This is a genomic window from Neobacillus sp. NRS-1170 (genome assembly GCF_050468025.1).
Window position 1 is genome coordinate 1 of sequence record NZ_JBITPF010000073.1, and the last position, 52,096, is coordinate 52,096.

At 37.4% G+C, this 52,096-nt stretch carries 55 protein-coding genes, 5 pseudogenes and 1 riboswitch; of the genes and pseudogenes, 40 read left to right on the plus strand and 20 right to left on the minus strand.

What is annotated here, in order from left to right; genetic code table 11:
• Nucleotides 1-345: 345 nt before the first annotated feature.
• From ACIFOT_RS26625 to ACIFOT_RS26660, 8 genes and pseudogenes are all read right to left on the minus strand, one after another.
• Nucleotides 346-861 (minus strand): DUF3231 family protein, encoded by a 516-nt coding sequence (locus ACIFOT_RS26625; protein WP_430070348.1) that lies wholly within the window; start codon nt 859-861, stop codon nt 346-348.
• Nucleotides 862-939: 78 nt separating this feature from the next.
• A pseudogene (locus ACIFOT_RS26630) lies at nt 940-1,382 on the minus strand (DUF3231 family protein); the annotation flags it as partial.
• A 110-nt stretch (nt 1,383-1,492) separates the two neighbouring features.
• Nucleotides 1,493-2,074 carry a YdeI/OmpD-associated family protein gene (locus tag ACIFOT_RS26635; RefSeq protein ID WP_430070209.1) on the minus strand — a complete coding sequence of 194 codons (582 nt, stop codon included), beginning with the start codon at nt 2,072-2,074 and terminating at the stop codon, nt 1,493-1,495.
• Between the two features lie 18 nt (nt 2,075-2,092).
• Nucleotides 2,093-2,464 (minus strand): iron chaperone, encoded by a 372-nt coding sequence (locus ACIFOT_RS26640; RefSeq protein ID WP_430070212.1) that lies wholly within the window; start codon nt 2,462-2,464, stop codon nt 2,093-2,095.
• Nucleotides 2,465-2,536: 72 nt separating this feature from the next.
• Complete coding sequence (locus ACIFOT_RS26645) at nt 2,537-3,064, minus strand: permease (protein WP_430070215.1); 528 nt, start codon at nt 3,062-3,064, stop codon at nt 2,537-2,539.
• Nucleotides 3,061-3,543, minus strand: a complete 483-nt coding sequence (locus tag ACIFOT_RS26650) for a hypothetical protein (protein WP_430070218.1) — start codon at nt 3,541-3,543, stop codon at nt 3,061-3,063. Before ACIFOT_RS26650 ends, ACIFOT_RS26645 begins: the two co-directional genes overlap by 4 nt.
• Nucleotides 3,536-3,877 (minus strand): PadR family transcriptional regulator, encoded by a 342-nt coding sequence (locus tag ACIFOT_RS26655; RefSeq protein ID WP_223594700.1) that lies wholly within the window; start codon nt 3,875-3,877, stop codon nt 3,536-3,538. The genes ACIFOT_RS26650 and ACIFOT_RS26655 overlap by 8 nt, the downstream gene beginning before the upstream one ends.
• 136 nt (nt 3,878-4,013) lie before the next feature.
• Nucleotides 4,014-5,108 carry a site-2 protease family protein gene (locus ACIFOT_RS26660; RefSeq protein WP_430070221.1) on the minus strand — a complete coding sequence of 365 codons (1,095 nt, stop codon included), beginning with the start codon at nt 5,106-5,108 and terminating at the stop codon, nt 4,014-4,016.
• Between the two features lie 333 nt (nt 5,109-5,441).
• Here ACIFOT_RS26660 and ACIFOT_RS26665 point away from each other — a divergent pair, with 333 nt between their 5' ends.
• On the plus strand, nt 5,442-6,941 hold the full coding sequence (locus ACIFOT_RS26665; protein ID WP_430070351.1) for a malate:quinone oxidoreductase: 1,500 nt from the start codon (nt 5,442-5,444) through the stop codon (nt 6,939-6,941).
• Nucleotides 6,942-7,111: 170 nt separating this feature from the next.
• Here ACIFOT_RS26665 and ACIFOT_RS26670 read toward each other — a convergent pair whose 3' ends face one another.
• Entirely contained in the window at nt 7,112-7,495 is a 384-nt protein-coding gene (locus tag ACIFOT_RS26670) for a DUF1398 family protein (protein ID WP_430070224.1), read from the minus strand.
• A 438-nt stretch (nt 7,496-7,933) separates the two neighbouring features.
• Here ACIFOT_RS26670 and ACIFOT_RS26675 point away from each other — a divergent pair, with 438 nt between their 5' ends.
• Nucleotides 7,934-8,443, plus strand: coding sequence for a sigma-70 family RNA polymerase sigma factor (locus tag ACIFOT_RS26675; protein WP_430070227.1), 510 nt, complete (start codon nt 7,934-7,936; stop codon nt 8,441-8,443).
• A complete protein-coding gene (locus tag ACIFOT_RS26680; RefSeq protein WP_430070230.1) occupies nt 8,440-9,357 on the plus strand; it encodes a hypothetical protein in 918 nt (305 codons plus the stop codon). Before ACIFOT_RS26675 ends, ACIFOT_RS26680 begins: the two co-directional genes overlap by 4 nt.
• Before the next feature lie 119 nt (nt 9,358-9,476).
• Here ACIFOT_RS26680 and ACIFOT_RS26685 read toward each other — a convergent pair whose 3' ends face one another.
• Nucleotides 9,477-9,692: a spore germination protein gene (locus tag ACIFOT_RS26685; RefSeq protein WP_430070233.1), complete on the minus strand. Its 216-nt coding sequence runs from the start codon at nt 9,690-9,692 to the stop codon at nt 9,477-9,479.
• Between the two features lie 76 nt (nt 9,693-9,768).
• On the minus strand, nt 9,769-10,857 hold the full coding sequence (locus ACIFOT_RS26690) for a GerAB/ArcD/ProY family transporter (RefSeq protein WP_430070236.1): 1,089 nt from the start codon (nt 10,855-10,857) through the stop codon (nt 9,769-9,771).
• A gap of 477 nt (nt 10,858-11,334) precedes the next feature.
• Here ACIFOT_RS26690 and ACIFOT_RS26695 point away from each other — a divergent pair, with 477 nt between their 5' ends.
• Nucleotides 11,335-12,222, plus strand: coding sequence for an AraC family transcriptional regulator (locus ACIFOT_RS26695; protein ID WP_430070353.1), 888 nt, complete (start codon nt 11,335-11,337; stop codon nt 12,220-12,222).
• A gap of 22 nt (nt 12,223-12,244) precedes the next feature.
• Here the strand turns inward: ACIFOT_RS26695 and ACIFOT_RS26700 are convergent, their stop codons facing one another.
• Entirely contained in the window at nt 12,245-12,406 is a 162-nt protein-coding gene (locus tag ACIFOT_RS26700) for a hypothetical protein (RefSeq protein WP_430070239.1), read from the minus strand.
• Between the two features lie 154 nt (nt 12,407-12,560).
• Here ACIFOT_RS26700 and ACIFOT_RS26705 point away from each other — a divergent pair, with 154 nt between their 5' ends.
• Nucleotides 12,561-13,019, plus strand: coding sequence for a hypothetical protein (locus ACIFOT_RS26705; RefSeq protein WP_430070242.1), 459 nt, complete (start codon nt 12,561-12,563; stop codon nt 13,017-13,019).
• 46 nt (nt 13,020-13,065) lie between these two features.
• Here ACIFOT_RS26705 and ACIFOT_RS26710 read toward each other — a convergent pair whose 3' ends face one another.
• Complete coding sequence (locus ACIFOT_RS26710; protein ID WP_430070245.1) at nt 13,066-13,587, minus strand: ECF transporter S component; 522 nt, start codon at nt 13,585-13,587, stop codon at nt 13,066-13,068.
• Nucleotides 13,588-13,675: 88 nt separating this feature from the next.
• On the opposite strand from ACIFOT_RS26710, the gene ACIFOT_RS26715 reads away from it, so the two are divergent.
• The 4 genes and pseudogenes from ACIFOT_RS26715 to ACIFOT_RS26730 all read left to right on the plus strand — a co-directional run bounded on the left by ACIFOT_RS26715 (nt 13,676) and on the right by ACIFOT_RS26730 (nt 16,770).
• The gene (locus tag ACIFOT_RS26715; RefSeq protein ID WP_430070248.1) at nt 13,676-13,990 is read left to right on the plus strand and encodes a hypothetical protein; all 315 of its coding nucleotides are present in this window, start codon (nt 13,676-13,678) and stop codon (nt 13,988-13,990) included.
• Nucleotides 13,991-14,197: 207 nt separating this feature from the next.
• Nucleotides 14,198-14,986 carry a putative protein N(5)-glutamine methyltransferase gene (locus tag ACIFOT_RS26720; RefSeq protein WP_430070356.1) on the plus strand — a complete coding sequence of 263 codons (789 nt, stop codon included), beginning with the start codon at nt 14,198-14,200 and terminating at the stop codon, nt 14,984-14,986.
• A gap of 252 nt (nt 14,987-15,238) precedes the next feature.
• Nucleotides 15,239-15,754 (plus strand): CBO0543 family protein, encoded by a 516-nt coding sequence (locus ACIFOT_RS26725; RefSeq protein WP_430070251.1) that lies wholly within the window; start codon nt 15,239-15,241, stop codon nt 15,752-15,754.
• A gap of 510 nt (nt 15,755-16,264) precedes the next feature.
• Nucleotides 16,265-16,770 (plus strand): annotated as a pseudogene (locus ACIFOT_RS26730) (copper homeostasis protein CutC).
• Nucleotides 16,771-16,840: 70 nt separating this feature from the next.
• Here the strand turns inward: ACIFOT_RS26730 and ACIFOT_RS26735 are convergent.
• Entirely contained in the window at nt 16,841-17,419 is a 579-nt protein-coding gene (locus tag ACIFOT_RS26735; RefSeq protein WP_430070254.1) for a TetR/AcrR family transcriptional regulator, read from the minus strand.
• 202 nt (nt 17,420-17,621) lie between these two features.
• On the opposite strand from ACIFOT_RS26735, the gene ACIFOT_RS26740 reads away from it, so the two are divergent.
• From ACIFOT_RS26740 to ACIFOT_RS26790, 11 genes are all read left to right on the plus strand, one after another.
• A complete protein-coding gene (locus tag ACIFOT_RS26740) occupies nt 17,622-19,142 on the plus strand; it encodes a DHA2 family efflux MFS transporter permease subunit (RefSeq protein ID WP_430070258.1) in 1,521 nt (506 codons plus the stop codon).
• Nucleotides 19,143-19,172: 30 nt separating this feature from the next.
• Nucleotides 19,173-19,931, plus strand: a complete 759-nt coding sequence (locus tag ACIFOT_RS26745) for an SDR family oxidoreductase (protein ID WP_430070261.1) — start codon at nt 19,173-19,175, stop codon at nt 19,929-19,931.
• A gap of 600 nt (nt 19,932-20,531) precedes the next feature.
• The gene (locus ACIFOT_RS26750) at nt 20,532-21,887 is read left to right on the plus strand and encodes a TrkH family potassium uptake protein (RefSeq protein WP_430070263.1); all 1,356 of its coding nucleotides are present in this window, start codon (nt 20,532-20,534) and stop codon (nt 21,885-21,887) included.
• A gap of 366 nt (nt 21,888-22,253) precedes the next feature.
• On the plus strand, nt 22,254-22,445 hold the full coding sequence (locus ACIFOT_RS26755) for a hypothetical protein (RefSeq protein ID WP_430070265.1): 192 nt from the start codon (nt 22,254-22,256) through the stop codon (nt 22,443-22,445).
• A gap of 264 nt (nt 22,446-22,709) precedes the next feature.
• Nucleotides 22,710-24,281 carry a hypothetical protein gene (locus ACIFOT_RS26760; protein WP_430070267.1) on the plus strand — a complete coding sequence of 524 codons (1,572 nt, stop codon included), beginning with the start codon at nt 22,710-22,712 and terminating at the stop codon, nt 24,279-24,281.
• Between the two features lie 37 nt (nt 24,282-24,318).
• Entirely contained in the window at nt 24,319-24,897 is a 579-nt protein-coding gene (locus tag ACIFOT_RS26765) for a GNAT family N-acetyltransferase (protein ID WP_430070270.1), read from the plus strand.
• Nucleotides 24,898-25,637: 740 nt separating this feature from the next.
• The gene (locus ACIFOT_RS26770; protein WP_430070359.1) at nt 25,638-27,308 is read left to right on the plus strand and encodes an ABC transporter substrate-binding protein; all 1,671 of its coding nucleotides are present in this window, start codon (nt 25,638-25,640) and stop codon (nt 27,306-27,308) included.
• A gap of 52 nt (nt 27,309-27,360) precedes the next feature.
• Nucleotides 27,361-28,317 carry an ABC transporter permease gene (locus tag ACIFOT_RS26775; RefSeq protein WP_430070273.1) on the plus strand — a complete coding sequence of 319 codons (957 nt, stop codon included), beginning with the start codon at nt 27,361-27,363 and terminating at the stop codon, nt 28,315-28,317.
• 11 nt (nt 28,318-28,328) lie between these two features.
• A complete protein-coding gene (opp4C, locus tag ACIFOT_RS26780; RefSeq protein ID WP_430070276.1) occupies nt 28,329-29,252 on the plus strand; it encodes an oligopeptide ABC transporter permease in 924 nt (307 codons plus the stop codon).
• 10 nt (nt 29,253-29,262) lie between these two features.
• Nucleotides 29,263-30,240: an ABC transporter ATP-binding protein gene (locus ACIFOT_RS26785; protein WP_430070279.1), complete on the plus strand. Its 978-nt coding sequence runs from the start codon at nt 29,263-29,265 to the stop codon at nt 30,238-30,240.
• On the plus strand, nt 30,237-31,202 hold the full coding sequence (locus ACIFOT_RS26790; RefSeq protein ID WP_430070282.1) for an ABC transporter ATP-binding protein: 966 nt from the start codon (nt 30,237-30,239) through the stop codon (nt 31,200-31,202). The genes ACIFOT_RS26785 and ACIFOT_RS26790 overlap by 4 nt, the downstream gene beginning before the upstream one ends.
• Before the next feature lie 113 nt (nt 31,203-31,315).
• On the opposite strand, the gene ACIFOT_RS26795 is transcribed toward ACIFOT_RS26790, so the two are convergent.
• Together ACIFOT_RS26795 and ACIFOT_RS26800 are read right to left on the minus strand one after the other, a co-directional pair.
• Nucleotides 31,316-31,567 (minus strand): hypothetical protein, encoded by a 252-nt coding sequence (locus ACIFOT_RS26795; RefSeq protein ID WP_430070285.1) that lies wholly within the window; start codon nt 31,565-31,567, stop codon nt 31,316-31,318.
• A 190-nt stretch (nt 31,568-31,757) separates the two neighbouring features.
• Nucleotides 31,758-32,381 carry a LysE family translocator gene (locus ACIFOT_RS26800; protein ID WP_430070288.1) on the minus strand — a complete coding sequence of 208 codons (624 nt, stop codon included), beginning with the start codon at nt 32,379-32,381 and terminating at the stop codon, nt 31,758-31,760.
• A gap of 159 nt (nt 32,382-32,540) precedes the next feature.
• Between ACIFOT_RS26800 and ACIFOT_RS26805 the strand changes: the two genes are divergently transcribed.
• From ACIFOT_RS26805 to ACIFOT_RS26830, 6 genes and pseudogenes are all read left to right on the plus strand, one after another.
• On the plus strand, nt 32,541-32,963 hold the full coding sequence (locus ACIFOT_RS26805; protein WP_430070291.1) for a CBS domain-containing protein: 423 nt from the start codon (nt 32,541-32,543) through the stop codon (nt 32,961-32,963).
• 402 nt (nt 32,964-33,365) lie between these two features.
• Complete coding sequence (locus ACIFOT_RS26810) at nt 33,366-33,968, plus strand: DedA family protein (RefSeq protein WP_430070294.1); 603 nt, start codon at nt 33,366-33,368, stop codon at nt 33,966-33,968.
• 180 nt (nt 33,969-34,148) lie between these two features.
• Nucleotides 34,149-34,469, plus strand: a pseudogene (locus ACIFOT_RS26815) (PadR family transcriptional regulator).
• Between the two features lie 15 nt (nt 34,470-34,484).
• Nucleotides 34,485-34,817 (plus strand): DUF1048 domain-containing protein, encoded by a 333-nt coding sequence (locus ACIFOT_RS26820; RefSeq protein ID WP_430070297.1) that lies wholly within the window; start codon nt 34,485-34,487, stop codon nt 34,815-34,817.
• Nucleotides 34,818-34,859: 42 nt separating this feature from the next.
• Nucleotides 34,860-35,213: a DUF1048 domain-containing protein gene (locus ACIFOT_RS26825; protein WP_430070300.1), complete on the plus strand. Its 354-nt coding sequence runs from the start codon at nt 34,860-34,862 to the stop codon at nt 35,211-35,213.
• Nucleotides 35,210-35,543, plus strand: a pseudogene (locus ACIFOT_RS26830) (DUF1048 domain-containing protein). The gene ACIFOT_RS26825 and the pseudogene ACIFOT_RS26830 overlap by 4 nt, the downstream one beginning before the upstream one ends.
• Nucleotides 35,544-35,859: 316 nt before the next feature.
• On the opposite strand, the gene ACIFOT_RS26835 reads toward ACIFOT_RS26830, so the two are convergent.
• Nucleotides 35,860-35,991 carry a hypothetical protein gene (locus tag ACIFOT_RS26835; RefSeq protein ID WP_430070303.1) on the minus strand — a complete coding sequence of 44 codons (132 nt, stop codon included), beginning with the start codon at nt 35,989-35,991 and terminating at the stop codon, nt 35,860-35,862.
• Nucleotides 35,992-36,240: 249 nt separating this feature from the next.
• Nucleotides 36,241-36,377, plus strand: a riboswitch (cyclic di-AMP (ydaO/yuaA leader).
• A 276-nt stretch (nt 36,378-36,653) separates the two neighbouring features.
• On the opposite strand from ACIFOT_RS26835, the gene ACIFOT_RS26840 reads away from it, so the two are divergent.
• Nucleotides 36,654-38,558 carry an APC family permease gene (locus ACIFOT_RS26840; RefSeq protein WP_430070306.1) on the plus strand — a complete coding sequence of 635 codons (1,905 nt, stop codon included), beginning with the start codon at nt 36,654-36,656 and terminating at the stop codon, nt 38,556-38,558.
• 169 nt (nt 38,559-38,727) lie between these two features.
• On the opposite strand, the pseudogene ACIFOT_RS26845 reads toward ACIFOT_RS26840, so the two are convergent.
• Nucleotides 38,728-39,860, minus strand: a pseudogene (locus ACIFOT_RS26845) (zinc-dependent alcohol dehydrogenase).
• Between the two features lie 177 nt (nt 39,861-40,037).
• Here ACIFOT_RS26845 and ACIFOT_RS26850 point away from each other — a divergent pair.
• From ACIFOT_RS26850 to ACIFOT_RS26880, 7 genes are all read left to right on the plus strand, one after another.
• Nucleotides 40,038-40,856, plus strand: a complete 819-nt coding sequence (locus tag ACIFOT_RS26850) for a MerR family transcriptional regulator (protein ID WP_430070309.1) — start codon at nt 40,038-40,040, stop codon at nt 40,854-40,856.
• A gap of 63 nt (nt 40,857-40,919) precedes the next feature.
• Nucleotides 40,920-41,603, plus strand: coding sequence for a DUF554 domain-containing protein (locus tag ACIFOT_RS26855; protein ID WP_430070312.1), 684 nt, complete (start codon nt 40,920-40,922; stop codon nt 41,601-41,603).
• A 258-nt stretch (nt 41,604-41,861) separates the two neighbouring features.
• A complete protein-coding gene (locus tag ACIFOT_RS26860) occupies nt 41,862-42,002 on the plus strand; it encodes a hypothetical protein (RefSeq protein WP_430070315.1) in 141 nt (46 codons plus the stop codon).
• A 501-nt stretch (nt 42,003-42,503) separates the two neighbouring features.
• Nucleotides 42,504-42,824, plus strand: a complete 321-nt coding sequence (locus ACIFOT_RS26865; RefSeq protein WP_430070318.1) for a PadR family transcriptional regulator — start codon at nt 42,504-42,506, stop codon at nt 42,822-42,824.
• A gap of 73 nt (nt 42,825-42,897) precedes the next feature.
• Nucleotides 42,898-43,239, plus strand: coding sequence for a DUF1048 domain-containing protein (locus tag ACIFOT_RS26870; RefSeq protein ID WP_430070321.1), 342 nt, complete (start codon nt 42,898-42,900; stop codon nt 43,237-43,239).
• 171 nt (nt 43,240-43,410) lie between these two features.
• A complete protein-coding gene (locus ACIFOT_RS26875) occupies nt 43,411-44,172 on the plus strand; it encodes an ABC transporter ATP-binding protein (protein WP_430070324.1) in 762 nt (253 codons plus the stop codon).
• On the plus strand, nt 44,173-44,922 hold the full coding sequence (locus ACIFOT_RS26880; RefSeq protein ID WP_430070327.1) for an ABC transporter permease: 750 nt from the start codon (nt 44,173-44,175) through the stop codon (nt 44,920-44,922).
• Nucleotides 44,923-45,223: 301 nt separating this feature from the next.
• On the opposite strand, the gene ACIFOT_RS26885 is transcribed toward ACIFOT_RS26880, so the two are convergent.
• Nucleotides 45,224-46,231 carry a DUF3231 family protein gene (locus ACIFOT_RS26885; protein ID WP_430070330.1) on the minus strand — a complete coding sequence of 336 codons (1,008 nt, stop codon included), beginning with the start codon at nt 46,229-46,231 and terminating at the stop codon, nt 45,224-45,226.
• A 437-nt stretch (nt 46,232-46,668) separates the two neighbouring features.
• On the opposite strand from ACIFOT_RS26885, the gene ACIFOT_RS26890 reads away from it, so the two are divergent.
• The 5 genes from ACIFOT_RS26890 (at nt 46,669) to ACIFOT_RS26910 (ending at nt 50,540) form a co-directional block, all read left to right on the plus strand.
• Nucleotides 46,669-46,938, plus strand: a complete 270-nt coding sequence (locus ACIFOT_RS26890; protein WP_430070332.1) for a hypothetical protein — start codon at nt 46,669-46,671, stop codon at nt 46,936-46,938.
• A gap of 925 nt (nt 46,939-47,863) precedes the next feature.
• Nucleotides 47,864-48,232 carry a hypothetical protein gene (locus ACIFOT_RS26895; protein ID WP_430070334.1) on the plus strand — a complete coding sequence of 123 codons (369 nt, stop codon included), beginning with the start codon at nt 47,864-47,866 and terminating at the stop codon, nt 48,230-48,232.
• 225 nt (nt 48,233-48,457) lie between these two features.
• Nucleotides 48,458-49,258 (plus strand): polysaccharide deacetylase family protein, encoded by an 801-nt coding sequence (locus ACIFOT_RS26900; protein WP_430070336.1) that lies wholly within the window; start codon nt 48,458-48,460, stop codon nt 49,256-49,258.
• Nucleotides 49,259-49,605: 347 nt separating this feature from the next.
• Nucleotides 49,606-50,043 carry a VOC family protein gene (locus ACIFOT_RS26905; protein WP_335472978.1) on the plus strand — a complete coding sequence of 146 codons (438 nt, stop codon included), beginning with the start codon at nt 49,606-49,608 and terminating at the stop codon, nt 50,041-50,043.
• A 191-nt stretch (nt 50,044-50,234) separates the two neighbouring features.
• The gene (locus tag ACIFOT_RS26910) at nt 50,235-50,540 is read left to right on the plus strand and encodes a hypothetical protein (protein ID WP_430070339.1); all 306 of its coding nucleotides are present in this window, start codon (nt 50,235-50,237) and stop codon (nt 50,538-50,540) included.
• Nucleotides 50,541-50,608: 68 nt separating this feature from the next.
• Here ACIFOT_RS26910 and ACIFOT_RS26915 read toward each other — a convergent pair whose 3' ends face one another.
• Nucleotides 50,609-51,523: a DMT family transporter gene (locus ACIFOT_RS26915; RefSeq protein ID WP_430070342.1), complete on the minus strand. Its 915-nt coding sequence runs from the start codon at nt 51,521-51,523 to the stop codon at nt 50,609-50,611.
• A gap of 309 nt (nt 51,524-51,832) precedes the next feature.
• On the opposite strand from ACIFOT_RS26915, the gene ACIFOT_RS26920 reads away from it, so the two are divergent.
• Nucleotides 51,833-52,096 (plus strand): hypothetical protein (locus ACIFOT_RS26920; protein WP_430070345.1); only part of this gene is annotated, 264 nt, incomplete at its 3' end.

Genomic DNA, 52,096 nt, shown 5'->3' on the forward strand with positions numbered 1-52,096 from the left:
GGTATTCTACAAAAGTAATCCTTCATTCTACAAATGAGGAATTACTTCAATAAATATTAAGGTATATTCTACAAATTTGTGGTGGTATTCTACAATTTTAGGGGTGCTTCCTACAAATTTGGCTGGGTATTCTACAAAAGTAATCCCTCATTCTACAAATGCATCATTCTTCGCTTTTGTACTCTAAAATATCTCCAGCTATCTTTAAAAACAGTGTTGTCACTTGTTTCATAAAAAGCACCTCACTTATTTATTGTAAAATATCCACAAAAATATCATTACGAAAAAAGGACAAAAAAAAGCGTTGTATTATGATACAACGCCCAAATTGCCATCTTAATATTCTCAACCTTGTGCCTGAGATTCCCTGTCAATCGCTTCGGGTTGTTTTTCCATCCATCCATGTTTAACCATTATATTGAAACAAAAGGCACCAGCCTCTATCGCATGGGTAAATACTTTCGTGTAATTTAATATGATATCCGATCTTAAGCTGGAACCAATTCCTGCACCATAATAGGAAAGGGCTGTATTTACTAAAAAGGCTGCGTGAAACATGATCAATTTGTCGGAAAACGGACTGACTGTAGAATCAGTGATTTCAGCATCCCAATTCTCAGGTGTTGGCAAATGTTCTTGTTTTAAAATATTGCTAAAACTTTCGGCATCTTTATCTGCTAATTTCACATTTTTTAACATAAAGTCATGAACATCTTCCGTCTTTGCCACCTGACTAAATGCCAAACTTAACGACCTGACAAATCCAGTTTTCTTTGAATTAAAGAAAAGGTTGCTGACCTCCGAACTATTGAGCGGTCTTTTGTCTCCAATTAAATCTGAAAGGATCCCTGTTGAGTTCACTAACTCTTTTCCAAGAGGGGAAGGAATAGATGGAACCCTCGAAAAATTTGGTTGAGTTTTAGACAATTGGACTATTTTTTGAAAAAAGTCTTTAGCAGTTATCGTACATTCAAAGAAGTAATTTTGGATGTCTGACCGCTCGCAGTTTGTTACTGCAAAGGCATAAGCAGATAGCCCATGGATCGTCATAATGTAAGAGTAAAAGAGTAAAATTGATCAGAAAATAATCGTGGAGCATTAAGATTTACATCATCTTCAGTAAATCCCATTGGGACTTGGAAATTCTCACTTTTTAAGAATTTGGTGATTTCAGTGATATGGTTTTCAGCCAACTGCAATCCGAATTCTAAAATAGGCTTAATATCTTGGTTTTCAACAATTTTAAGAAAATATTTGTATACACATATTGCCATACTATCGCCTAAATACTGAAGCCAAAGAGCGGATACTTCTGCAGCAGTTAAGGGGTTTTTCTTTGACTTATTAAACAATCCCAAAAGAAATACCTCCAATTTTTCCATCGTTATATTGAGATTATTTTATGGCATTGTTTATGATGTATACGGAATAAGTGGAGGAATTTTTGATTTTGAGAATGCGAAATCTGGTTAATTTTTTTTCATCGAATAGATTAATCATTTAATCCCTTTCCATTGAGAATTTGCTCCACATATTTTTCAACCCTTGATTCTCGAGTTTTGGATTGTTTAGGCTGAGAAAAATGAAGGATATACGCTCTTTGCCGTCCAGGTGTCAAGGCTTCAAATGCCGTTTTCAGGGCAGGGATTTCACCGAATTTATTTTCAAGTTCTTCAGGAATTATGTATTCTGTCGTCTTTTTAAAATCTACTTCCAAACCGGCTTTTTCGACTTCGATGGCTTCATAAATATAGTTTTTCAAGATGGTTTCCATATTAACGATTTCTTGAACATTGGTGAACCGAATCTGGCGCGCCGCCTGTACATTCTCCGTTTGTTGGACAAGAATACCATGGGCATCCTTTAACAAGGCCCCTTTGTGAAACAGAAGCGCACAATATTCTTTAAAGCCATGTATTAAAACGATATTTTTATTCTTAAACGTGTAACAAGGATGCATCCATTTATATTCTTCAGTCAGCTCACAGTCAAGAACGATATTTCGCAGCTTCTCATATTCGTCCTTCCACTTTTTTGCTTTACTTAAAAATTCATCAACCTTACTATTTGTCATCCAGGACACCCCTCATTTTTACTTCCGCCAAAAAGTGGAACAGTCTGCTTTATCCAAAATATTAAACTCGATCATTCTCTCAAGTAAGGCGAAGTCAACCGGACTGCTCCACGGGAGACGTACCAGCCCCTTGGTGTGACCATAGCCAGCCTGCACAATTTCATCAGAAAAACGATTAATCCCTGCCTCTTCAGGGGCAACAGCCAAATGCTGCTTGGCAACGCTAAAGCCAATAATATAGGTGCCGTGATCGGTAAACATAGGCTGATTCCACTTAATTTCTGGCATTAAATGCGGATATTTTTTAGCTACCCATCCTAATATTTCTTCCGTTCGCTCCCGATGCTGCGGGTTATCAATACGCGCTAAGAATTCTGCAAAAACTTCCATGTTGTTCCCTCCTAAAATGTTGTTGGTATAAAAAAGAGGATACAGTACATACTATATCCTCTAATCTTTAATCTAAACTTCTTTAGTTATATCATACTGTAACAATTGGCCATGGTCATAGAATTTCTCAAAAATAATCCCCATTAAATAGAAAAATAATAAGCCAAAACAAATGTGAATGATGGTAAATGTACCTCCAAATGAAGCAAATTCATATACAATAACCGGTAATTTCGCGGTAGTCCAAACTCCTAAAAAAAATACAATGTAGCGTATGCTTGCTCCTTTTTTTAATAAAAGTGCTGCAATCGGAAAAGCTACGTAGAGGGGGCCAGCTGCAATTACGCCTAATAATAGGGAGAACAAAATGCCATAGATGCCGGATTTTTCTCCCATATATCTAATTAGTGTTTCTTTCTCCACCCATTTATCTAGCAACCCTACGAATATTAAGACTGGAGGGAGTAGAAAAAGCATATCTAAAATGCTTTTTCCGGTTAATTGAATTGCTTTCCATCCCACCGATTGGTTTATAAAGGTAAGGATCATAAGACCAAATAACAAAATCAAAAAGAAACGATATCTTTTTAATGTATTCATCCCATCACCACCCAAATAATATATGAAAATAGTAGAGACATTAACATTGCAGAAGCGTTGCGAGCATAGGCAAAGCTGCGCCCGAATATCTTTTGTTCCATCGGTAACGATGTGATGCCTACGGACATTAATGTAGACATTAATACAGCTACTTGGGGAAGTCCTGCTCCATTTTGGACTAACGTATGTCCAAGAGGAAAGACAACAAAGCTTGGAACTAGGGCAATAGATCCGATAAATGCTGAATAAACAATACCTGTCAATCCAGATTTTTCTCCAATGATGGATGAAATGAAAGATGGAGTTAATATGGATAGTGATAGTCCAACGAAAAGCATAATGGATAGCATGTCAGGTAAAATATTTCGAAAGCTTTTCCAGGACTTTGATAGAGCATCTCTAGTTTTATTACGATCTTTTATAAAAGAAATACTCAGAAGAAGAATCGCTAAAGCGTAAAGGATCGCACCACTAATCATGATCGTACCCCTTCCATTCTTTGTATTTATTTAAGAAAAAGGATAAATTCTTCATTTTTTCTTCAATATCTATTTGAAAATCATCTAATTTTCTTTTTCCAACTGGAGTAATTTTGTACATCTTGATCGGCTTATCTTGTTCAGATGTGTCCAAATAAGACTCAACAGCCCCTTCTTGTTCTAAGGTTTTTAAAGTGCGATAAAGAATGGCACTATCAATTGGATTGATGGGAAGCTGTTGTTCACATTTCTGCAGAAGTTTCCCTCCATAGCTATCTCCCTCTGTTAAAAAAAGCAAAAGAAAGGCACCTGTATGTCTCCCTGTATGTTTCATGAAATTGAAAACCTCCTTTAATATCTTACTGTTAATAACAGTATACTGTCATCTACAGTAATATGTCACTAACAGCATGTATTTTTTTTAAAAAATAAAAGGTACACCTCCATGTATGAGCGTGTACCTTAAAAAATTATCTATTCATCTCGCGTTGTATCTCCGGATGATTCATAAGAATGTCATTTCCGTAATAATAACTAATGGCCAGTGTAACAACTAGACCGATATAGATGAAAAATAGCTGTGCTTTTGTTTTTTTATCCGTTTTATAATAGGTTTCCGTTGTCAGTACTTCCTTTTTATACGCTGCTAATTTTCCTTCTAATTGCTTAAGAATCCCCTCAATAACTTGCTGATTGTTGCTGCTATCATCTTCACTCATAGAAAAGGTACCGGATAAGTGTTGAAGATAAAGCTCCTTTTTCATCTTTTCAATTTCCGAATTCAGTTTATTGAGTGTTTCGATTATCTCCCGGCTCGTGACTTTCCATTTTGCCTTGCTGGCCATTTCTTGGATGGAATCTAAATCGTGTGATTCATGTTTTAATTTTACTAGTAAGTGCTCAAGTTCTTGGACTTCCAGTTGGTCGTCCTTTAACCTTTTTTGTCTTTTATATAATTTATACCATTCCATTGAGCCCAGGATGACGATAAAGAATCCGAGGAAACTAATATTCATGACGGAATATGCCAATAATAAGATGATTCCTAATCCCCACAGCTTGGTACTAATCCCTGCGGCGATTCTTCCGCCATCTAATGGGGTGATGGGGATTAAATTAAATAAATTGATCATCGCGCCCAATATAATCAGCAGGGCCCAGAATGGTTCATGTGTGTATAAATACAAAGGAATGGCAGGCAAAAAGGATAATAATCCAAATAGAGGCCCCATGTAGGCGACATATCCCTCATCTTTTGCATTTTTTGGCATTTCCTTCATTCCAATAACTGCCCCCATAAAAGGAATAAATATAGCTGGGCTTACAGGCAGCTTAATCCTTTTAGCCGCATACGCGTGTCCCATTTCATGGACAAACAGTAGGTAGACTATAGCTACTGCAAACTTCCAGCCAAAAATAAAGGCATAGGCTCCGAGCGTAATAAACATGCTCAAAAGCGTTTGCAGCTTAAGAAATTTAAAAACTACTAAAATATATTTTAATTTACCTAATAATAAAACTCCGATTGTTCCTAATATTCCCAAAGAGGTTTTCTTTTTTTTCACATAAACATCTCCTTTTGTAGAAGAAAATGACGCCGTATGTCTATTATACAAGAATATATTGGAAAGATGCTTTAGAATTAATTACGATCAAAATGGAAGGGATTTTTGGGGAAAAAGTCTACAAATGGAAGGTTTTTAATCATTGTGGAAGTACTTCTCACTTTAAACAAGTTATTAAATAAACTATAATTATCGTATAATAGAATTAAATAACCTTAATACAATAGAAATAGTAGTATTTGAGACAGAAAAGGTGTGTTACTTGGTCGCGCCTCAGTTTGGTGTGCCGCTGCATCTTTCTGCAAATTTCAGGAGAAAAGGTTGGTAAAAATGATGAGCATAAACGAAACGAAAACAGACGTCATTTTAATCGGCGCCGGAATCATGAGTGCAACTTTAGGAACACTCTTGAAAGAATTAGCACCGGAAATGGAAATTACTGTGTTTGAAAAGCTCGCCAACGCAGGAGAAGAAAGCTCTAACGAATGGAATAATGCGGGAACAGGGCATGCGGCACTGTGCGAGCTTAACTACACCGTCGAAAAACCAGATGGTTCTGTAGATATTAGTAAAGCGATTAATATTAATGAACAGTTTCAGGTCTCCATGCAGTTTTGGTCTTATCTTGTAAACAGCGGGCTGATCCAAAATCCAGAGGAGTTTATCAGACAATTGCCTCACATGAGTTTAGTACATGGGGAAGAAAATGTAACTTTTTTAAAGAAGCGATTTGAAGCGCTGTCAAACAATCCCCTATTTAAAGGGATGGAATTTTCCGATGACCATGACAAACTGATTGATTGGATTCCGCTTATTATGGAAGGCCGTACCTTGAATGAATCGATTGCGGCAACCAAAATCGATTCAGGAACAGATGTTAACTTTGGCGCTTTAACGCGCATGTTGTTCGACCACTTAACGAAGCAGAACGTCGAATTGAAATACAATCATCAAGTTGATGATATTACCCGTACGAGCGATGGCTTATGGGAATTGAAAGTGTGGAATATGGCTACTGGAAACATCGAACGTCATACTGCCAAGTTCATCTTTATTGGCGGCGGGGGCGGAAGTCTTCATTTACTGCAAAAAACCGGTATTCCTGAGTCAAAGCATATTGGAGGATTCCCTGTAAGCGGACTATTTATGGTATGTAACAATCCGGAAGTTGTCGAGCACCATCATGCAAAAGTATACGGTAAGGCTAAGGTTGGTGCACCGCCAATGTCTGTACCGCATCTTGACACAAGATTTATCGACAATAAAAAATCGTTACTATTTGGACCATTTGCCGGTTTCTCACCAAAGTTCTTAAAAACGGGCTCCATGATGGATTTGGTGACTTCCGTAAAACCGGATAATCTCGTAACGATGTTGGCTGCCGGTGCAAAAAACATGTCATTGACTAAATACCTGATCGAACAAGTAATGTTATCGAAAGAACAGCGCATGGAAGAGTTGCGTGAGTTTATCCCGAGCGCGAAAGCCGAAGATTGGGATTTAGTCGTAGCAGGCCAGCGTGTGCAGGTTATCAAAGATACGGAAGCTGGCAAAGGAACCCTTCAATTCGGTACAGAAGTAATCACAGCCGCTGATGGCTCAGTCGCCGCGTTACTTGGCGCATCTCCAGGCGCTTCAACTGCTGTTCACGTTATGCTTCAGGTAATCAACAAGTGCTTCCCGGACCAGATTGCGGAATGGGAAGGGAAAATCAAAGAAATGATACCTTCCTATGGAGTGTCACTAATGAAAAACCCAGAGCTTCTGCAGGAAATTCATACTTCCACGGAAGAGGCCCTTGGCCTGCGTGAAAAGGAATTGGTCTATAGTTAAGTAATTAAAGCAAAGAACCTTTGATCCATCCTTGGATTGGGGGTTCTTTTTTTATTTTGTGGTTGGGGGGGACAATTAGGAACGTCTAGTGTCCAGGGGCACGGATATTTCGGGATAGAGGGAATCAGCGGCCCAGTCTGATGCCCTTAAACAAGTTGAGGATTGGAATTTTAAAATTGAAGCGGTTCTACTATTTGTTCCCCATTCATCCCCATGTAAATGGCCTTTTTTTCGGTAATATTTACGTTATAGGTTTTAATTCCTGCGTTAGCAATCTCTCTTAAAAAGTCTAAAAAGGGAAGTGTAATGTTTGCGATTATTTGTATTGCCTGATTTCTATCAAAGTGATTTGAAATCACAAAATTAACCTGAGGTTCAGTTTTTAGCTCTGTGTGCTTGCCTTTGTATGTGGCTTGACCAGTGGCAACATTAATATCGTATTCAACAATTCCGATTTGAGATAATTCCTCCAAAAATTCTGCAAAACTTGTCTTACCAGTGCTTCTTCTTTCAATAATCTCATGAACCTCTTTTTCTGTTATTTTGTCACTCATGATCCGTTCCTCCATCTAGAATTTTTCTTCATCATTTTAACCGTAAAGATAGTTCTTATGCCTAAAATAGTAATGATCAGAGGACACGACAGCCGGAAAATCTAAAAATGTTTAATAGACGGTTTCTATGGGACAAAAGCAAGCGCCCAATTCTTTAAAATGTCCCATAGACGGATTCTATGGGACAAAAGCAAGCGCCAAATACCTTAAAATGTCCCATAGACGGGTTCTATGGGACAAAACCATGCACCAAATACCCTAAAATGTCCCATAGACCGTTTCCAAGGACATAACCCCCCATAAACCAAAGAACCGAGTCCGCAATAAGGATAATCGCTGTAATTCGCATCTTTCAATAAAAAATATTTTTAAAAATCTTTCGTCCAAAATGAACCATTATTCGGTCTAATAAAGTAGATAACAAAAAGGGATGAAAAAATGACTTTATCTGGAAAAGATGGCATCTTGAATGAAAAGTTATTTATTACATTATTTGAGACACATAAAGATTCAATATATAGGATGGCCTATTTGTATGTGAAAAATCAAACTGACTCCTTGGATATTGTCCAGGAGGTGGCCTATCGCGCTTTTAAAAACAGAAAAAGCTTAAAGGAATTGAGTTATTTTAAGACCTGGATCATGAAAATCACCATCAACGCATCCATTGACCTTCTAAGAAAGAAAAAGAAAGTGGTAGAGCTGCATTTTACTAGTGAACTAGGAACACAACAAACAGAGGAAAGGTACTCTGATTTATTGTTACATGAGCTGCTAAATGCATTAGAGGAAGATGAAAAAAAGTTGATTTTTCTAAAGTATTATCAAGAATACACATTCCAGGAAATTTCGGAGATTGTTGGCTCACCAATCAGTACAGTAAAGTCTAAAATTTATCGGGCATTGGAAAAAATTCGTTTGGAGCATCGAAAGGAGGAGTTTTCATGAACAAGATTCAGAGTGAACTAGAAAAAATTCAAATTCCAGATGAAGTGATGGATCGTATGTATAAAGGGATCGAACAAGCAAAAAGGGAAGAAAAGGATACCAGGGTCTCAAGCAAAAGAAAGAAGCTAATCGGGTCATTAGCTGGACTTGTAGCGGTTGGAGGATTGTTTTTTGGTTCTACCTTTGTCTCCACCGCAATGGCTGAGGTGGCAGCAAAGATTCCGTATTTAAAAAATGTATTTTTGAAAGACGTAGATAAAGAGGGTGCAAAATCCGTTTTTGCTCTAGTTCGGGAAGAGGGCCTAAAACGCGGATACGAGGTGAAAGGAATAAGGGTGGGTGGATTTTTTAAAGAGGAAGATCCCGATAAAGTAGTCGTCCATCTAGCAAGCAAAGATTATAATGAAAAAACAAAAATGGATGCTGAAAAGCTTACGAAAGAGATGCTCGCCGCGAAGGGATATTATGCAAAGTCGATAGAGGTTCTCCCGTTTAAAGCTGATTTCTATGCATCCATGAGACGAATAAATAGAATAGAGATTGAACAAGCAAAAGAAATTCAAAGCATTCTTAAGAAGAAAGGTTATCGTGTCGATTTCGTTGGACAAATCTTCAGTATGAAAAAAGTTTTAGTGGTTATTCCGGAGCAGGAGCAACGAGTGGATGAAGTTCGGGATATCGTTCGAAACTATTTAACAAAAAAAGATTATGCAGAAGATTATCCAATTGATATTCGAACTGTGGATTTGAACAATGTGGACCAGGATACGAAACTAGAAAAAAATCTTCATTCGATTTTCGAGGGACTAGTGGCGAAGAAAGAAGAGTACAAAGTCAATTCTTTCACCTACTCTTCGAAAAATCGGCTTGTCATTACTATCGAGACCTCGCTTGAAAAAAGGACCAAAAGCTAAAAGAGCAAATTCGAAAAGAAGTTTCAGCACAACTAGACAAAGAATACAAAAAGCCTTACACCATTAACATGGTAGGCTTAGAAGAACTGAAACCAATTGGGGAGTAAAAGAGGGCCAATTTAGGAATCTTCGGCACTGCTTACATTTGAAACTTTTATTTTACCAGAATTGATATTGGTGAATGAGTTTATGCAGCCATCGCCAAAATTAAAATTGCCGCCGATGATCGTGCTATTGGCGGTATGGCTGTTTTGATAAGTTGCACCGAAATTAATGTTGGCATTATTTATTAGTGTTCGCACCTTAAATTGGCCAATATTGATTGAGCCTGCCATTTCTATCACCATCCTTATTCCATATTATTTTAAAAAGAGGCTTGTGATTGTCCACATGCCCAACAAAAATACGTTACTAGCCTTTTTTCAGCTTCTTCACAATCAGTATTAGAAAGAATAATAAAGGAATGTACCCGTAATTTATGATAAAGGCTATTTTCCCCGTATAATCGACGAGGGTGTGAATTTGCTGCCGTGTCTTAAAAAAATTAATGGTGATTAATACGACAATTGATATCAGAAAAACCCCATATTTTTGCTTTAAATTCGTCACTCTTTTTAAAATCCGGCTGGCACACCATAGACTAATGCAAACACTTGGGAGAATCACAAGATTCCAATTGGCGATTCCAATGAATTCAAATCTCTCTACAAAAGGCATTTCGACTATTTTCCACATCGTTAAAGTGGGCCAGATGTACCTTTTCAGCTGTCCTTCTGAAAAATAAGCAAACGTTATTACAGAAAGATAAAGATATTGTAAAGTGGTAAAAGACACACCATAATGAACCCATTTCTTTGATTTTTGCGGTTCTTTGATATACGGATAAACAAACAATAGTACCTCAAAGCCAAGGTAAGTAACGGACATTTGATAAGATGCCTTGACCAATTCTATTATCGAGTGATCAAGGATGGGAAGCAAGTTTTTAAAATCGGCATATGGTACTGTAAACAAAAAAGTGAACATTAAATAGGCAGGGAAAATTGTTCCGAAGAATGCCACCCCTGTCACGGTCCTGAACCCTCCAAAAACAATGTAAATGGCTAAACCACAAAAGGCTAGGGCATACCAAAAGGTACTCATATCCTGAAATACCCATACTTGAATAACCTCAATAAACGTTCTAAGTGTGGTGAGCATGATCAGGATAAAATAAACAACGAATGGGAGAGACAGCAGTTTGCCAATTATCCTTCCAAATACGAAAGTATGGGCTGTCACGATATCTCCATTAGCCGTTTCAGCAATTTTATACATAACCCATACCATGACATGAATACTTAAACCGGCAATAAGAACGGAAATCCATCCATCATATCCTGCAGATTGAGCGATTACGCGCTGAAAACCAAGGACTCCTACGCCAAACTGCATTTGATGAATGATAAAAAAAGCTAAAAATGGCGATATTTTTGCTTTTTCAGGTACAGTGTGTTCCATAGCGCTTCCTCCGGTTCCTATTCGTTTATGCTTCTCTTCCTTGGTGTACTACGAATAGGGGGTGTGTCCCTATAGCTTCTAAATTTATTTTTTCCTTGTATGGAAGAATTATCAATAAAGATTAGATGTGCAGAAGTGAAAAAGGAAAAAGGAGAAATGTTTTAAAAAAAATCTGCGAAAGAAATCTGACAGATTTTTATTATTTAAGATTTTCTTTTGGGCAACATCTTTGACATAAAGGGATATAATGGTCTAATTCCACGCTGGTTTTGATAGCTTCTTTGCTATTTAACCCGTATTGTTTTCCAACTGTTAAACATTTCCTATTAAGGTTCCCAACTTCATCTTCAGCTATCCTGATCCATTAGCTGAAGAAGATTAGAACGGTACTGAAGGCATACCCTACATTACTGTGCACCAATTGTCGGAAGGATTCATTCAGTTTCTGCTATTCTTTGGATGAAGGGAGGTCAGATGATGGATTTATTGAAGAACATGAATGAAGCATTACAGTATATTGAAGAAAACCTTAATCAAGAAATTGACTTTAAGGAAGTGGCAAAATTAGCTTTCTGTTCCGAATACCATTTTAAAAGAATGTTTTCTTTTCTTGCGGGGATTACGCTATCCGAATACGTTCGAAGAAGACGACTTACTCTTGCAGCGTTTGAACTGAATAATAGTAACTCAAGGATTATTGATGTTGCTATTAAATACGGGTATAGTTCACCAGATTCTTTTGCCAGGGCTTTTCAAGTTTTGCATGGTGTAACACCATCAGAAGCTAGAAATAATGGTCAGTTATTAAAAGCCTATCCACGAATGACCTTCCAATTATCCATTAAGGGAGGAAATGAAATGAATTACCGAATTGAAGAAAAAGAGGCATTTAACATAGTGGGTATCACGAAAAGGGTACCGATTGTTTTCCAAGGCGAAAACCAAGAAATCACTGCTATGTGGAAAACATTGAATACGGAGAAGATAAATAAACTTAAGGAATTATCTAATGTTGAACCGAAAGGGATCATTCAGGCATCTATTAACTTTTCAGAAGGCCGTATGGAGGAAAAAGGTGGTCTGGATCATTATATAGGAGTTGCGACAACGAAAGAGTGTCCAGAAAATCTTTCTACACTAAAAGTTCCTGCCTTATCTTGGGCTGTATTTGAGTCCATAGGTCCTTTTCCCACTACACTGCAGGAAACATGGGGACGTATTTATTCTGAATGGTTTCCGTCTTCAAACTATCAACAAACAGAAGGACCTGAAATTTTGTCGATTAAAGACAAAGATTTAACTTTACCAACTGTAAAAAGCGAAATATGGATTCCAGTTTTGAAAAAATTCGAAGCCCAAAAATAAAAAACCACTCAGAGTGGTTTTTTTAATCGCGCATTGCTCCTGCCTCTCGGGAAGTCATGGCACCTTGTCCTTGGCTTACATCGCTTTGAATTTCTTGTTTTACCTTTTGCGCATCAGTTCCAGCAGATGCTGTTGCTGGCTTCATATTAGAAGCTATATTACTTGCTTGTTGATTCTGTTGCATACAAATCCCCCCTCAAATTATGATTTAACAATCTTATTATTTACAAAAAGACACGCGGTATATCCCGAGAATTTGAGTGGGTCCTATGATTTTTTTCCTATTCAAAGGAAAAACTAAGAGCTAGTATGTGCACTTTTAATAGGGGAATGTCAGTATGGTCGTATTTTCTTTTTCAATTGTACTTTTTAATTGCGTTGCCTATAAAATGAAAAAACATCTTACCAAAAATCAAATTGTTCATATTTGGGCGTTTTCAATGATATTGGAAATTCTGTTTGATATATTCATCGATGAAAAAACAAATGGATACTGGTATTTTTGGAAAGGGATTGATTGGACAAATGTCATTGCATATACGATTCTCATTCCGCCTGTATGTGTGACATTTTTAAACTGGTATCCTTTTAATGGTTCGATGTTTAAAAGGGCACGGTATATTATCTTTTGGACCATTTTCCTTTTGATATATGAATTATTGTCATTACTTCCTCAACCTTGGGGATATTTTCACTACGGCTGGTGGAAATTGTTATATTCAGCTATTCTTGATCCCATTTTACTAATCATTTTACTGGGTTACTACAAATGGATCTGTAGAATTGAAAAAAGTTAAAAACAAAGGACTGCCTCATTATAGGCAGTCCCTCAATTGTTATCTGTTAAGCTCTTTTCTTAAAGCGTCCTACTAGAGGTACTACAATGATACCTGCTACTGCGACCTGCAAAATGTTGCCGGGGACGGAACCAAATGGCTGTACCCAGTTACCGTATAGAATCACTTCGGCAAAATAGTAGCCAACCACTTTTATGATCAGTGCAGTTGCAACTGCCAGCGTATGAACAACGACTCTTTTGCCAGGTACTTTTTCGGAAATAAGTCCGACTACGAAGCCCATTGCACCTACGATGACAAAGGTAAACGGTGACCAGATGGCCCAACCCGAGATAACGTCAAATAAGCCCATACCGAAGGCACCTGCGATGGCACCTGTTTTTTTGCCGTAAACCATGGCTGCTATGAAAAGAGGCACGTTACCCAAATGGATTAAACCTCCGTTACCCATTATTGGGAGCCTTATATTGATGAACATCGTGGCTACCAAGGTTAACGCGATGAAAAGTGCATTGATGACTATGGCTCTAGTTTTAGATGATTCTGTTCGTGATAATGTAGTATTCATATGATGACCCCTCTTTTTTTAAAAATAATATCATACAATCGTACATTTAATAAATATAATATTTTTTATTACAGAAGGAGCTAAGCGAATGAAGGTATCTTATATCCTTGATGTTCTCATTGGAATCACACATCCTTTATATGAATGGAGAAGCATTGATACACGGAGAATTGATACCCATATCCATGAATTGAAAAAGCTGCCCTGGTTTCAAGAATTATATCAGGAAGAAAAGTATCGAAAATTAATTGTGATGAACTATAGGACCCGACGATATCTAGATAGCCCGTTTCGCGTTAAGAGATTAATGAACAGCTCCAAAGCGCAGTTACATTTTCTAAAATTGCTTAACAAACAAATCGAGAAAAAAGCTAGACAGCCTAAAGATAATTTCTTATTTTAATCGGGTGCAAGAGTTGAGGATTGTCACTTGCTTATTTAGGTTAGTCGAAGGAAAGGAGGAAAATGTCTTTCATAAGGCGGATGAAGGGCCGCTACTGATGTTTAATAGCTGAAGTAGAGGAAGGACTTTTCCAACTTTTAAAGAACTCCCTATAATAACCTTTATAAAGATTGGGTGGTAATTATAGGAAGACAGCTGAAAGCAGACATTGATGACCAAATTAAAAAAAGTATAACCGAGAGACTTCGTGCCGCAGGTTGTGTTTTTGCAGAAGAAGAGGCTCGGCTTCTTATTTCTGAGGCACAAACATTGGATGCCCTCTCCACTATGGTCAGTCTTCGAATCTCAGGTACCCCGCTTGAACATGTCCTCGGTTGGGCGGAGTTTTGCGGCAATAGGATAGCAGTTAGCCCAGGAGTTTTCGTCCCGCGCCGCCGTACTGAGTTTCTCGTCCAAAAGGCAGTAGCCCTTTCTGAACCCGGGGTCATCGTCGTTGACCTTTGCTGTGGTACTGGAGCAGTAGGTGTCGCGATAGCAAAAGCCCTGGAGTCGATTGAGTTGTATGCAGTAGACATCGATCCAACCGCAGTAACCTGTGCCCTCCGCAATGTTACAACCGTAGGTGGCCTTGTTTATGAAGGGGATCTATATGAGCCGCTGCCTGCCAAACTACGCGGAAAAGTTAATATCCTAGTAGCAAATGCCCCTTACGTTCCTACTGAGGCAATCCAGCTGCTTCCACAGGATGCGCGTCTATATGAACCAAAGGTTGCGCTTGATGGAGGAAATGACGGACTAGATATTCAGCGAAGAGTAACTAAAGAAGCATCACTCTGGCTCGCTCCTGGAGGTCATCTATTAGTTGAGACAAGCGAAAGGCAGGCGCCTCAGAGCGTTGAAATCTTCACCCATTTCGGGCTGATCCCTCAGTTGATTCGCTATGATGACCTGGATGCTACCATTGTAATTGGAACCAAACCCACCAAATTAGAATAACTGAGTAATCCCCGTGACATTGTCAGGGGATTTTATTATGAAAAAGAGCTGCCCCAAAAAGGACAGCTCTCAAACGAAATAATACTAGTACTTGCATAGGAGTTTAGCAAGTTACATTAATAGTAACGACAAAGGATCAATAATAGTTTAGCCTTTTGAAAAAAATTTTTATTCTATTTTTCATGATTCAAGATAGTAACATAATACTTTTGCCAAATTTAGCAGATAGTAAGACCAAACTGTTGAATAAGGGTGTTTCTATTGCGCGTTGCTCTGTGCTTAACTCTTGTACTTTGCTGCTGGAAATTTGGAGATGTTAAAAACTGGAGAAATTATTACTCCACTATTTTATACCTTATTGTAAATAATTTATTATATAGCTACTTTGTTGGCGACAAAAATGTTCTATGGAAATTGGAACCTGATGTCTTATTAAACACTTCCTTTTCATTTTTGGTTCAAAACTTTATTAATTTTCCATGTATCGTAATTCTGTTTTTGACCTATTTACCTAAGTCTCCAAAGAAAGTAATAACCTATTTATTAATATCGGGATTCATTCTTGTTGGTATTGAAACCATAATGTTTATTACTGGAAAAGTCACGTATCATAACGGTTGGAATTATTGGTGGTCTGTTGCCTTTAATTTCTTATGGGCTATTATGCTGAGATTTCATTACCTAAAGCCTATTCCTGCTTGGGTGGTTTCGTTTTTAATTACAGCATTTTTTATTATTTACTTTCATGTTCCATTGCCTAAACACTAAACTCTTTCCTCCATTGCCAAACTCGACAATCTTTTACTGTATATTGATGAAAAAAAACCAGTAATGATACGGGTGGAAGCCATATTTAATTAAACGTTTGATTAAAGGCGAAAAATAGGGAAATCTATTGAATTCTGTTAGAATTTAAGAAGTTAGTCATTTTTACTAGAATGTTGTTGATTTTTCTTGTATTCCTTCAAACAATTTTCACAAGCCCATCATCACAAAAAACAGTCAAAAGCGCGGTTATTACCGTATTTAATCAAACGATTGTTTAGTATAGCACATACGGAATTTCATCGAATATGCTCGATGGGTGTAGAAAAACCAATGCTTTACGTTTTAAGGTTATTTTTCAACAAATTTTTTGCTTGTTCAGGAACAGAAAGCTTTATTTAACCGTGTTCTCAGCAATTTTAATCAATCGTCTGATTAAAATCGAATCCGGTAGAAATGAATCGGATTATGCAAGTTTTAGGAAGTTTTAACAGCTTAGAGAGGATAGTTAATATGCTAAAAGAAGTTTGTGTAGAGAATTTTACATGGGTTCCTCAAGCTATTGAAAAAGGGGGCCAGCGCATTGAACTTTGTGACAACCTAGCTGTTGGCGGCACTACCGTCAGTCACGGGGTAGCTGCCAAAACGATTTCCTATTGTCACTCGAAAAATATACAGGTAATGGCCATAGTCAGACCCAGAGGCGGAAACTTTATTTATTCGAGGGAAGAAACAGAGATCATGCAAAATGATATCGTCCATTTGAAACAGCTGGGGACAGATGGGGTGGTGATTGGCTTGTGAACCATCGGGTGAACCGAATTTTAACACATGGAGGGCCAAGCTTTAAACCAATTGAAGATAACCTAAGCCGTTTGAAGGAATACGTGGATTATGCAGCTGACAGAATCATTATTCTGCCTGGCGGAGGAATTACCGACAAAAACCTAAATCATATTGCAGGCGTGTTAAATGTAAGTGAAGTACACGGAACAAAAATTGTGGGGGAGCTTTGGTAGATGGAAAAACCCGACCTTCCTGTTAAGGGAAATCAGGTTTATTCTTCCAACTCCGTAAACCGAATTTCAGCTACTTTCCCCCAATTCGAAAAAGCATACTCAACTGCTTGGCAAGATATTGCGGTGTATAAGGCATATCGTTACGCAGCCAAGACACAATCGTACCGATAAGGGCAGAGGAACCATACCAGATAGCCACATCCCTTTGAATACCGGCAGCATCGCGAAAGGAGCTGCTCTCTGTTCTCTTTGTTATGGCTTCCGTAAGAATTTTTAATAACCTCTCTGTAAAAATGGGTGTCCTTCTGGTACCAAGAACCACTTTATAGAATTTAGCATTCTCGGCTATATGTTCAAGCAGGCTTTCGAGCATCAACGAATCGGTTTCACCGGTGGATTCCTTATTAGTTGAACTCCTCATAATATCCTCAATATCCTCGGCCATTTCCTGCGCCATTTTCTCCAGCATGTCTTGAATGTCACGATAATGCAGATAAAACGTAACACGGTTGATCGTTGCACGTTCTGCAATCCGATTAACGGTTATTTTATTTAGTTCCATCTCCTGAAGCAAATCTATTAAAGCCTCCTTAATTAATTGCCGCGTCCGAAGTATCCGAGGATCGACGCGTGCATTTTCATCCGTCATGTCTAATCACCTTTCCCTCTAATTGGAAATTTACAATTATTCCAGTTGTGTCTATTATCTTCCGTATTAACAACATAACTCACAAAAGTGATAACTAATATACACTTCGTCAGGAATTGTCTGTTGTCATTACCAACTATCTAACTATAATATAATTTATACAATGTTAATTATTCAACACGTTGTAAAAAAGTTCACATAAATGTTAGAAAGGAAGGAAAATGGATTGAGCAAAAATTCTATTACAGACACCAATTCCATAAAAAAAGGTCCTATCATGTTTATCTTGATTTTGGGAGCTTTCATAGCAACATTAAACCAAACACTCATGAGCGTCGCCGTTCCTGAACTGATGGTCGACTTTAACATATCAGCCGCAACTGCACAATGGTTAACAACAGGTTACATGCTGGTAAACGGCATCTTAATTCCGATAACGGCCTATTTAATGCAGCGATTTACAACCCGTGAGCTTTTTCAAGCTTCCATGTTTATATTTTTAGCAGGAACAATCGTATCGGCTTTAGCAACCGGATTTCCGGTCTTGTTAACCGGTCGTTTGATTCAGGCTGCAGGTGCTGGAATCATTATGCCGCTGCTTACGAATGTCATTCTGACACTATTCCCTACAGAAAAAAGAGGAGCAGCCATGGGAATGGTCGGACTTGCGATCATTTTCGCCCCTGCGATTGGGCCGACACTTGCCGGCTACATTATGGAAAATTACAAATGGGAAACAATGTTTTATGGAATGATTCCCTTTGCTGTCCTTGTCATAATATTGGGCTTCATTTATCTGCGAAATGTATCAGATCGAATTAAGACAAAATTTAATATTCTGGCTGTCACCCTCTCAACGATTGGTTTCGGGTCATTACTTTATGGTTTCAGCCGAGCTGGAAGCCTTGGATGGTCCAACTCGGAGGTGCTGATTACCATTGCAGTTGGCGTCTTGGCCCTTGTCCTTTTTTCATGGAGGGAGCTGAAGTCAAAAAATCCACTGCTGGATTTGCGGGCGTTTAAGTACAATATGTTCACTTTAACGACCATCATCAATATCGCCGTGACAATGGTGATGTATGCCGATATGATGCTGCTGCCGCTATACCTTCAGAATGTCCGTGGATACACACCGATAGAATCAGGTCTTCTCCTTCTTCCTGGAGCATTAATCATGGGATTCCTGATGCCTGTTACCGGCAAGCTGTTCGATCGCTTTGGCGCGAAATGGCTGGCCGTTATCGGAATGATCATTACTATTGCTACAACGCTTGGCTTTACAAACTTGACTGACTCAACAAGTTTTACCTATTTAGTTCTCATGTCAACAGGGCGCAGAATTGGGATGGCCTTGATGATGATGCCTATACAGACCGCTGGTTTAAATCAATTGCCACAGCAGTTAAATGCACACGGAACGGCCATATCCAATACCATCCGGCAGGTTGCCGGGGCAGTCGGTACTTCGCTTCTGGTTACGGTTATGACAGACCGTACAAAATCACATCTGCAGGATATGATTCCAACTGCAGCAGCGAAAGGCTTGACCCAAGTGCAGATGATTAAGGAAGCCTCTATACAAGGTATTAATGATGCCTATCTTGTCATTGTCGGAATCGGCATCATCGGATTACTTCTTTCCTTCTTTATCAAGAAAATTAAACAGACTTCCAAAGTGGAGTCCAAGGCCCAGTTAAAAAAGGCAATAGCAAACGAAGCTTAGAAAAAAATGAATCTAATGGGAGGAATAGATATGAGACTTGAAAATAAGGTAGCGGTAGTAACGGGTGCTGCATCTGGTATGGGTAAAGCGATTGCTATTCTTTATGCGAAAGAAGGAGCGAAAGTAGTCGTTTCTGATATAAACATAGAAGCAGCCAATAAAACAGTGGAAGAAATTAAGTTAATTGGAGGGGAAGCCATAGCGGTGATGGCCAATGTTGGGAAAGAAGAAGATATTCAAAACCTGATTGACACTGCCGTTGATACTTTCGGAACCTTAGACATCTTAGTCAATAATGCTGGCATCATGGATAACTTTGAACCTGCCGGTGATATAGACGATGAGAAATGGGAGCGTATTTTTGCGATAAATACGACAAGTGTTATGCGAGCAACACGCAAAGCCTTGCCGATCTTTTTAGAAAAACAATCCGGCGTGATTATTAATGTTGCTTCGGCTGGCGGACTTCAAGGCGCGAGAGCTGGGGCCGCCTATACGGCTTCCAAGCATGCAGTGGTTGGTTTTACAAAAAATACGGGATTCATGTACGCAGAAAAAGGTATTCGTTGTAACGCGATTGCACCAGGCGGAGTGGAAACAAACATCGGTGCTTCTATGACGGGTATTAACGAATTCGGCATGGGACGCATTCAGGCTGGATTAGGAATAAATCCACGTGTGGGTAAACCAGTAGAAATTGCCAATATAGCTCTTTTTCTTGCTTCTGATGAATCAAGCTTTGTGAATGGAACCGTTATTACCGGGGATGCAGGCTGGACAGCGTATTAATTTTTATAAAGACCGTCGGGGATTTTGCCCTGACGGTTTTTTCTTGGTGGGGATCTTGGTTTCCATTTTTTGACTAATTGTCCGAACGGTCCGAAAAATTATCCAAAGAGGTCCAAAAAAAGTCCAATGTACTTAAAAAAAAGTCCAATGTGCCCTCAAAAATGTCCAAAGCATATGTGTAGGGATTAAACTTATGAATTCATTTTTCCTTTTTTTGGTTAAAGGGACAAAACTATTAAAAAAATAGACAAACTCCTTAAAAAAATAGACAAAGTGTCCTCAAAAATGAACAAAACACCCCAATAAATAGACAAAACCCCCAAAAAAATAGACAAAGCTTGGCAAAGGGTCAGTTGATTAATCATTTTGCCTCAACTAATGCCAGTTGAGGGCTATTCATATGAGTTTTTGATTATGGCATTGTTAGTTTTGTGTCTAACAATTTTGGTGCAGTTCAACTCCGGCGATTTTTTTATGCCAACAGAAGAAAGATATGACTACGGTTTGTATTATTCTTGATGCTAAATCTATAATAAAAAGGAAATCACCTTGCTTATCATATTAAAGCTGTAAAAATGAATTTAAAAGAAATGGTGAACCATGAACAGTCTAACTAAGAAAAAGAAGAAGTCACTAAAACCTGCCCAACTCATATTTATTTATTACCTGCTAGCAGTGGTTGTCTCGACCATATTATTAATGCTGCCGATAACCCTACAGCCCAATGCTAAAATCACGTTTATTGATGCCTTATTTACTGCGGTAAGTGCCGTTAGTGTAACAGGGTTATCTACCATTCCGATCAATGAGGTTCTCAGTGTTCCAGGAACCATTATTTTTGCGATCATTTTGCAATTTGGCGGAATCGGCCTTATGTTTCTTGGAACCACGATTTGGCTTTTAATGGGGAGACGGATAGGAATAAGAGACAGAATGCTGATTATGACGGATCAAAACCTTTCATCTTTTTCTGGAATCATTAAACTTATCAGAAATATCCTGTTCCTATTTATCATCATGGAAGTAATAGGGGGCATTATTTTTGGCATTTATTTTTTAAAATACTTTCCTACCTGGCAGGAAGCTTTTTTACAAGGTTTCTTTGCAGCAGTCAGTGCAGCAACGAATGCAGGATTTGATATTACAGGTGAATCATTGGTTCCATTTGCCAACGATTATTTTGTGTTAATGCTGACGATGGTGCTGCTAATCGTAGGAGCGATTGGTTTCCCTGTGCTGATGGAAGTGATTCATTTCTTTAAACATAGAGGGAAAACACCATATAAGTTTTCCTTATTTACAAAAATCACGACCCTGACATTTTTTGTATTGATCATAATAGGCGCTATTTTGATCTATCTATGTGAATATAATCATTACTTTGCCGATAAAACTTGGCATGAAGCTTTTTTCCATTCCCTTTTTTATTCTGTGTCGTCTCGAAATGGCGGGCTAAGTACAATGGAAATTAAGGAATATTCCACTCCTACCCTTTTTATTTTGAGCATTCTTATGTTTATCGGGACCTCTCCAAGCAGTGCCGGAGGAGGAATAAGAACGACTACTTTTGCGATTATGTTAATGAGTATCTATTATTTCGCTAACGGAACGACGACGATAAAAATTTTTAAAAGAGAAATCGCCACGGAGGACGTCATCAAGTCCTATATCGTCATTGCTACAGCTATGATGCTCTGTTGTGTCAGCACCATCATCCTTACGATCTTGGAACCGAATTTTTCATTAATGGAAATCATTTTTGAAGTGGCATCTGCTTTTGGAACTGTCGGGCTTTCCATGGGGATCACGGCGAAATTAAGCATCATGGGCAAAATTATCATTATGATGTTAATGTTCATTGGGAGAATCGGTATCTTTACATTTTTAATAATTATGGGAGGAAATCCGATTAAAGCGAATTATCAATATCCAAAAGAGCGAATTATTATTGGTTAATAGCTTCCTTCGACATTCTTCTACCCCATTTTAAAAGAAGAAGCCAGTATTGATGAGGGTAGGAGACCACTTTAATTAAACGTTTGATTAAAGGCGAAGATTTGGGAAGCCTATTGAATTCTGACGGATTAATGAAAAATAGTCATTTTTACTAGGTTGTTGTTGATTTTTCTGGTAATTCTTCAAGCAATTTTCGATAGGCTTTCATCATATAAAACATTTAATGGCGCGGTTATTAGGAGTTTTAATCAATCGTTTGAATAGTAAAGCACATACAGAATTTCCCCGAAAATAATCGATTGGTGTAGAAAAACAAATTCTTAAACTAGATTTATGGTAAAATATGTTATAAAAGGAGGAGGGGCTTTGAAAAAGGGATTTTTCTTATGGAATGTTATACCTTCGTTAATTATGATTCTCGTATGCTTATTTTTTCAAAAGGAGCCGCTAAGTTTCACCGAAATATTAAGTGTTGTTTTGTTAGGATTTTTAGTCGGTTCCATTATTGCAGTAATCTATAAATACCTTTATGTAAGAAATAAAAAACAGTATTTGTAAACATGATATTACCAGGGAGCATCCATACCGCATCCCTTTTTTTGTTTGTACCGTATAGTCCTGAAGTGACTGCTGAATCCCACCTCTGTCTATTTACTCATATAAACTTCTTCATCTTATTTTGATTTTCGTATTATATTAATCCAACAAATTTTGCTGAAAATCTGTTATGTTAAGTAATTATACAGTAAAATAAACTGAATAGTCGTTTTAAATAAAATTTTTACAACATCTAACTCAATTAAAAAAATAGGAGTGATAAATTTGCCTTCAATTGAAAAAAAGTTAAAAAACATTAAAAATCAAATCCAAAACCCAGATCCCGAAGTCCGATATGAAGCTTTAAGTCTCTTAGAACAATTAAAAGTAGATAATGAAGAGGACGTTAATGTTGATATCATCGTAGAACTAGTTGAAACAGCTGCTCAAGAATTCCCAAGGTCAGTAGGAGAGTGGGACGATCCTAGTTACTTCCTTATAGATTTTATATGTGATTACCGCAACGAAGAGATTATCGATTGCCTAAAAGAAAACTTTAATGGATTCAGCTGGTCAGCAAAAGCGAGAGCACTCAGTTATTTGATTGAGTTGGAGCACGACAAAAGCTTGTCCACCTTTATGGATATATTGGAACAAACAATGGAAAACGGAGATTCCCCTCTTTTAGTGGAAACGCTAAAAGAACATCCAGGATGGGCAGTAAAAGTGGTTGAAAAGTTTTATCGATTTATAAAGCATGATTTTTATAAACAAGAGTTATATGAACTCCTCTCCCATTTACACCGGGAAGATGTATTTTATCAATTTAAAAAAGAGGAGATTTATCCGCAATTAATACAAGATTATAAAAAGGAAATAGATAACTATCAAAAATATGACGATTCATACTCAATTCAGCACGTCTACAATTCTTGGAAAGCTGGCTATTTGCAGTGCCGGGATAAAATGGATACCTACTTATCGCTATTTGTCTATTATTATTCAGAAGAAGTGAAAAATTTGATTGCAGAAGCTTTATCTTTCAAGGATCCTATTTTAAAAACGAGAGCTGCGATTACAGCCTTGCAAAAGGATATTGAAGTCGATAGCACGACATTGTTAGAATGCGCCTCTAACTTGGAATCAGCAGACATATTTCATTGGGAACTTATGCGGATACGAAAAGAACATTTAAACCCTTTAGAAAAAAGACAGCCTGCAGTGGCGCGAACACATCTGTTTTTTCACAGTCTTGATGCACTGGATGACCCAAACGTTCCTATGGAAGTAAACATTGTCGATTATATTGATACTCAAAACCATTATGGGCAGCCCGTACGTTATCACTTAGCTAAACTGAAAATAGACGGGAGGGAAGACCTGCCAGGGTGGATTGGCGCTTTTGCTCTAGAGGAAGGAGATGATTCTCTTTTCATGTGGGATGGCACGTATATTGATGAAGTTCCATTTGAGCAATACTCAATCGAGGAACATAAGAAAAGATTTATGGATCGCAGAAAAAAGGATAAAGAGGAACAACAAAACGAAATTCATTATGAATATGAGAATAAAAGCGAAAAACTTTACATTCAAGGCGATACCCTTTTTGTTGAATTGAATGGAGAGAGAATGAATGTCCGGCTTCACGAAATAAAAAAGGTAACCATTGAAACAATAAAGAGTGGATTTTTAGGTTTGATTAAAAAAGATATTATTGCGATCTACAACAAGGAAAATGAATTAGTAATCACACTTCCTGAAACGTTTATTGATTACGGAGAGCTGGCGTCCATTATTTACGACCAAACCTCTCACTTAAAGGAGCCACCTTTCATTGAGTATGTAGAATTTCAGTGATAGTATGATTTTCAAAAAATAGGGAGAGTGTTACAAAGTGGAAATACCCGAACATATTTATGCGCGTTCAAATCGCTTGATTTTGAGGCAATTTTCACAACAGGATGTTGAGCCCTTTTATTTGTATCGTTCGAGTCCCGAAGTGGCTAAATTTCAGTCTTGGGAGAATTATCAACATCACGATGCAGAAGTTTTTGTTGAAAAGCAATCGAAGTGTGTACCCAATCGACCTGGCACGTGGTTTCAGTTTGTCATTGCTTTAGCGGAGACGAATCAATTAATCGGAGATTGTGCGCTGCACACACTTTTGGCTGAGCCTCGGATTGTCGAAATTGGCTATACCCTCGCCGAAGAGCACCAGGGAAAGGGCTATGCCAGTGAAGCGGTGAGAGCGTTATTGAGTTATGTATTTGATAGTCTTGGAAAACACAAGGTCATAGCCTTTACGGATGTTAGAAACGAAAATTCCATCAGGCTGCTTGAACGTGTAGGCATGAGGCGAGAAGGACATTTGTTGGAAAACTACATGTCAAAGGGACAGTGGGTGGACGAGTATCAATATGCAATGCTGCGGTCGGAGTGGGAGCAGCAGTTTAAAGGAAAGGACAAGGACTAGTCAATTTGACTGATTATCTGGAAATGAATTTGTTTAACAATGGTGCGATTCTTCAATAATGGAGAATCGTTTTTCCTTATTGAAGTAACGGGTGCAAGAGTTCAAGATTGGGTTGCTGTGGCAACCCTTTTCTTGTTTTTAGTCATGAAATTAAGTAATTCCAATATTTTTCAAAATTTAGGTTGACAATTTCTCTAGCGGGCATTATATTTGTGTCTAGAAAGAAAAAAACCGAGTAAACTAGTAGGTTAAGTAAGGATAATGGATTTCGAGAAGCATATTATTCTGCACTACACTATTTGTCTATATTTTTTTCATAGAATACCTTTGTAAAAAGAAATTATTTAGCCGGTCGGACTACCGAAGGCTCCTATCTCAATTAAATGAGATTAGGAGCCTTTTTTGTTAGTTTTACCAGAATAGAAAGAAAAAATGATGAAATATGCCGATTGGACCGCCAAAGGCTTTTCAAACAAATAGGCGCCTTTTTTATTAAAATCACGTTCAGTGATGTGGAAAGTATTTGACTCATTGGTGGGAGGTGGCATGTAGAGATCATATTTACATTAGAAGGACTTGCAGTTTTTATTGGTCATGTTTTCAAGAGGGTATTAAACAAATCTATTTAGCCAGTCATTCAAGGAGAATGACTGAGTAAAAGGTTGTTTAAAAGACAAAAAACAGGGGTGGAATAAGTGAAAAAGAGTTTTAAAAGTTTCCTAAGCATCATTTTTCTAGCGATGATTCTTTCAGCTTGTGCTTTAGACTCATCTAGTTCAAAACAATCTGCTGTTCCAGAAAAGAAAGTAAATACGCCTGCCAAGGACACAGGGGTAAAAGAATTTAAGGCAACAAACCTTTCAGCATTACCAGAAAAGGCCAAAACCCGAAAGGATTTATTTATTGCAGGAATATCAGCCCCCGGCGGTGTTTTTTTACCGTATTTCTATGAAAATGGGTGGGATGGGAATGCCACGGATCCTATTTTTGCTCCATTGGTTAACCTGGATAAAGAAGGCAAGCCTGTTGGAATTCTAGCAGATAAGTGGGACGTATCTAGTGACCAGCTTACATATACATTTCATTTAAGAAAAGGATTAACATTTAGTGATGGCTCTCCTTTAACAGCGGATGATGTTGCCTTTACCTTAACATTGCTGCATGACCCAGCATATGAAGGATACCAAGATATATCTCTTGCCGCCATTAAAGGTGGTAAGGAATACAAAGAAGGAAAAGCAAAAACAATTGAAGGTATCAAAGTAAAAGATAAGCAAACTATTGAAATTACAACCACGGAAGTAAACGCGAAGGCGCTGCTCCTATTAGGCGGTCAAGTGTTATCAAAAGCCTATTATGGCAAAGACTATGAATATGGAAAACTTGATTATTTAAAGGATCTTTATTCAAAGCCGCTTGGAGCAGGTCCATACAAATTTATCAAATATGTCCCAGGACAAGAAATCCGTTATGAGGCAAACGAACATTATTATGCAGGGAAACCAAAGACAAAAAATTTAATCTTTAAAGTCATCGATACTTCGACATCACTTCAATTATTTGAAACAGGAGAGCTTGATTATGCTAGCTTCTCTGCAGATGACGATACAGTAGGACAATTGCAAAGCTTAGGATTTGCTAATGTCCGAGTAGGTCCAGTTAATGACTTTGGCCTTATTTATGTAAATAATTCTCGTCCACAGTTTAAGGATAAGGAAGTTCGGCAGGCGCTTATTTATGGTTTGGACCGTCAAAAGATTGTAGATGTCAAATTCAAAAGTTATGGTGAAGTCGCTAATATACCAGTTTCAAAGGTTTCATGGGCTTATAACGATAAAGGTATTAATAAATATGAGTTTAATCCTGGAAAAGCAAAAGAATTACTAGATCAAGCAGGTTGGAAGGAAGGAAAAGATGGTATCCGTGAAAAAGACGGAAAACCATTTGTTATTCACTACCTAACGAGAACGGCGGAAGACCCCATCATCCCAATTGCTAAGGAAAATTATGAGGATATTGGTATTAAATTTGAACCTGAGATTATGGACTTTAATGCCTTAGTAGCAAAATTAAACAAAAAAGATTATGACTTTGCGTCCGTATCGACTTCACAAATTTTAGATCCAAGTGACCCTGTTGAAGAATTTGCTACGAATAACCCGAATAATGCTGCCGGTTATTCGAATCCAAAGGTAGATGAGCTAATCAAAAAAGGGCTAAATACATTAGATATAGAAAAACGTAAAGAAATCTACCATGAGTTATATAAAGAATTGAATGAAGATCCGCCTGTCATTTTGGTTCATTACCGTCAAAGTGCAAGAGCCATTAGTGGTCAAATCCAAGGTTTAATTCCTGATAATTACACAGGCATCGGTGCTAGCTTACCAAACATTTCGATTAAAAAGTAATGATGGAGTGCCTGGCCAAAAGCTAGGCACTTTCAATGTTAGGAGAGTTCAAATGAAACAGTATGTATTACAGCGATTTTTACAAATGATCGTGATATTATTTGGAACATCTTTTATTATCTTCTTCTTGTTTGCTATTCTTCCAGGCGACTTCATTGATTCTAATATTAGTTTGACACCGCAAAGGGCACAAGAATTAAAGTCACTATACGGCCTGGACCAACCTATTTTACACAGATATTTAAACTGGCTTAGAAATGCTCTTCATGGAGATTTCGGCTACTCATTGAAACATCAGGAAAAAGTCCTATCACTTTTAAATAAATATGTCTGGAATTCTTTTTTTGTTGCCATTTTTGCTCTCATATTAACGTGGTCCATTGCTTTATTAACGGGTGTATTATCTGCGATCAAGCAATACTCATGGTTTGATGGTGCCGTAACATTTTTGGTGTTTGCAGCGATGTCGTTTCCATCCTTCTTCATTAGTTTGCTCTTTATTAAATGGTTTGGAGTGGACCTTCAGATATTGCCAATTGGAGGAATGATTGATACGGGCAGTGATAATACAGGATTTTCCTATTTAGTTGAAGTGGGAAAACATATGATTCTTCCAGTAACCATCTTAACACTTTTAAGTGTCGGATCTTTGACTCGATATTTTAGAACAGGAATGCTTGAAGTGATTCGCCTGGATTATATTAGGACAGCTAGGGCAAAAGGCTTGAAAGAACGTGTCGTTATTTTTAAACATGCTTTAAAAAACGCGATACTTCCAGCGATTACACTTCTTGCATTTGAACTGCCCGGTCTTTTTTCCGGAGCGATTATCATGGAGCAAATCTTCAATTGGCCGGGGGTTGGAAGAATTCAACTAGAATCTGTTAGTTTCCGCGACTATCCCGTTTTAATGGCCTTTACAATGTTTTTATCTTGTCTGACTATCATTGGAAACTTTTTGGCAGATGTTACCTATGCAGCGGTTGATCCAAGAATTCGGTTGAGATAGGAGGAAATGAAATGGAAACACAAAGCTTACTTGTAAAACAACAAATTTCGAAGTCAAAAGTTAAATCGCCATCTTTATGGAAGCAGACTTATCATCGCTTAAAGAAGAATAAAATGGCGATGGTCAGCCTTTTTTTTCTGGTATTTATGTTTTTGCTTAGCTTTATCGGGCCGTACTTCTCTCCATACATACTTGACAGAACCGACGTAGCCAATATGAACCAGCCTCCTAGTGCATCACATTGGCTAGGGACGGATAGTTATGGGAGGGATGTTCTGACAAGATTAATGATGGCAGGACAAATATCGTTAACGATTGGGATTGCCGCCATGTTCTTATCTATTATCATTGGCAGTTTTTTAGGTGCCATTTCAGGTTTTTATCGTGGAATTGTCGATCTAGTGATTATGAGATTAGCGGATATATTGATGTCCATTCCTGGTTTACCACTCCTGTTGATGATGGGAGCCATACTATCTGAATGGAAGGTACCGGCTGAATATCGACTATATCTCATCATGATTATGCTCAGCTTCGTTGGGTGGCCAGGTCTAGCCCGCCTAGTGAGGGGGCAAATTTTATCTTTAAAGGAGCAGCCTTTTATGCAAGCAACAGAGGTGCTCGGTTTAAGTGACCGTCGTAAAATATTCCATCATCTTATACCAAACACGGTCCCTATCCTCCTTGTTGTAGCGACCTTAAATGTGGCAGGATCGATACTAAGCGAATCGGCTCTTAGTTATCTCGGGCTCGGTGTTGTTCCCCCCACACCGTCTTGGGGAAATATGATGGATGCAGCCAATAATTTTATGGATTTCAGGAAACGGCCTTGGCTTTGGATTCCACCAGGGACAGCCATATTCCTAACAGTGGTTTCGATCAATCTGCTTGGAGACGGGCTAAGAGACGCGCTTGATCCAAAATTAAGAAGGTAGGTGAGGAGTTATGAGTGAAATGTTGTTAGAAGTAAACCATCTTGTCACGAACTTTCACACAGAAAACGGCATCGTTCAAGCTGTGAATGACGTTAGCTTCTCCATCCGTGAAGGTGAAACTGTTTGTATCGTTGGCGAGTCTGGCTGTGGTAAGAGTATAACCGCATTATCTTTGATGCAGCTCATTCCTGAGAATGGAAATGTAGAAGGTGGAGAAATTCATTTTGCTGGTAATAATTTATTGCAATTAACGAAAAAGGAGATCCGCCGTCTCAGAGGGAATGAAATTGGCATGATTTTTCAAGAGCCAATGACTTCTTTAAATCCCGTTTTTACTATTGGGGAACAAATGATTGAGCCGATTATGGAACATCTATTACTCAGTAAAAAGGATGCATATAAAAAAGCAAAAGAGCTAATTACGATGTTGGGAATTCCCAATGCAGAAAAAATCATTCAGCTTTATCCTCATGAATTAAGTGGGGGGATGCTGCAGCGGATTATGATTGCTATTGCCCTTAGTTGTAACCCGAAACTAATTATTGCGGATGAACCAACAACTGCATTGGATGTTACGATACAAGCTCAAATTTTGGATTTACTAAGAGACGTTAAAAAAGAGTTTAACACATCTATATTATTAATAACCCATGATTTAGGGGTCGTGGCCGAAATGGCAGATTATGTGATTGTCATGTATGCAGGAAAAGTAGTAGAAGAAGGACCTGTTCTTGAACTTTTCGCCAACCCGAAGCACCCTTACACAAAAGGTTTACTCAAAGCTAAACCTGTCATAGGCGAACGAAAGGAACGACTATATACAATAGCAGGTCAAGTACCTAATTTAACAGATTTAAAAGATGGATGCTATTTCGCTGATCGATGTGAGCATGTCAAGGAAATTTGCCGTAGGAAACAGCCAGTTTTAACGGATGTAGGTCAATATCAAAAGACGGCGTGCTGGGTGTATAAGGAAGGTGCAAGATGAGTGATACATTACTAGAGGTTAATAATCTAAAAAAATATTATACTTCTTCAAAGGGTTTGTTTAAAAAATTTAGCGATTCAGTTAAAGCAGTTGATGGTGTAAGTTTTACGATTAAAAAAGGGGAAGTCTTCGGCCTGGTAGGTGAATCAGGAAGCGGTAAGTCTACCATAGGCAAAACCATATTACGTATTCAAGATAAAACAGCAGGAGAAGTAAAATATAAGGGAAAGGACATTTTTGAGCTTTCAAAAAAAGAACTACGCCAATTACGTGTCCAAACACAACTGGTTTTCCAAGATCCATTTAGTTCCTTAAACCCAAGAATTAGGGTAGGTGAAGCTATTGGTGAAGCCGTAGTGGAACACGGGATTGTTTCAAAACAAGAGGTCCGCGAGCATGTGTTAGAGGTTATGGAAAAGTGTGGTTTATCCCCTTTCCATATTGATCGGTACCCACATGAATTTTCCGGAGGTCAAAGGCAGCGTATTGTCATTGCCCGTGCCATGGCCTTAAATCCTGAATTTATTGTGATGGATGAACCTGTTGCATCCCTTGATGTATCTATTCAAGCTCAAATCATTAATCTTTTTAGTGACCTCCAAAGGGAAAATGGGCTTTCATACTTGTTTATTTCCCATGATTTAAGTGTGGTCGAACATTTATGTACGAAAATTGCCATTATGTATTTAGGTAATATTGTGGAATTAGCATCAAAAGAAGACCTATTTAATCAACCACTACACCCTTATACTAAAGCACTCCTTTCAGCTGTTCCAATTCCAGATCCAACGGCTAAAAGAGAACGTATTCTATTAAAAGGGGATATTCCAAGTCCCATTAATCCGCCTTCCGGTTGTAAATTTCGAACAAGATGTCCAGCAGCAACTAATTTGTGTTCCGAAAAAATACCAGAATACCGTGAAGTAAACAGAGAGCATTTTGTTGCATGTCATTATGTATAACGATGTTAAATAACCCAATTTCTCCTTTTAATTCTGAGAAATTGGGTTATTTAATAAAGAAAAAAATTTACTTTGTAAATTTACATCTAATTATAACATTAAACAAATAAGGGCTACGCAATCTGAGAACTACATCTTGTACCAACTTGTTCTGATTTTAATAAATCATTTAAGGCTTGCTGATTGATCACTTCATATAAATCAGAAGGTTGGTCTAAGGAAATTCCTCTCCGATTAGCAACAGAAATAATTATACCTATTTCATAATACATATTTTTCGTAAGAATACCTTTTTCAATATTATTAATAATTTCATAGTAAAAACGAATTAATAACTCATCAGGTAACTTTTCATAGAAATCCATTTTTATTCACCTCAAACTCCAACAATTGTATGCCTTTTCAATAATTATACTATTATTCGCATATAATTTATGTTAAAGTTGTGTAAAAATTAAAAACATTATGATTTCGTTATAATAAAATATGGAATGTTTGATAATCGACTTCACCCTATAACCTACAATCCACCTTCTTAAAATTATGCCAGTGTATCTATGGTCTTCTTTCTATAGCAAGTTTTATTCCAAATCCCAAAACAACAAATCCTGAAATTCTTTCAATGGCTCGCTGAGTAGAAGGTTTTTTCATCCAAGAACTGATGTAATTAATTAAATTCACATACACGATAGACCAAATAATCGTTAAAACTGTATAAGTAAGTCCCATCATGAGAAATTGCAAAAATGGTTTCATGCCGGTAGTTAAAAATTGTGGAAAAAATGTAAGGAATAAGACAGCTATTTTCGGATTAAGAAGGTTCGTCAAAAAACCTTGGCGAAATGGAGACTTGTTCTTATATTTCATTTGATGGTCGTCACCAGATGAGCCTTTATTTTTCTTTGAAGACCATATTGATGTTACACCTATATAAATGAGGTATACCGCACCAACGTATTTAAAAATAGAAAATAACAAGGCAGATTTTACAAAAATAGCAGAAAGACCAAAAACTGCTGCTGAAGTATGAATAATGAGTCCCGATGAAATCCCAATAACCGTTGCTATTCCACCTTTTTTTCCAGAGGTAATGGTGTTTTGGGTGATTAATCCAATATCAGGACCAGGGAGAATAACAAATAAGATCGACATTAAAACAAACAGATAAAAGTTCTCCATAACTAGCCCCCAACTTTCATAATTTCTTCTAAGATACCACACACGGGTCGCGTTTGGAATGAATTTCTAAGTCCTTTAAAGTTTTTAAAGTGGTAATAATAGTTTATTTATGAGCAGCAAATACTACAGTGGTAATCAAAAAATTAAGGAGGAAAATGTATGACAATTGTACGTGATATAATGTCAAGCGACGTTAAGGTGTGTGCACCACACGCACCCGTTACCGAAGCAGCTAAAATTATGCGTGATGTTAACTGTGGTTCTGTTCCGGTTTGTGAGGGCAAAAAAGTTGTAGGAATGATCACTGACCGGGATATTGTCATAACTTGCGTAGCGGAAGAAAAAGATTGCAAAACAGTTCATTGTCATGATTGTATGACCAGTGATGTAATTACTTGCTCACCTGATTTGGATATCCATGAATGTGCTCGCATGATGTCTGAGCATCAAATTCGACGAATTCCAGTTGTTGAAAATGGAGAGATGGTAGGGATTTGTTCAATAGGTGATCTGGCAACAGTAAATATTCACGTTAATGAAGCTGGGGAAGCATTAAGTCATATTTCTGAACAAATCCATTAATTGTATTTTAAATGCCCTCGAGATTTAAAGGGCATTTTTTTATTTTGAAAAAAAAGTCAGATGCTACTTTAACAGATAGTGTTAAGGCTTAAAAGAATACTCAATTATCGGATAGCGTGCTCCAATCAGTGGATAAGGCGAGTCAATTGGCGGATAGCGCCCCCTAATCATCAAAAAGCAAACTCAATTATCGGATAGCGTGCTCCAATCAACGGATAAAGCGAGTCAATTGGCGGATAGCGCCCCCTAATCATCAAAAAGCAAACTCAATTATCGGATAGCGTACTCCAATCAGTGGATAAGGCGAGTCAATTGGCGGATAGCGCTCCTCAATCATCAAAAAGCAAACTGAATTTCAGCAGCTTTATTTTTAAAAATAAATATTTTCTAGGTGGGATGTTAATGGAGCAGCATGTGGATTATCTTATCGAACATTTTGGCTATTTCGGAATCATTATCGTGTTGATCGGAGGAATAGTCGGACTCCCTATTCCCGATGAAGTTCTTTTAACCTATGTTGGTTATAATGTGTTTCAAGGTAAATTATCTTACATACCGTCTTTGTTAAGCGCATTTGCTGGTGCAGCAGGAGGTATTTCACTTAGTTACTTTATAGGTTATAAATTCGGTTTGCCATTATTAAATAAGTTTGGTCCTAAAATCCACATTACGGAAGATAAAATCAATAGAACAAGGAAATTATTTAAAAAAGTCGGCCCCACTCTTATCTTAATAGGCTATTTTATTCCAGGAGTTCGCCATCTTGCTGCTTATGTTGCAGCTATAAATAGTTTTCCTTTTAAAAAATTTGTTGTGTATGCCTATGCCGGCGCAATACTTTGGAGTTTTGCTTTCATCACATTAGGAAGAGTGCTAGGAGAAAAATGGGGCTTGGTGGAAGTTTATATTTCAAAATATAGTATCTATTTCATTATGTTATTTGTGGTCCTTGCAATCGCCTTTTATCTATATTGGAGGAGAAGAAACCAATTTAGAAGTGGGTGAAGAAAAAAACCTTTGATGCAGTAATAATGGGCTTTTTTGACGAAAAGTTTTATTGACAATTGATACTATTTAGTAATACTATATACTAGTAGTCTGTAACACTAAATATAAGTAACACAAAATACCTGTGTTACAGAGTTCTGAAAAAAATATAAGTAAAATATAAATGGAAGTGAAAAATTGGAAAATATCACGGAAATGCTGAAAGGAGTGCTTGAGGGTTGTGTGCTTGAAATCATCAGCCGTGGAGAAACTTACGGCTATGAAATCACGCAGCAGCTGCGAGCACTGGGCTTTAGCGACATTGTGGAGGGAACAGTTTACACCATCACGATGCGGCTCGAAAAAAATAAACTCGTGGATATTGAGAAAAAGTCATCCACGATGGGCCCACCGCGGAAATTTTATCGGCTCAATGAAGCTGGCTAGCAAGAACTGGAAAATTTCTGGGCCAAATGGAACTTTGTTTCAAGCAAACTAAACGAATTAAAAGCAAAATAAAGGAGGAGAACAAACATGAGTATTTTAGAAAAAATCTTTGGAGATTTTAGCGAAAAGAAAGCATGGCGTGAAATGGAAAACCGCGCAAAAGCTTTACCTGAAGACTACTACAACGCCTACAAAGCGATGCAAAAGTATCTCTGGAACACTGGCGGCGTGATGGATTGGCAAGAAACGAAATTCGTCTTTAATCACATCATCGACCTTCTTGAAGAAGCCGCAGCCGATGGCAAGCGCGTTAAAGAAGTTACTGGAAACGACGTAGCAGCCTTCTGTGATAATCTCGTCATTGATGCAAAATCGTGGGTTGATAAGCAACGTCAAAAACTCAACGATGCGATTAAATAATAGAACTTTGCTGAACAGCTTAGTATCTTAAAGGAGACTACAATGAACTTTTTAGAAAAAATAACCGGCAGCGATATGACTAAAGAAATGAAAGGTTTTGAAGCACGAGCAAAAGTCTTGCCAGCCGAATATCAAATTGCTTGGAAAGAAATTGGAAGCAATCTCTGGATTCACGGAGATTTCACTGGTCGTAATCTGATGTCGATTCTTGACAGTGCTCTTGAACTGCTTGAAGTTACATCAGCAGACGGCCAGAGCGTCGAAGAAGTACTAGGAGATGATATCAAAGGCTTCTGCGCAGCGCTTGTTGGTGACGAAGGCGCAAAAACTTATCGAGATAAATGGCGTGACCAACTCAACAAGAACGTAGCAAGAAAATTAGGAGGACTGAAATGAGTATCAAAGAAATCATCGAAGGCAAAAAAAAAATGGAGAGCCCATGTTGCGCGTGTCAAAGCGCTTCCACAAGATTACCAAATTGTCTATAAAGAGATCCAAAAATATCTCTTCAAAGTCGGTCCTGTTGAGCTAAACGAAGGTATCGGACTGCTCTCGGAAATTCTCAGCTTCTTTGAAGAAGGCGCAGCTGCTGGGAAAGGCGTGCTTGAAGTCACAGGAACAGATGTTGCTGCTTTCTGCGATGCGCTGATTGAAGATTCAAAAACTTACGCTGATCTCTATCAAGAATCGGTCAATCAAAAAGTCGATAAGGCTATGAAAAAATAGAAACGTAGTACTTGACGGCAAAATTCTATCAAACTTTTGCCTAAGTAAAATCCAACTAAAAGTTTTAAGGTCTTGTCTCTTAATAAAGAGAGTGGACCTTTTTTATTGAAAAACCAAGAATACCGGTGAATGTCACAGGGATGGTAAGATGACAATATTTTCTCTCTAAAAAGTTGAAATGATGAAATTTTTTTAGGAAACAGAAAATGTCAATCCAGATATTAATAAGGGATGGACATAAGACATAAACGTAACCAAATGGTAATAGAAAAATTTTAGTAGTAAGGTGACCTAATGATGGCGTGAAACAAATGAATTAAAGAATTTTATCTAAATATGGATGAAGATCTTCACTATATAGACAGGTTTCACAAATTATTAAAACAGATTTTTCTTCATTTTCACTATCACCTTTTCTATCACCACAAACAGTACAAACTTGTTCCATGTTTATCACTCCTTAGTTCACTTATTCATACCTTTTCCATATTCTCCTTTTTACACTCCTATTAAACGATTTCAAATTAAATACCAAAATGCATTAGAATGTATTAAAATTTAGTGAAAACGAGAAAGTCGAAGTAAAACATGGGTGTAAGCGTTTTAATATAAATAAATTGAAGTATTTAGCCCGTTTTTAACGTTTTTTAACCCTTTACAATTAATTTTCATATGCGTAATATCATGCTCAAAGAAGAAATTCATATTGCCTAATCCCGAAAGGGAACGGAGGACCCAATTTTTTGGGGTTAATTCTACTTATGTAGAAGGGATGTCATTCTCTTTCGCCATCCTACCCGTCAGCTAACTTCGTCGGCTAAAGCGAAGGAGGTCAAAAGACCACCTATGAAGGTGCTTTTTTTGTGCTCTTTTTTACAGAAAAAGCTTACTTCCCATTTAGGAGGTCTTTTTGTTTTGATTAAAATGGAAAAAGGAGGAATATTATAATTAATCTTTTTGCACTTATACATATGATTATTTGATTATCAATCAATTCCCATTTATTTTGGGATTAGATTTATGCATGGAAAGAAATATAGTGCTGTAACTTCTATTAAGTTTAAGGTAATGTATCGTTTCTCGTATTTAAACGAAAAGGGAGAGTTTTAAATGAATGATCCGAGGCATTGGATTGAGATATTTCTATTTATTATAGCCTTAGCCCTTATATGGAGTGCATTTACTAACTTATCGGGTCTTAAACGATTTTTAATTGGTCGCCGTATGCGAACCGCTGAACTTTTTGAACAACACACAAAACTAATATGGTTCATCGCTTTGCCTATCCTTGCTGCTGACCTATATTCTTCCGTGTCTTATGGACCAGAAGCAGGGATGACCGAACTTGCCAAATTTGGAGAAGAGGGAAAATGGCTAATCATCCCAATAACTATTGCAACGGTTACTCTATTGGCTATATTAATCTCCTCTTACATTATGGGAATTTTAGCTTATCCCAGCGGTGGCGGGGCATACGCAATTGCGAAAGATAATTTTAAGGCGAAATGGGTTTCGCTAATTGCTTCCAGTTCCCTGCTGATTGATTATATACTCACCGTGGCAGTGTCTGTATCAGCAGCCCTAGAAGCAGTTGCCTCCGCTTATCCTGTGGTTCATCCTTTCCGAACGGAGCTAGGGATTACGATTGTATTTTTGCTATTGATTATGAACTTGCGTGGTGTGGCTGAGTCAGCAAAAATATTTGCATGGCCTACTATTGGATTTATGTTATGTATGCTCTTAGTAATCTTTACAGGTACATTTGACGGATTGAAACATGGATTCGTCGAAGAGTCCACCCCGCCATTTGGTACAGTTCCTGAAGGTTTAGGCTTATTACTAATCCTGAAAGCATTTAGTTCAGCTTGTTCGGCACTAACAGGAATTGAAACGATTTCAAATGCGGTCCCTGTTTTTAGGGATCCTCAACAAAAAGGAGCCATAAAAGCCTATATCACTTTAGGAGCAGTTACTGGTTTTACTCTCTTAGGTTTTGCCTATCTGATATATATCAAAGGGATTACACCTTCACCTGAAAACACGATGTTGTCCCAGTTGGCAGAGATGTATGTCGGTCATGGAATTTTGTATCAGATTATCATATGGTTCACATTCATTGTATTGATATTGGCAGCAAATTCGACTTTCACTGGTTTTGCCCAATTATCTGCGATAGTAGCAGCCGATGGTTTCTTACCCCGTGTCCTAACAAACCGAGGAGACCGCTTAGCATATTCGAATGGTATTATGGCATTGGCTGCTGCTGCTAGCGTATTAATCTTAGCATTCCATTCAGAAACCCATGCATTAATTCCGCTTTATGCAATTGGTGTATTTCTGTCTTTCTCAATTGCACAATTCGGATTGGTCCGCCGATGGTTAAGAGTAAAAGGTTCACGTTGGCAAATTAAATTGGCCGTTAATATTGTTGGGTTAATTGTCACATCCATGGTTACGGTAATTGTTGCCGTTACCAAGTTCACAGGTGGAGCATGGCTTGTCTTAGTTATATTGCCTTTAATGATCCTCATGTCTCTTGCTATTCGTCGTCATTATAACTTTGTTGCAGAAGACCTCCGTATGGACATTGAAAAAGAGTTTCCAGAAATGCGAGAAGTTACAACGATAGTACTTGTTTCAGGTGTTCACCGAGTAGTAAATAACACGATGTCTTTTGCTAAAAGTTTAGGCGGCAACATGATTGCTGTTTACGTGGGATTTGATGATGAATCCATTGTTAAAATGGAGGAAAAGTGGGAAAAATGGGGTTCGCCATGCAGGTTAGTTGTTCTCCGAAGCAAATATCGTTCAGTGTTGGAACCACTTAATCGCTTTATAAAATTAGTGGAAGAAAAGAAAGGTCACGGGCACATTCATTTGGTCATTCCGCAGTTTATACCTAAAAAATGGTGGCATAATTTATTGCATAATCAAACGGCTCTTCTATTGCGGTTTTGGTTTATCCGCCATAAGGATATAGTAATTACAACTGTTCCGTATCACCTAAAAAAATAAAGACAAATAGTATCTTAGTGGGAGGCATTACCTGAAAAGGTGTGCCTCCTTTTTTCACTACCATGAAAATTAACTTCTTTTAGATCCGAAAAATGGCAATACTACGAGCTTAATATCCAATATAGGCAAAAAGACTTCTATACGCAGTGTAGAAGTCTCTTCAGATTGGTTATGTTTTTAAAACAACTTTTATACAGTTGTCCTCACGATTATTAAATATTTGATAACCATGACTTGCTTATCAAGGGACATTTTGTGTGTGATAATCTCTCTTGGGTCAAACTCGTTTTTCGTTATTTTTTCAAATAATTCGGGCATAAAGTGTATGACTGGTGCCTGTCCCATTCTCAGATTGATATTTCTAATCCAGAATGCACCCAATGGAAACGCATTATAGTTCCCCCCGTAAACACCTGTTAATTGGACTGTTCCATATTTTCGCACAGCTTTTGTTGAAATTTGAATAGACCCTAGGGTTCCGCCTTGCAATTTTAATTTTTGTTCAAGAAACTCTAAAGGTGATTTTTTTCCGTCCATACCTACACAATCAATAACTACATCTGCCCCGCCATGAGTGATTTCTTTTAAATGCTCACCCATATCTGGAGACTTTGTAAATTCCAAAACCTCAACATTGTTCATTTTTTTGGCATGATTAATACGATAATCTAAATAATCAACAGCTATCACACGTTCTGCGCCTTTCATCCATGCAAACTTTTGAGTCATTAACCCAACAGGGCCACAACCAAGGACAATAACAGTATCTCCTTGTTTTACCCCTGCATTTACTACACTCCAGTAGGCAGTAGGGAGAACATCAGATAAAAAGAGAAGTGATTCATCTTCTAGTTCACATGATTCAGGGACAATAAAAGGAGTAAAGTTCCCAAAAGGGACTTTTAAATATTCTGCCTGACCACCCGGATGGTTACCGTACTTCTCTGAATAACCAAAGTATCCTCCTGAATCGTAATGAGGATTCGCGTTATCACATTGGCTTTCCATCTCATGCTCGCAATAAAAGCAATGACCACATGCCACGGTAAAAGGGATGATAACACGATCGCCTTTTTTTACCTTCGTTACTTCTGGTCCTACTTCTTCAACAATGCCCATGGGTTCATGGCCTATAATGTATCCAGGGGGTAATGGTAAATTTCCTTGATATAAATGCAAATCAGATCCACAAATAGCAGTAGAAGTAATCTTAACAATAATATCATCTTTTTTCTCTAATTTTGGGTCCTCTACTTCTTTAACCTGTACAGAATGTGTTCCTTGATAAGTTACAGCTTTCATTATTGTAGGGCCCTCGTATTCTTTAGCAATCGCTGCTGTTACTACTCATAGTATGTTCAGCCAGGAGAGTAAATAATATAATCTAAATTCTTGTTCCACTAACCAGGCAGGTTAGTTTAACCTCACATAATTGAGTATTATAGTGATAATATAAAGCATTTCTAAAGGAAGATTAAAATGAAGAATAGATTTTCAATTGGAGAAATGGCTAAACTCCATAATACGACGATAAAGACCCTAAGATATTATGATGAAATTAATTTATTAAAACCTATACATACGGATATTAACAACGGATATAGATACTACTCAACGGAACAATTTGAACAATTGAACACCATTCATTATTTAAAGGAATTAGGTTTTTCATTAAAGGAAATCAAGGGACATCTCGATCATAGGGATATCGATGGTTTTTTGTATCTCTTAGAGGAACAGAAACGATTAACGGAAGAAAAGATTAAAGAACTGGAACGAATTAAGCGCAGGTTCCAAAATCGAATCAAGGACATTAAATTAGCTCGAGAAAAAAAGGAAATGGGAGTACCAATCATAAGGGAAAGGAAAGAGAGGAAAATAGTAAGGTTAATGGAAAAAATCAGTTCAGAACCAGAGTTGGAAATTTCCCTGCGACAATTAGAGAATATGTGCAATATGAATTCTTCTATATTTATTGGCGGAGTAGGGCTTACAGTAAGTATTGATAATCTATTAAATAACAAGTTTAACGAATACAGCTCCATATTTATTTTAATCGAGGAAGATGATATTCAAAGTCCTTTAGTGACAACTCTTCCAGAAGGAAACTATGCCTGTATTTATTATAACGGAAATCATAACGATTCCCCAGAACACTATAGAAATTTACTGAATTGGATTCAAGATAAGGGTCTTCAAATAATGGGGGACTCCATTGAAAGAACAATAATTGATCATTATATTTCAGGGAGTAAAGATGACTACCTGACAGAAATACAAATACCAATAAAGTGTTGACCCTCCCCTTACAGGAGGGTCTATTTTTTTGGTTAAGAACATTAGTTAAAAGGAGAAGTGATTATGTTTGGAACGATATTCAATACAGTGATGATAATAGTCGGAAGTATTGTCGGCAGCATCTTTAAAAAAGGGATAAAAGATGAGTATCATAATATTCTAATGCAGGCTATGGGATTAGTAGCTCTGGGATTAGGAATAAATGCACTAGTACAACATTTACCTTCCAGCAAATATCCTGTACTTTTTATTGTAAGTTTAGCCGTCGGGGGATTACTCGGTCAAAAACTTAATTTGGAATCAAAATTTAATGCATTAGTTAATAAATATTCTAAGGGTAATTTAGCTGAGGGGTTATCGACTGCTATCTTATTATTTTGTATTGGAACGTTATCCATATTAGGTCCTGTAGAGGCTGCTTTAAAGGGAGATTATACGTATTTGCTTGCAAATGGTATGTTAGATGGAATTACTTCGATTGTTTTAGCATCCACATTTGGTTTTGGGATAGCAGTGGCAGGGATTGTGTTATTTGTATGGCAAGGTTCCATTTATTTAATTGCTCTTTTAATGGAGAACACCATAAATAATGATCTACTAAATGAAGTGACTATTGTAGGAGGTATATTGATATTAGCATCTGGTTTAAGTGTTTTGGACATTAAGAAATGTAATACCTTAAATCTTCTGCCATCATTAATGATTCCTCCTATTGTATTTTTGATTATTCATTTAGCCCACTTATAATATTTCTTTTGTAAAGATGCAAAGAAGTGATATCGAATAAGTGTCATTCGTTGAAGGCTAACATAGCATCTTAATAACGATATTAATATAATTAATGACTTAGTTCATCTGCTAGTAAGTTTCTTGCGATGTCTTTGTTGTTTAGTGAATTTCCACTCTAAGACTTGAACCATCCAATACTTTTTTTCATATAATTTAATAATATAAATTATTATAAGATAACAATATTAATAAACAAATCCAGAAGGGAGAATTGAGATGACTAAGGATGAGCTGATTTCAATAATCAGTAAAGAATTAACAAACAATCCCCAGCAAGATAGTTTAGTTATTGCACAAACGTACAATATTCCAATACTTATTGTTCAAATTTATAAAAGATGGATAACAAAAGAATAAACATAGGTCAAAGCTGTCATTTTGGCAGCTTTTCTTGTTCGACTAACGTAAGCAGGTTTGTTCAATATGGTTTAAAAGAAAAAGAACACATTAAGTATTCTCGAACTCATTTTGTATTTTGGGGAGGCTAACTGTGTTCGTACTTAATTAATTCAACTGGTGGATATTCCTTAGGAAGGTTCTTCATTGTTTGACGAGATGGTTCGACCGCAAAGTATAAAGTTTCAGTTCCAAAAATTTTTCCATAGCTTTGTACTATTTATTTCCTTTAAACGAAATAGATACCGTATCAATTTGTGAAAGTGTTGTTGCATAGCCGTTAATATGGGTATTGAACTATTTTTAAGGAAAACAGTTGACGCCCTTACTACTCGGTGTTACAATGTACTTGTAATAAGTAATACTAAATAGCGTGATTTCCCAAAAGCTATTCAGTAAAAATTTACCTTAGTACTAAGTTATACAGAATATAAGTCAGACAAAATAGAGGTGCCGCTGAACATGGAAAATTTAACTGAAATGCTGAAGGGTTCGCTTGAAGGCTGCGTACTGGAAATCATCAGCCGCAATGAAACCTATGGCTACGAGATTACCCGCCGCCTGAACGAGCTTGGGTTTACCGAAGTCGTGGAAGGGACGGTCTACACCATCCTCGTGCGATTAGAAAAGAAAAGGCTGGTGAGCATAGAAAAGAAACCTTCAGATATGGGGCCGCCACGCAAGTTTTACTCACTTAATGAGGCTGGCCGCCAGGAACTTGAATTGTTTTGGAAAAAATGGGATTTTGTATCATCAAAAATTAACGTCTTGAAGTCAATCTAGCTTCATAAGATATTCCGTCCGATAATTTTAGTAGTGTCTTGTACAGCTTTATAATAAAAGGAGGAAAAATAACATGTTGGAAATGTTCAAAAAAATGATTGGTGATAAAAAAGAATACAAGATGATGATGGCACGGGTTGAAGTCCTGCCAGAGGACTACCAGTTTGTATTTAAGAAAATTCAAAACTACATGTGGAATTTCTCAGCGGGCAACGGGATGGATATGCTGCACATTCAGTATGAATTAATCGATTTGTTCGAAGCCGGTGCGGCGGAAGGCAGACAAGTGCTGGAAATCACTGGGGCCGACGTGGCGTTCTTTGCCGACGAACTTGTGGCAAACGCTAAAACCTATGTCGCCAAGTATCGTGAAGATTTGAACCAAAGTATCATGAATCGATTGGGAAAAAAATAAATGCAATAGAGAATACCGACTGAATAGCTAGTTACAAATGTGAATTGCCATCTTCGCTATTCAGTTATATTTTTAACCTGGTAATAAGTAATACTGATTATCAGTCAGACTAAATAGAAGAGTATAGGCAATCTAGCTCCAAAAGGCGCCTATTATAAGGAGGAAAAAAGTATGAACAATGCAGCGATTTCTGTAAAAGGGTTAAAAAAATCCTTTAAAGACAAGGAAGTCTTAAAAGGGGTGGATTTTGAGGTGCGGCGTGGCGAAATTTTCGCACTGCTAGGCTCAAATGGAGCGGGTAAGACGACGACGGTCAACATCCTCTCGACGCTGATGAAGCCCGATGGAGGCGAAGCAGGTATTTGCGGCTTTGACGTCCAGCGTCAACCGGATCATGTTCGCCAGAGCATCAGCCTGACAGGGCAATTCGCAGCTTTAGACGGCATGCTCACCGGGCGGGAAAACCTGATAATGATCGCCAAGTTGCGGGGAGTTTCCAATCCCGCTCAAGTCGCCGACAATCTGCTTGCAAGATTCAGCCTGACCGATGCGGCCAACCGCCGGGCAGACACATATTCCGGCGGGATGAAGCGCCGGCTTGACATCGCCATGAGCCTGATTGGGACGCCGGCAGTCATTTTTCTCGACGAACCGACGACAGGGCTTGACCCCGAAGCGCGGATTGAAGTCTGGGATACCGTCAAGGAGCTTGCTGGCGGCGGCACGACCATCTTGCTGACGACCCAGTACTTGGAAGAAGCCGAACAACTGGCGGACCGTATCGCTATCCTGCATGGCGGAAAAATCATCACGACAGGTACCCTTACCGAACTCAAGGAGATGTTCCCGCCAGCGAAGGTGGAGTACATCGAGAAGCAGCCGACATTGGAGGAAATTTTCCTCGTGATCATCGGCAAAAAGGAGGAGATGTAAATGAAAAGCAAAACAGGGGTATTACTAGGGCGTTTAATGCGCAACATCATGCGCAGCCCGGATACGATTATCACGGTGGCGATTACGCCGATAATGATGCTGCTGCTGTTTGTCTACGTATTTGGCGGCGCCATAGAGTCGGGCACGGACAACTACGTCAATTATTTATTGCCGGGAATCTTGCTGATGGCTATCGCATCCGGCGTCGCTTATACTTCCGTGCGGCTGTTTACGGATGTAAAGAGCGGGCTGATGGCGCGTTTCATTACCATGCCCATCAAGCGATCGTCGGTATTGTGGGCGCACGTGTTGACCTCGCTTGTTTCCAATGCGCTTACTATCGTGGTGGTTATCCTTGTAGCGCTCTTGATGGGCTTCCGTTCCAGCGCTGATATCCTGGATTGGCTCGCGGTAGCTGGGATACTTGGGCTGTTTACGCTGGCGCTGACATGGCTGGCGATTATTCCTGGATTGACAGCGGGGTCTATGGAAGGGGCGACAGCCTACTCGTACCCGCTGATTTTCCTGCCGTTTATCAGTTCGGCCTTTGTCCCTACCGAAACCATGCCTAAAATTGTTCGTGCGTTCGCAGAGAACCAGCCCGTTACTTCAATCGTGAACGCGATTCGTGCCCTCTTGTATGAAGGGTCTGTTGGCAACGATATCTGGATCGCGCTTGCCTGGTGCGTCGGCATCATGGTCATAGCTTACCTCTTCGCCATTAAAGCATTTAAACGCCAGTTAGGGTAAGTACACCATTATGTGTTTAGCCATATCAATAGTCACAGATTAATTGCAAAGACCCAATTATAAGGTTTGCTTCTTAGCAAACGGGTGCGAGAGTTATAGATTGGGATCGCTGAGGTGATCCCTTTTTTACTGCACTAACGGGGCAGATTACAAAAGATAGACTAATATCATTTAAAAATGCATGTTCAGTTAGAAATCTGAATTCTTTTTAAATTGTGTCAAGTTTAATTTGTTAAAACGGAAAATTTTGATTCATATAAATTAAACAAGAGATCGTTGAGATCCCTTGTTTAATTTAAACCTAATTTTCTGCCAACTCTTTCCTATTCGGAGCATGTGGTGGTTCTTCCATCCATCCTCTTTCTATCAAAATGTCGGCGCCCTCCTTCCCATACTGCAATATTTCAGGAATTAGTTTTGAATATTCAATAGCAAGGTCTATTCGTGCTGATGAAGCTATTGCATGACCAATATAGGTTATTCCTTGTGTATTGAGTATAGTTACAAGGTTCATGATGAGCTTTTCTGAAAAAGGAGATACAGTAGAAGTTGTCACTTCTGAGTTAACCATTATAGTGCCAAGCAAATCATCCTTGATTAAAGTATGGTTTAGGAAATGAATTTGTTTTTGAGCTAAGTCTTTTCCTTTTGTCAAAAATTTTTTTATTTGTTCATCTTTCACAACTTGAATAAATCCTGTGAGTAAGACTACAGCAAAATAGTTCCTTTCAATGTTAAAAAATATTTCAGATAGTTCAAGAACATTTAGAGGGCGTTTCTCTTCGAACCACTTGGATAAAAATGTTTCTTTCTTTTTAACAAATTCAACTTTATCGGGATAAGGGATCATTGTTGGGCGATCGTATATCCCTTTAGAAAGCATTAGATTTACTGATGTATTATAAAGATCCAATGAGGAAGTTAAACACTTAGAGAAGAAAGATCGAATATCTTCGCGGGCAACATTAGAAGTTAGCATACTATAGGCCATCAAACCCATACGACTCATCCCGTAAGCGTAGCTTACAGGAAATAAATCGAAAAACAAAGGTGGAGCTGAAAGATCAATGTCTTCATCGGAAAATCCCTTGGGAATAGGGAAATTCTCCTTTTCAAAAATATTCTTGATTTCCTCAATATGTTTTTGTGATATATCTAATGTTAGTTTAATTATGGCTTTAACATCTTCATTGTTCGACTGTTGCAGGAAATGCTTAGAGAGACAGATAGATAAGCTATCCATAATATAAGTAGCCCATAATCCTGCAATTTCTGTTGATGATAAACCAACAGTATGTTTTGTATTCATTGAAAATCTCCTCTTATTATTGGATTTTTCTAATTTAAGTATTACTCATACCAAAACAACTTATTCTTCCTTTCATATTTGTGTAGAATAAGCGAAAGAAAATAAAATGGGTAAATATGGAAATATCTGAATAAGAGTGGACAAGCGTGGGAGAAAAAACTCTTTATACTTAAACTAACGGGTGCAAGAGTTTAACTATGGGGTGCAACGGCAGCTCATTTTCTTTTTGTGCTTACAGCACTGGTTACTTGAAGATGGAAACCAAATTTTTTTGGAGAATATTAATAATAATTGTGCTCATTAGTCAATTGAGTTGTGAGGTGTGCTATGGTCAACTAAGCAGGTTAACTAAAGAAGGAATTTAACCAATAAATAATGAATAATGATATACCCAAAGGATTCGATTTTTAATAATAACCATTCAGGGGGAAAAGAGAATGAATCGAATTTTAATTGGTGGATTTGTGATGCTAGGTGGATTGTTGGTTACTTTAACAATTATCGTGGCGGGTGCCATTTATGCTACGAGTATTACCGAATGGTCTGGAAAGTCAAAATTGTGGTTTTCAATTTTTGGGGCAAAGCAATATGGCGATGAAGTTGTAGAGTCTTTATTTCTGGGTTTTCCATTTATGATAGGCGTTTTGTTTACGTTATTAGGGTTATTAATCTTAGGGTATGAGTATTATAAATCCTTTAAAAAGTAGGATGGTAAAATTGAGGTCTTATTCAAATTAACTAGAGTTAGAGTTGAACAATGGGTTGCTGCGGCAACTCTTTTTTCTTGTTCCACTAATTTTGGAATTTATTCTAATTTCTGTATAAAGAACGCTAACCGATATGATTAACGTTCTATACATGATGGAAGTGAACACGCAGGTGGCGGATTGATCACAGTATTAGATTCAAAAAAACGATCTCTGATTATGCGAAAGCCCAGACGCTTCTAAAGTAAGACTGAACGATACGATTACGAAGGTCGGGAGTAGTGTTTTAATATAGAGTTGGAGTTGGAGGAGAACAATGGAAGTTAACAATATCTCTTAAAGCAACCGAATATTGATTCCATCTTCCGCCGAAAAACCTATAGCCATAAACTCTTTGATGCCCGACAGTCGTCAAAAAAAACCAGAAATTGTCTCCGTTTCTAAGCCACAAATACGTGAAACGATAGATACAATTTTCAAGACCCCAGGGACTCTGGGCATAGGTTGGATTTTGTCGTATATATACCATAATTCGAGGTTCACTCCCTATTGAAATTAGACATATAACCAGTTTATGCTCAGGGTCAAAGCTTGGATTGGATGTATGCCTAGTAGCCCACCTACATTCAAATATGAATGAAGAAGCTTATATGAATTTTTTTAAGGATTGGGCAACTATTTTTATTAAGAACGGTATCTCTAATCCCAAGTAAATTATTAACAGTTTAAATAAAACATGGAGTTGTTCAACTACCGGGTGCTTGAGTTTAACATCGTAGGTAGCTCTTCACCTCCTTTTCTTATTGATATATAGTAAGCAGATTTCTTAAATAAAAAATAATCGTTTAGAATTGTCTTTAATATTAAAATGGAGGACAAGGGGAAAGATGTTATTGATAACTAATAACTTTTAAAAGGAGTAACGATGAATAAAGCACAAAGCCAAATTCCGAAGGGAAAATTGGATCTGTATGACAAGCTTATCGAAACCATTCCGAATATTGAACGCAAAGGGGTCACGTCGCCGTATACATCATTAAATGGTCACATGTTTACCTATCTTTCTAAAGATGGTGTTTTAGGCATTCGACTTCCCAAAGATAAAAGAGAGGCTTTTCTACATGAATATAATACTGTCCTCTATGAACAACATGGGTCTACTCTAAAGGAATATGTGACCGTTCCTGATTATTTGTTGGAGAAAGCCGAAGAATTGAAGAAGTATCTTGAAATTAGTTATGAGTACGTTAAGGGATTAAAGACTAATCCTATGCTGGGGATATGTTTTGGATAATCTCAAAAAACTTTTGGAGAAAAATAAGTAACAAGGGCACCGAAAAACTGCATTTCATAAGGGATGCAGTTTTACTTATTGAAGTAACGGAGCAGTTTACTTCAATAAACACAATAGTATCTTAATGTGAAACTAGATTCTAAAACATTTCATAATCTGTTTTCGATAAATATTTTTAATAAAGACTAGAAAAAATAAGTTCATCATGAAAGAGGAGCTTATCCAATGAAAAAAATTTTGTTTATTAGCGTGTTTTTATTGATTTCTTTTTTCTCCTTTCAAGTAAATTCGGATGCATCCGATAACAGTCGAGAAGAATATGAAAAAACTGGGCGTGTTATTTGGGAAGTAAACACAAAAGAAAAGTTAGTTGCCCTTACTTTCGATGATGGACCTCATCCTGTTTTCACTCCTCAAATACTTAATATATTAGCAAAACATGATGCTAAAGCTACATTTTTTGTAGCTGGCAATAAGGTAGTCAGATTTCCAGATCTTTTAAAAAGAGAAGTTAAAGAAGGACATGAAATTGCCAATCATACATTCCATCATATTTATGGGAATATACCCTCTGCAAAACTATCCTCTGAATTGGATGAAACAGATAAAATTATTAAGAAATTCACTGGTTTAAAACCGTCTCTCTATCGTCCCGTGGGGGGTTTTTATAATGATGTAATTATTAATACCGCTATAAAAAATGGAAAAGAGGTCGTATTATGGTCATGGGATCAAGATTCTCGTGATTGGGCAGATCCTCCAGCAAGTCAAATTTACAGTAATATTAAAAAAGGAATAAAACCAGGTAATATCATTATCTTTCATGATTGGCATGGTAGTGAATATACTCAAACCTGTTCTACAACAAAAGCCTTAGAAAACATTTTGGAGTTTTTAGATAAGAACGGGTATAAATGTGTAACGGTAACTGAATTGCTCTACCGTTCAACGCAAATATTTCCAGAGTCTTTTGGAATCTATCCTTCAAAGAAAGGAAAAACTTCTCACATTAATTTAATGTTTTAAAAATACATTTTTTCATTGAAACATCATTAACCCCGTTAATGTTCTTATTAGCCTCTAATTTGATGCTTCTTAACGGATTTGATATTTTTAAAAATAAAAACCAACCTAAACAAATGGGTTACTTCGATTTAGGTGTGGGAGGTTTTTTAATTATTGTAATTTTTATTACGTATTTTTAAGCTAATTGGTGCTTTGCTGGGATTACTGAGCAAAGCCTTTTTTCTTGTTCAACTAATGGCAGATTTGTTGAAGAAGGATATTTTCCCGTTTTAAGCGAATTAGAATTTCAAACAAACCTTACACGAATACAGGTATTAAAAGTAACAGGAACATAGGAGGTATGAGATATGAAGATCAATAGAATAGATCATGTGAGTATAAACGTAAATAATCTTTCAGAGGCTAAAGCGTTTTTTCTTGATTTAGGACTTGAAGTGCAAGCGGAATGGGAATTGGATGGAGAACAGTTGGACAGAATAGTTGGGCTTAATGATGTTAAAACGGCATGTGTAGGATTGGGGATGCCAGATGGTCAGGCATGGATAGAGCTAGTCAAATTTTATTCGCCGTCAGATGAAAAAGATATTCAGCAACCTTTTGCAAATACGCTGGGTATCCGACATATTTGCTTTGCTGTTGAAGATATTGAAGCTATTGTTGCAAAATTGAAAAAGAAGGGAACGGAAATCTTTAGTGAGATACAGCAATATGAAGAAAGTTATAAGTTATGCTACGTTCGTGGTCCAGAGGGAATTATTTTAGAGTTGGCGGAGAAAATCAGATAAATATTGAATGGGACTTTAAATGATTTATATCTCAAACTTTAAAGATTGACTTCTTAAACTATCGGGTGCGATGCTTCAATAACGAAGGATCGCTTTTTCCTTACTCAATTAACTGGGTAGCTTAGTGGAGCAAGGAATAGGGAAATTATTATAGAATTTAATGTTATTGACTATTTTTAGGGAGATAAAATATGGGAGTTATTACATTTATAAAATACTCTTTAATGATGTTACCTACATTATTAACATTAATTCTATTAATAAGATTTTTTCCAAATACAGGGCTTGGGAGGATAGTAGCTTTTCCAACAATATTTATCATAAATTCTGTGCTATTCATTTTGGGATTTAAAATGACCCGCAATTTAAAGTTTACTGCAAATACTATGATATGGATTGCAATAATTCTGTTAACAGTAGTGATCACAATGGTCTTTTACCCACAAGAGTATGGCCCTCACATCATCAAGAAAATAATTGAAAAAATAAAAAATTGATCAAAAAATGGTCTGCATTCGAATGACAATGCAGACCAATTTTGTCGTTTATTTTCAATGATAAATTGCTAAAATTTATTGTTTCTAAGCTGTTGCTTGTTTTTGGCCAACATCTGCTTAAAGTCTACTTCCATAAGAATAATGGAGAGCATAATAAGGATTCCTCCAACAATTAACTGAACTGTAAATGATTCAAAGCCAAACATTACTGAAAAAATACTGCCAAAAGCTCCTTCAAGCATCATAATTAATCCAGCAGTTGTTGCGGAAGTATGCTTTTGAGCTAAAACCTGAACAGTTTGACCAACAAACGAACAGATTATTCCCATATATAACAATGGCACTATTGCAACAGACCAATTGATATTAGTAAGCTGTCCTTCCTCTACGAAGAAGAAAAAAGCCAGCCCCCCTATTGCTTGTACAACCCCAAGCATAAAAGCTACAATGCTGAAATCAGTTGTTCTTGCTCCGTAACCGAGATATACAATAGAGCCTGCATAAAACAGCGCACAAATAAAAGAATATACGTCACCGATATTTATGGTTATTGCTTTATTTAATATTCCAGTTAATATTGTCATTCCAAGTAAACAAAAGGCAATGGAAACAAAGCTTTTTACTGGGAGTTTCTTTTTATATATAACCCAAGCCAAGAAAGGTATAATGACTACATATGTTGCCGAAATAAAGGCGTTATTGGATGGAGTGGTATACTTAACACCAATAGTCTGTGTAATAAATCCGCCAAAATTAAGCAATCCCGCAATGAGCCCAATTTTAAAGTCATTAAGGGTCATTTTAAATATCTTTTTATAAAAAAACATAAGTACCAAAACAGCAAAGAGAAAGCCCCTGGAAAAATTTACAAATCCAACAGACACATTTGCATCTAGAGCTATTTTTGTTACAACAAACCCAGAACCCCAAAGTGCCGCAGCTATCAATAGTAGCACGTTTGCCATTGATTTTGTCATTTTCATATGTTAATTCTCCTTTTCATAAAAAATCCCGCCTCTTAAAGTAAAGAGGCGGGAACTACTACTCTTATACAGTTTTCATTGAAAATCCAACGATAATTAGTAACGGAATTGATTTTCCGACACACCCCAAATGGAATTTTGGGGGTTTTTAAGAATCATTGTTCATTAATGATAAAACTAGCTTTCGTCTTTCCCAAACAATTCTTCTTTATACATTTTTGATTCATCTTTAATTTACTAGATTATCTTAATGTAATCAACCCATTGTTATCTTCATAAGAGATTGTGAAGGTTCGCGCTTAAACTACCATGGAACAAAGTCATGCATTTGCTCTCTTGAATGATTTTGTTTTGTTTAGTCATGGTTATGACCATAAGGCAGCGGTGTGCTTGTATTCTTCAAGGGACAAGAAAAGAAAGACATTTCAAACCGTTACTCAGAATGGAGAAGAACTGATATATGATTATGCTGTTGGCAGAGGGAGCAAATTGTTCTTAGTTAAGGATAATGATGTTTACATAATAAATATGGAAGATGAAAAGTTTGTGAAGGAATGTACTGATATGAACGAA

Coding starts and splice junctions, on each gene's coding strand:
- ACIFOT_RS26635 (WP_430070209.1), bottom strand. CDS start 2,074: ATGACAAATAGTAAGGTTGATGAATTTTTAAGTAAAGCAAAAAAGTGG.
- ACIFOT_RS26640 (WP_430070212.1), bottom strand. CDS start 2,464: ATGGAAGTTTTTGCAGAATTCTTAGCGCGTATTGATAACCCGCAGCAT.
- ACIFOT_RS26645 (WP_430070215.1), bottom strand. CDS start 3,064: ATGAATACATTAAAAAGATATCGTTTCTTTTTGATTTTGTTATTTGGT.
- ACIFOT_RS26650 (WP_430070218.1), bottom strand. CDS start 3,543: ATGATTAGTGGTGCGATCCTTTACGCTTTAGCGATTCTTCTTCTGAGT.
- ACIFOT_RS26655 (WP_223594700.1), bottom strand. CDS start 3,877: ATGAAACATACAGGGAGACATACAGGTGCCTTTCTTTTGCTTTTTTTA.
- ACIFOT_RS26665 (WP_430070351.1), top strand. CDS start 5,442: ATGAGCATAAACGAAACGAAAACAGACGTCATTTTAATCGGCGCCGGA.
- ACIFOT_RS26670 (WP_430070224.1), bottom strand. CDS start 7,495: ATGAGTGACAAAATAACAGAAAAAGAGGTTCATGAGATTATTGAAAGA.
- ACIFOT_RS26675 (WP_430070227.1), top strand. CDS start 7,934: ATGACTTTATCTGGAAAAGATGGCATCTTGAATGAAAAGTTATTTATT.
- ACIFOT_RS26680 (WP_430070230.1), top strand. CDS start 8,440: ATGAACAAGATTCAGAGTGAACTAGAAAAAATTCAAATTCCAGATGAA.
- ACIFOT_RS26685 (WP_430070233.1), bottom strand. CDS start 9,692: ATGGCAGGCTCAATCAATATTGGCCAATTTAAGGTGCGAACACTAATA.
- ACIFOT_RS26690 (WP_430070236.1), bottom strand. CDS start 10,857: ATGGAACACACTGTACCTGAAAAAGCAAAAATATCGCCATTTTTAGCT.
- ACIFOT_RS26695 (WP_430070353.1), top strand. CDS start 11,335: ATGGATTTATTGAAGAACATGAATGAAGCATTACAGTATATTGAAGAA.
- ACIFOT_RS26700 (WP_430070239.1), bottom strand. CDS start 12,406: ATGCAACAGAATCAACAAGCAAGTAATATAGCTTCTAATATGAAGCCA.
- ACIFOT_RS26705 (WP_430070242.1), top strand. CDS start 12,561: ATGGTCGTATTTTCTTTTTCAATTGTACTTTTTAATTGCGTTGCCTAT.
- ACIFOT_RS26710 (WP_430070245.1), bottom strand. CDS start 13,587: ATGAATACTACATTATCACGAACAGAATCATCTAAAACTAGAGCCATA.
- ACIFOT_RS26715 (WP_430070248.1), top strand. CDS start 13,676: ATGAAGGTATCTTATATCCTTGATGTTCTCATTGGAATCACACATCCT.
- ACIFOT_RS26735 (WP_430070254.1), bottom strand. CDS start 17,419: ATGACGGATGAAAATGCACGCGTCGATCCTCGGATACTTCGGACGCGG.
- ACIFOT_RS26740 (WP_430070258.1), top strand. CDS start 17,622: ATGTTAGAAAGGAAGGAAAATGGATTGAGCAAAAATTCTATTACAGAC.
- ACIFOT_RS26745 (WP_430070261.1), top strand. CDS start 19,173: ATGAGACTTGAAAATAAGGTAGCGGTAGTAACGGGTGCTGCATCTGGT.
- ACIFOT_RS26750 (WP_430070263.1), top strand. CDS start 20,532: ATGAACAGTCTAACTAAGAAAAAGAAGAAGTCACTAAAACCTGCCCAA.
- ACIFOT_RS26770 (WP_430070359.1), top strand. CDS start 25,638: ATGATTCTTTCAGCTTGTGCTTTAGACTCATCTAGTTCAAAACAATCT.
- ACIFOT_RS26775 (WP_430070273.1), top strand. CDS start 27,361: ATGAAACAGTATGTATTACAGCGATTTTTACAAATGATCGTGATATTA.
- opp4C (WP_430070276.1), top strand. CDS start 28,329: ATGGAAACACAAAGCTTACTTGTAAAACAACAAATTTCGAAGTCAAAA.
- ACIFOT_RS26785 (WP_430070279.1), top strand. CDS start 29,263: ATGAGTGAAATGTTGTTAGAAGTAAACCATCTTGTCACGAACTTTCAC.
- ACIFOT_RS26790 (WP_430070282.1), top strand. CDS start 30,237: ATGAGTGATACATTACTAGAGGTTAATAATCTAAAAAAATATTATACT.
- ACIFOT_RS26795 (WP_430070285.1), bottom strand. CDS start 31,567: ATGGATTTCTATGAAAAGTTACCTGATGAGTTATTAATTCGTTTTTAC.
- ACIFOT_RS26800 (WP_430070288.1), bottom strand. CDS start 32,381: ATGGAGAACTTTTATCTGTTTGTTTTAATGTCGATCTTATTTGTTATT.
- ACIFOT_RS26805 (WP_430070291.1), top strand. CDS start 32,541: ATGACAATTGTACGTGATATAATGTCAAGCGACGTTAAGGTGTGTGCA.
- ACIFOT_RS26810 (WP_430070294.1), top strand. CDS start 33,366: ATGGAGCAGCATGTGGATTATCTTATCGAACATTTTGGCTATTTCGGA.
- ACIFOT_RS26820 (WP_430070297.1), top strand. CDS start 34,485: ATGAGTATTTTAGAAAAAATCTTTGGAGATTTTAGCGAAAAGAAAGCA.
- ACIFOT_RS26825 (WP_430070300.1), top strand. CDS start 34,860: ATGAACTTTTTAGAAAAAATAACCGGCAGCGATATGACTAAAGAAATG.
- ACIFOT_RS26835 (WP_430070303.1), bottom strand. CDS start 35,991: ATGGAACAAGTTTGTACTGTTTGTGGTGATAGAAAAGGTGATAGTGAA.
- ACIFOT_RS26840 (WP_430070306.1), top strand. CDS start 36,654: ATGAATGATCCGAGGCATTGGATTGAGATATTTCTATTTATTATAGCC.
- ACIFOT_RS26850 (WP_430070309.1), top strand. CDS start 40,038: ATGAAGAATAGATTTTCAATTGGAGAAATGGCTAAACTCCATAATACG.
- ACIFOT_RS26855 (WP_430070312.1), top strand. CDS start 40,920: ATGTTTGGAACGATATTCAATACAGTGATGATAATAGTCGGAAGTATT.
- ACIFOT_RS26860 (WP_430070315.1), top strand. CDS start 41,862: ATGACTAAGGATGAGCTGATTTCAATAATCAGTAAAGAATTAACAAAC.
- ACIFOT_RS26865 (WP_430070318.1), top strand. CDS start 42,504: ATGGAAAATTTAACTGAAATGCTGAAGGGTTCGCTTGAAGGCTGCGTA.
- ACIFOT_RS26870 (WP_430070321.1), top strand. CDS start 42,898: ATGTTGGAAATGTTCAAAAAAATGATTGGTGATAAAAAAGAATACAAG.
- ACIFOT_RS26875 (WP_430070324.1), top strand. CDS start 43,411: ATGAACAATGCAGCGATTTCTGTAAAAGGGTTAAAAAAATCCTTTAAA.
- ACIFOT_RS26880 (WP_430070327.1), top strand. CDS start 44,173: ATGAAAAGCAAAACAGGGGTATTACTAGGGCGTTTAATGCGCAACATC.
- ACIFOT_RS26885 (WP_430070330.1), bottom strand. CDS start 46,231: ATGAATACAAAACATACTGTTGGTTTATCATCAACAGAAATTGCAGGA.
- ACIFOT_RS26890 (WP_430070332.1), top strand. CDS start 46,669: ATGAATCGAATTTTAATTGGTGGATTTGTGATGCTAGGTGGATTGTTG.
- ACIFOT_RS26895 (WP_430070334.1), top strand. CDS start 47,864: ATGAATAAAGCACAAAGCCAAATTCCGAAGGGAAAATTGGATCTGTAT.
- ACIFOT_RS26900 (WP_430070336.1), top strand. CDS start 48,458: ATGAAAAAAATTTTGTTTATTAGCGTGTTTTTATTGATTTCTTTTTTC.
- ACIFOT_RS26905 (WP_335472978.1), top strand. CDS start 49,606: ATGAAGATCAATAGAATAGATCATGTGAGTATAAACGTAAATAATCTT.
- ACIFOT_RS26910 (WP_430070339.1), top strand. CDS start 50,235: ATGGGAGTTATTACATTTATAAAATACTCTTTAATGATGTTACCTACA.
- ACIFOT_RS26915 (WP_430070342.1), bottom strand. CDS start 51,523: ATGAAAATGACAAAATCAATGGCAAACGTGCTACTATTGATAGCTGCG.